At 55.5% G+C, this 57,671-nt stretch carries 43 protein-coding genes and 1 pseudogene (1 of these 44 running past the window's edge); 22 read left to right on the plus strand and 22 right to left on the minus strand.

Annotation, left to right across the window (positions count from 1 at the left end; translation table 11 throughout):
* Positions 1–137, plus strand: a pseudogene (locus tag CGZ80_RS28800) (histidinol-phosphate transaminase); the annotation flags it as partial.
* A gap of 723 nt (positions 138–860) precedes the next feature.
* Here the strand turns inward: CGZ80_RS28800 and CGZ80_RS21240 are convergent.
* Together CGZ80_RS21240 and acnA are read right to left on the minus strand one after the other, a co-directional pair.
* The gene (locus CGZ80_RS21240) at positions 861–1,199 is read right to left on the minus strand and encodes a scaffolding protein (protein WP_094417696.1); all 339 of its coding nucleotides are present in this window, start codon (positions 1,197–1,199) and stop codon (positions 861–863) included.
* Positions 1,200–1,253: 54 nt separating this feature from the next.
* Complete coding sequence (gene acnA, locus CGZ80_RS21245) at positions 1,254–3,962, minus strand: aconitate hydratase AcnA (RefSeq protein WP_094417697.1); 2,709 nt, start codon at positions 3,960–3,962, stop codon at positions 1,254–1,256.
* Between the two features lie 408 nt (positions 3,963–4,370).
* Between acnA and CGZ80_RS29060 the strand changes: the two genes are divergently transcribed.
* Complete coding sequence (locus CGZ80_RS29060) at positions 4,371–5,642, plus strand: hypothetical protein (protein ID WP_094417698.1); 1,272 nt, start codon at positions 4,371–4,373, stop codon at positions 5,640–5,642.
* Between the two features lie 24 nt (positions 5,643–5,666).
* On the opposite strand, the gene CGZ80_RS21255 is transcribed toward CGZ80_RS29060, so the two are convergent.
* Positions 5,667–6,923, minus strand: a complete 1,257-nt coding sequence (locus CGZ80_RS21255; protein ID WP_094417699.1) for a hypothetical protein — start codon at positions 6,921–6,923, stop codon at positions 5,667–5,669.
* A gap of 235 nt (positions 6,924–7,158) precedes the next feature.
* Positions 7,159–8,529: a purple acid phosphatase family protein gene (locus CGZ80_RS21260; protein ID WP_233148570.1), complete on the minus strand. Its 1,371-nt coding sequence runs from the start codon at positions 8,527–8,529 to the stop codon at positions 7,159–7,161.
* A gap of 478 nt (positions 8,530–9,007) precedes the next feature.
* Between CGZ80_RS21260 and CGZ80_RS21265 the strand changes: the two genes are divergently transcribed.
* Both CGZ80_RS21265 and CGZ80_RS21270 read left to right on the plus strand, forming a co-directional pair.
* On the plus strand, positions 9,008–9,532 hold the full coding sequence (locus tag CGZ80_RS21265; protein WP_198953755.1) for a PAS domain-containing protein: 525 nt from the start codon (positions 9,008–9,010) through the stop codon (positions 9,530–9,532).
* A 14-nt stretch (positions 9,533–9,546) separates the two neighbouring features.
* The gene (locus tag CGZ80_RS21270) at positions 9,547–10,815 is read left to right on the plus strand and encodes a methyl-accepting chemotaxis protein (protein ID WP_094417700.1); all 1,269 of its coding nucleotides are present in this window, start codon (positions 9,547–9,549) and stop codon (positions 10,813–10,815) included.
* Positions 10,816–10,948: 133 nt separating this feature from the next.
* On the opposite strand, the gene CGZ80_RS21280 is transcribed toward CGZ80_RS21270, so the two are convergent.
* From CGZ80_RS21280 to CGZ80_RS21295, 4 genes are all read right to left on the minus strand, one after another.
* Positions 10,949–11,833, minus strand: coding sequence for an endonuclease/exonuclease/phosphatase family protein (locus CGZ80_RS21280; protein WP_094417702.1), 885 nt, complete (start codon positions 11,831–11,833; stop codon positions 10,949–10,951).
* A 192-nt stretch (positions 11,834–12,025) separates the two neighbouring features.
* Entirely contained in the window at positions 12,026–13,072 is a 1,047-nt protein-coding gene (locus tag CGZ80_RS21285) for a DUF1573 domain-containing protein (protein WP_233148571.1), read from the minus strand.
* A 66-nt stretch (positions 13,073–13,138) separates the two neighbouring features.
* Complete coding sequence (locus CGZ80_RS21290) at positions 13,139–13,795, minus strand: Maf family protein (protein ID WP_094417749.1); 657 nt, start codon at positions 13,793–13,795, stop codon at positions 13,139–13,141.
* Between the two features lie 150 nt (positions 13,796–13,945).
* On the minus strand, positions 13,946–14,614 hold the full coding sequence (locus tag CGZ80_RS21295) for a DUF3467 domain-containing protein (RefSeq protein ID WP_094417703.1): 669 nt from the start codon (positions 14,612–14,614) through the stop codon (positions 13,946–13,948).
* 196 nt (positions 14,615–14,810) lie between these two features.
* Between CGZ80_RS21295 and hemP the strand changes: the two genes are divergently transcribed.
* Positions 14,811–14,981: a hemin uptake protein HemP gene (hemP, locus tag CGZ80_RS21300; protein WP_094417704.1), complete on the plus strand. Its 171-nt coding sequence runs from the start codon at positions 14,811–14,813 to the stop codon at positions 14,979–14,981.
* A 38-nt stretch (positions 14,982–15,019) separates the two neighbouring features.
* On the opposite strand, the gene CGZ80_RS21305 is transcribed toward hemP, so the two are convergent.
* From CGZ80_RS21305 to CGZ80_RS21320, 4 genes are all read right to left on the minus strand, one after another.
* Entirely contained in the window at positions 15,020–16,354 is a 1,335-nt protein-coding gene (locus tag CGZ80_RS21305) for a methyltransferase RsmF C-terminal domain-like protein (RefSeq protein ID WP_094417705.1), read from the minus strand.
* Positions 16,355–16,402: 48 nt separating this feature from the next.
* Complete coding sequence (locus tag CGZ80_RS21310; protein ID WP_094417706.1) at positions 16,403–16,735, minus strand: hypothetical protein; 333 nt, start codon at positions 16,733–16,735, stop codon at positions 16,403–16,405.
* Complete coding sequence (locus CGZ80_RS21315; protein WP_143544075.1) at positions 16,732–17,883, minus strand: hypothetical protein; 1,152 nt, start codon at positions 17,881–17,883, stop codon at positions 16,732–16,734. Before CGZ80_RS21315 ends, CGZ80_RS21310 begins: the two co-directional genes overlap by 4 nt.
* Positions 17,884–17,944: 61 nt before the next feature.
* Positions 17,945–19,108: a fatty acid desaturase family protein gene (locus CGZ80_RS21320; protein WP_094417708.1), complete on the minus strand. Its 1,164-nt coding sequence runs from the start codon at positions 19,106–19,108 to the stop codon at positions 17,945–17,947.
* A 122-nt stretch (positions 19,109–19,230) separates the two neighbouring features.
* Here CGZ80_RS21320 and CGZ80_RS21325 point away from each other — a divergent pair, with 122 nt between their 5' ends.
* The 3 genes from CGZ80_RS21325 to CGZ80_RS21335 all read left to right on the plus strand — a co-directional run bounded on the left by CGZ80_RS21325 (position 19,231) and on the right by CGZ80_RS21335 (position 28,541).
* Positions 19,231–20,523, plus strand: a complete 1,293-nt coding sequence (locus CGZ80_RS21325) for an NAD(P)/FAD-dependent oxidoreductase (protein ID WP_094417709.1) — start codon at positions 19,231–19,233, stop codon at positions 20,521–20,523.
* Between the two features lie 282 nt (positions 20,524–20,805).
* A complete protein-coding gene (locus CGZ80_RS21330; protein WP_094417710.1) occupies positions 20,806–26,754 on the plus strand; it encodes a dockerin type I domain-containing protein in 5,949 nt (1,982 codons plus the stop codon).
* A gap of 299 nt (positions 26,755–27,053) precedes the next feature.
* Positions 27,054–28,541: a hypothetical protein gene (locus tag CGZ80_RS21335; RefSeq protein ID WP_143544076.1), complete on the plus strand. Its 1,488-nt coding sequence runs from the start codon at positions 27,054–27,056 to the stop codon at positions 28,539–28,541.
* A 4-nt stretch (positions 28,542–28,545) separates the two neighbouring features.
* Here CGZ80_RS21335 and CGZ80_RS21340 read toward each other — a convergent pair whose 3' ends face one another.
* Positions 28,546–29,934: a sigma-54-dependent transcriptional regulator gene (locus CGZ80_RS21340; protein WP_094417750.1), complete on the minus strand. Its 1,389-nt coding sequence runs from the start codon at positions 29,932–29,934 to the stop codon at positions 28,546–28,548.
* A gap of 65 nt (positions 29,935–29,999) precedes the next feature.
* Complete coding sequence (locus CGZ80_RS28110) at positions 30,000–31,718, minus strand: two-component system sensor histidine kinase NtrB (RefSeq protein WP_103296492.1); 1,719 nt, start codon at positions 31,716–31,718, stop codon at positions 30,000–30,002.
* 197 nt (positions 31,719–31,915) lie between these two features.
* On the opposite strand from CGZ80_RS28110, the gene CGZ80_RS21350 reads away from it, so the two are divergent.
* The 3 genes from CGZ80_RS21350 to CGZ80_RS21360 all read left to right on the plus strand — a co-directional run bounded on the left by CGZ80_RS21350 (position 31,916) and on the right by CGZ80_RS21360 (position 34,944).
* Positions 31,916–32,335, plus strand: coding sequence for a hypothetical protein (locus tag CGZ80_RS21350; protein ID WP_094417712.1), 420 nt, complete (start codon positions 31,916–31,918; stop codon positions 32,333–32,335).
* Between the two features lie 159 nt (positions 32,336–32,494).
* Complete coding sequence (gene mgtE / locus CGZ80_RS21355; protein WP_094417713.1) at positions 32,495–33,877, plus strand: magnesium transporter; 1,383 nt, start codon at positions 32,495–32,497, stop codon at positions 33,875–33,877.
* A gap of 35 nt (positions 33,878–33,912) precedes the next feature.
* Positions 33,913–34,944, plus strand: coding sequence for a peptidase M42 (locus CGZ80_RS21360; RefSeq protein WP_094417714.1), 1,032 nt, complete (start codon positions 33,913–33,915; stop codon positions 34,942–34,944).
* 72 nt (positions 34,945–35,016) lie between these two features.
* Here CGZ80_RS21360 and CGZ80_RS21365 read toward each other — a convergent pair whose 3' ends face one another.
* Positions 35,017–35,238 (minus strand): hypothetical protein, encoded by a 222-nt coding sequence (locus tag CGZ80_RS21365; protein ID WP_094417715.1) that lies wholly within the window; start codon positions 35,236–35,238, stop codon positions 35,017–35,019.
* A 292-nt stretch (positions 35,239–35,530) separates the two neighbouring features.
* Between CGZ80_RS21365 and CGZ80_RS21375 the strand changes: the two genes are divergently transcribed.
* From CGZ80_RS21375 to CGZ80_RS21405, 7 genes are all read left to right on the plus strand, one after another.
* A complete protein-coding gene (locus CGZ80_RS21375) occupies positions 35,531–36,292 on the plus strand; it encodes a hypothetical protein (protein WP_094417717.1) in 762 nt (253 codons plus the stop codon).
* Positions 36,289–37,767, plus strand: a complete 1,479-nt coding sequence (locus CGZ80_RS21380; RefSeq protein WP_094417718.1) for a RimK family protein — start codon at positions 36,289–36,291, stop codon at positions 37,765–37,767. The genes CGZ80_RS21375 and CGZ80_RS21380 overlap by 4 nt, the downstream gene beginning before the upstream one ends.
* A gap of 25 nt (positions 37,768–37,792) precedes the next feature.
* On the plus strand, positions 37,793–39,025 hold the full coding sequence (locus CGZ80_RS21385; protein WP_094417719.1) for a glutamate-cysteine ligase family protein: 1,233 nt from the start codon (positions 37,793–37,795) through the stop codon (positions 39,023–39,025).
* A 238-nt stretch (positions 39,026–39,263) separates the two neighbouring features.
* A complete protein-coding gene (locus CGZ80_RS21390; protein ID WP_094417720.1) occupies positions 39,264–40,808 on the plus strand; it encodes a carbon-nitrogen hydrolase family protein in 1,545 nt (514 codons plus the stop codon).
* A gap of 423 nt (positions 40,809–41,231) precedes the next feature.
* The gene (locus CGZ80_RS21395) at positions 41,232–41,558 is read left to right on the plus strand and encodes an ArsR/SmtB family transcription factor (protein WP_094417752.1); all 327 of its coding nucleotides are present in this window, start codon (positions 41,232–41,234) and stop codon (positions 41,556–41,558) included.
* Positions 41,559–41,567: 9 nt separating this feature from the next.
* Complete coding sequence (locus CGZ80_RS29285; RefSeq protein ID WP_094417721.1) at positions 41,568–42,662, plus strand: GNAT family N-acetyltransferase; 1,095 nt, start codon at positions 41,568–41,570, stop codon at positions 42,660–42,662.
* 41 nt (positions 42,663–42,703) lie between these two features.
* A complete protein-coding gene (locus CGZ80_RS21405) occupies positions 42,704–43,825 on the plus strand; it encodes a hypothetical protein (RefSeq protein WP_143544077.1) in 1,122 nt (373 codons plus the stop codon).
* 73 nt (positions 43,826–43,898) lie between these two features.
* Here the strand turns inward: CGZ80_RS21405 and CGZ80_RS21410 are convergent, their stop codons facing one another.
* Complete coding sequence (locus CGZ80_RS21410; protein WP_094417723.1) at positions 43,899–44,879, minus strand: aldo/keto reductase; 981 nt, start codon at positions 44,877–44,879, stop codon at positions 43,899–43,901.
* A 186-nt stretch (positions 44,880–45,065) separates the two neighbouring features.
* On the opposite strand from CGZ80_RS21410, the gene CGZ80_RS21415 reads away from it, so the two are divergent.
* Together CGZ80_RS21415 and CGZ80_RS21420 are read left to right on the plus strand one after the other, a co-directional pair.
* Positions 45,066–46,823 (plus strand): patatin-like phospholipase family protein, encoded by a 1,758-nt coding sequence (locus CGZ80_RS21415; protein ID WP_094417724.1) that lies wholly within the window; start codon positions 45,066–45,068, stop codon positions 46,821–46,823.
* A gap of 33 nt (positions 46,824–46,856) precedes the next feature.
* Positions 46,857–47,519 carry an RNA polymerase sigma factor gene (locus CGZ80_RS21420; protein WP_094417725.1) on the plus strand — a complete coding sequence of 221 codons (663 nt, stop codon included), beginning with the start codon at positions 46,857–46,859 and terminating at the stop codon, positions 47,517–47,519.
* Between the two features lie 16 nt (positions 47,520–47,535).
* Here CGZ80_RS21420 and CGZ80_RS21425 read toward each other — a convergent pair whose 3' ends face one another.
* Positions 47,536–49,827, minus strand: coding sequence for a tetratricopeptide repeat protein (locus CGZ80_RS21425; protein ID WP_158222802.1), 2,292 nt, complete (start codon positions 49,825–49,827; stop codon positions 47,536–47,538).
* 363 nt (positions 49,828–50,190) lie between these two features.
* Between CGZ80_RS21425 and CGZ80_RS21430 the strand changes: the two genes are divergently transcribed.
* A complete protein-coding gene (locus tag CGZ80_RS21430) occupies positions 50,191–50,913 on the plus strand; it encodes a prolyl oligopeptidase family serine peptidase (RefSeq protein ID WP_094417727.1) in 723 nt (240 codons plus the stop codon).
* Positions 50,914–50,937: 24 nt separating this feature from the next.
* Here the strand turns inward: CGZ80_RS21430 and ribH are convergent, their stop codons facing one another.
* The 5 genes from ribH to CGZ80_RS21455 form a co-directional block, all read right to left on the minus strand.
* Complete coding sequence (gene ribH, locus CGZ80_RS21435) at positions 50,938–51,411, minus strand: 6,7-dimethyl-8-ribityllumazine synthase (protein WP_094417728.1); 474 nt, start codon at positions 51,409–51,411, stop codon at positions 50,938–50,940.
* A complete protein-coding gene (gene rho / locus CGZ80_RS21440; RefSeq protein ID WP_094417753.1) occupies positions 51,401–52,867 on the minus strand; it encodes a transcription termination factor Rho in 1,467 nt (488 codons plus the stop codon). Before rho ends, ribH begins: the two co-directional genes overlap by 11 nt.
* 281 nt (positions 52,868–53,148) lie before the next feature.
* Positions 53,149–53,856, minus strand: coding sequence for a dephospho-CoA kinase (gene coaE / locus CGZ80_RS21445; RefSeq protein WP_094417729.1), 708 nt, complete (start codon positions 53,854–53,856; stop codon positions 53,149–53,151).
* Positions 53,857–53,940: 84 nt separating this feature from the next.
* Positions 53,941–54,657 (minus strand): zinc ribbon domain-containing protein, encoded by a 717-nt coding sequence (locus CGZ80_RS21450; protein ID WP_094417730.1) that lies wholly within the window; start codon positions 54,655–54,657, stop codon positions 53,941–53,943.
* A 111-nt stretch (positions 54,658–54,768) separates the two neighbouring features.
* Complete coding sequence (locus tag CGZ80_RS21455; RefSeq protein ID WP_094417731.1) at positions 54,769–56,238, minus strand: class I adenylate-forming enzyme family protein; 1,470 nt, start codon at positions 56,236–56,238, stop codon at positions 54,769–54,771.
* Positions 56,239–56,502: 264 nt separating this feature from the next.
* Between CGZ80_RS21455 and CGZ80_RS21460 the strand changes: the two genes are divergently transcribed.
* On the plus strand, positions 56,503–57,671 hold the 5' portion of the coding sequence (locus tag CGZ80_RS21460) for an NPCBM/NEW2 domain-containing protein (RefSeq protein ID WP_233148574.1). It continues 700 nt past the right edge of the window; only the first 1,169 of its 1,869 coding nucleotides appear in the window; its start codon is at positions 56,503–56,505; its stop codon lies off the right edge, out of view.

A 57,671-nucleotide genomic window follows, 5' to 3' on the forward strand; every position in this document is an offset into this window, starting at 1 on the left:
ACGAGAATCCTTATCCGCCGCCAGAAGCAGTGATCAAGGCGATTCAAGACGCGGCGACTGGTCCTTTGAATCGCTATCCGGATCCGACCGCCAAGTCGTTCCGCAATGAAGCCAGTCGTGTGTTGGGTGTGTTTGGGTGGGGGGGGATCAGGCAGGAGCCTGTGGTGCAGTGCGTGACAAGGCGGGAGCCTTGTCACAAGGTTTTGATGGGGATTGGATCGGGCAAAGAGTGAAATTGACCTTCGGCCAATGGTGATTGTTGGCGTCCGTGGTCCTACGGCGTTGCCGTAGGCTACGGTGAGTGAGGCCTTCGGCCAAACGTTTGTGGAAAACGCAGGGGGCTTGTTTGGGCAGGCGGGAGGCTGCAGTGCAGTGCGTGGCAAGGCGGGAGCCTTGTCACGAGTGCTTGGTGGGAACTGTGCCAGGCAGAACGCTGCTTTCGGCGGAGCGAAAGGCGACAATGGCTTGGTTTGGAGGGGCTGGCGGGAGCCTGCGGTGCAGTGCGTGACAAGGCGGGAGCGTTGTCACGAGTGCGCTAGAGGGCGCTGGTTTCGGCGGTGGGGTAGGCGACGATGGTGTGCTTGGTGACTGTGAGCTTTGCCTAAGCATGGTGCTTTGCATTCGCTATTCGAACCTTGCACGGATGCTGAACTTGTGACGTCGATTTGAACGGTCGGCGTCTGAGTCACATCGTTCAAAAAGAAACGCCCTCCTCCCAGAATCACTGAGAGGAAGGCGTTGTCGTTTCGGAGGCTGAGAGCATTTCAGGGCCACACTTTAAGCCCTGTGCATCGCAAATTCAGCGGATACAAACGTCTCTTTCGTGGAGCGAAAGGCGACATTCAATAACCAACAGGTTGCTAAGCCTGTGCACGCAGGTCGTGCGCTTTGGCTTTGGCGTCTTCGGCTTTAACGATGTATTGCTGGTCTTGCGTACCAGCCCATGCGCGTTGGTAAGTCACGCTCATCGCGGTGTAGTTGAACGGATCGTTCGGCTCTAGTTCACAAGCCTTTTCACCGTGCTCGATCGCCAAATCGTGTTGGCCGGTTTTGGTGTAGACGCGTGAAAGCGCGAGGTGTCCGAGGACGAACGTGTCGTCTTCCTCGACGATCTCTTTGAGACCTTCGATCGCTGGTTCGTACTGCTCGTCGTCGATCAGTTTTTCGACTTCGTTGTACCGGGTGTAAATGTCACTCATAAATTCTCTATCTCAATTCCAATTTGATTCGGATCGCTTGGCTAGCGACAGTTCTTACAGGTCGGCCAAGTTACGAAGCACGGTGGGCAGGATGCCGCCGTTGCGGTAGTACTGCAGTTCGACGGGGGTGTCGATACGTACGACGCAATCGAATTCGGTCACTTCGCCGTCAGCGGCAGTTGCTGTGACCTTGATCGTGCTGCGTGGTTCGAGGTCTTCGGACAACCCTGGGATGTCGAAGGTCTCTTCGCCGTTTAAGCCAAGTTTTTGCCAAGTCTGGCCATCGGCGAATTCCAACGGAAGCACACCCATGCCGACCAAGTTGCTGCGGTGAATCCGCTCGTAACTGGCCGCGATGACGGCTTTGACGCCTAGCAACATGGTGCCTTTGGCTGCCCAGTCACGACTGCTGCCCGTACCGTACTCGGTACCGGCCAAAACGACCAGCGGCGTGCCTTCGGATTGGTACCGCATCGACGCTTCGTAAATGCTGGTCACTTCGTCGGTTGGCAGGTAACGCGAGTACCCGCCTTCGGTGCCTTGGGCCAGTTGGTTGCGAATACGGATATTGGCGAACGTGCCGCGAACCATCACGCGGTCGTTTCCGCGGCGTGATCCGAAGCTATTGAATTCCTTCACCGGGACGCCGGATTCTTGCAGGTATTTACCGGCAGGGCCGTCGCTGGCGATCGCACCGGCGGGCGAGATGTGGTCGGTCGTGACCGAATCGCCAAGCAACACCAAGCAACGGGCGCCTTCGATCGGAGCGATCTTTGGGTTGGCGTCTTTGGTGACGTGATCCAAGAACGGTGGGTGGTGGATGTAGGTACTGTCCTCGCTCCATGGGTAAATCGCGCCTTCGGCGGCATCGATTTGGTTCCACAGTTCGTTGCCTTTGACAGCCGCACCGTACTCCTTGGTGAACATTTCCGGGTCGATGCTGGTTTTAATCGTTTCACGGATTTCGTCAGCGGTCGGCCAAACGTCTTTGAGGAATACGTCGTTGCCGTCGCTGCCCTGTCCGAGTGGCTCGCTGTCGAGGTCGATGTCGGTCGTTCCGGCCAACGCATACGCGACGACCAACGGTGGACTGGCCAGGTAGTTCGCTTTGGTCAGCGGGTTGACGCGGCCTTCGAAGTTACGGTTACCGCTAAGCACGGCTGACGCGACCAAGTCACCTTGTTTGATCGCTTTGGCGACCGGTTCAGGCAACGGTCCGCTGTTTCCGATGCAAGTCGTGCAGCCATAGCCGACGGTGTTGAAGCCCAGTTGGTCGAGCGCGTCGGTCAGGCCGGCTTTGTTCAAGTAATCGGTGACGACACGCGAGCCCGGTGCCAAGCTGGTTTTCACGTGCGGTGCGACTTTCAAGCCTTTCTCGGCAGCTTTCTTTGCCAACAGACCGGCACCGATCATGACCGATGGGTTGCTGGTGTTGGTGCAAGACGTGATGGCGGCGATGACGACGGCACCGTGGGTGATCTCGGTCGATTGGCCGTTGTCTTCGACCGTACCTTTGCGATCGAGCGCCGAAGGTTCCAAACCGAAACCGGTTTTGCCAACCGGCGCGGTCAGGGATTCGTTGAACGCAGATTTCATGTCCGACAATGCGATACGGTCTTGTGGACGCTTCGGTCCCGCCATACTTGGCACGACGGTCGACAGGTCCAGCGACAGTGTCTTGGTGTAGTTCAATGGCGAATCGCCATCGTTGCGGAACAAGCCTTGTTCTTTGCAGTAACGCTCGACCAGTTCGATCGACGACTTGCTGCGTCCGGTTTGACGCAAGTACTCAAGGGTCAAGTTATCGACGGGGAAGAAGCCCATCGTCGCACCGTATTCCGGTGCCATGTTGGCGATCGTCGCTCGGTCGGCAACGCTCATCGCGTTCATGCCATCACCAAAGAACTCGACGAACTTTCCGACCACGCCTTCTTGACGCAAGATCTCGACGACTCGCAAGACCATGTCGGTCGCGGTGGCACCGGACGGCAGTTGACCGGTCAGTTCGAATCCGATGACTTCGGGCATCAACATGTAAAGCGGTTGGCCGAGCATGTTGGCTTCGGCTTCGATACCGCCAACGCCCCAGCCCAAAACGCCCAGGCCGTTGATCATTGTGGTGTGGCTGTCGGTACCGACCAACGTATCTGGCACAGCGACCGGGCCATCGGGAGTGTCAACCAATGCGACAACGCGAGCGAGGTATTCCAAGTTGACTTGGTGGACGATGCCGACGTTTGGCGGAACGACACCGAAGTTATCAAACGCTTGCTGGCCCCACTTCAGGAACTCGTAACGTTCGCGGTTGCGTTCGAATTCGATTTCAACGTTTTTGGACAGTGCATTGCCGCTGCCAAAGAAGTCGACTTGGACGCTGTGGTCGATGACCAGATCGACTGGAATCAGCGGATTGATTTTGTTCGGATCGCCACCGATACGTTCCATCGCCGAGCGCATCGCGGCCAAGTCGACGACGGCAGGAACGCCCGTGAAGTCTTGCAGGACAACGCGGTAGGGTTTGAAGGGCAGTTCTTGTTTGGCCGGGTCCGCCGCATTCCAGCTGGCCAAGTTCTTGACGTCTTGTTCGCTGACGGAGAAGCCGTCGCAATTTCTCAGCACCGACTCCAGCAAAACGCGAATCGAAAACGGCATCCGATCAATCTCGCCTAAGCCCGCATCCTGCAACTTGCTCAGGCGGTAGATCGTTGCTTTTCCATCACCGGTTTCAAATTGGTCGCGTACGTTAAACGGGTCAGAACTCACTGCGTTTATCTCTCTGGCTTGATCTGGCGGGTTAATGCTTGCAGTTCGATCGGGACCGAACCGCCCCGGAAAGTACGCAGTTTATCGCCTGGCGCCGGTTTAGTCGCCCCCAGCAGTGATTCCAAACACAAGGTTCGTCGAGATACCGATAGCCGTCCGATAAGGGGGGCTGACAGTGACTTTTCGAGGCGTCGAATTTTTGCGAACTCCTGAATTTCGGCAGCAGAATTCGCAAAACACTGGGCATCGCGAAAAAACAGCGTGTTGGCGGACGGCAGCGTTACGGGGTGCCCTGTTAAACCAGGAAAGATACAGGCTGTGTACCGGAAGTACGGTTTCTCTTGCTGAGCCCGACTCTCACAAGTCGATAAGCCTTCGCGGAAGCATCATCTCTTTCGAGGTTATCGAATGTACCAGTCATCCCGCTTGTCGCAGCGCCGCGTTCAGCTGCAGGAAGCAGTCGCGAATCGCGCGATCACGTTACCAGTCGCCGATCTTTCTTGGGGCCATACGCGACGTTGGTTGCGAACGTTGGGCCTGACCGTCGGGTTCCTCGGCGGGCTTGCAATGCCAACCGCAATGGGCGATACGCCTTGCGACAGCTACCAGCCATCCTGTGACGCAGGACTTTGCGACTGTGGCATGTTTGCAACCACCGGAGCCTGCGACGAGGCGGGTTGCGATGGGCTGCCACACCGAAAGCCACACAATCCGCTGTTTGCGACTCTTGATGCGGTCGCAGGTGGCATTGAAAAAACACTTGGTTTGGACAAATGCAAGACCAAGTGCAACTGCCAACACAGTGTCTCGGGCTGCGGTTGCTCGCACCATACCGTGGAAATGCTCCCCAGTGTTCCTGTCAGTCCCGCTCCGCTGTCGGGCCGCACGCTTCCGTTGTCCAACGGCGGAACGCTAAAGCCACTGCACCAAGCAAAGCCGGTGCCGTCGACGCCATCGCACGAAGTCGCGCCGTCCCTTCCGGCCGTGCCCAAGATGCAATCGACTCCGCCGCGGATTATTGAAACGCCAGCGGAAACGGCGCCAATGCCGACCGCACCGCCGTCGCTGCCCAAGCCCCAAGCGGTCGAACCAACGACACCTGCGATACCCGAACCGACTCCGGTTCCGGAACCCGCGCCGAAACCCGATCCAATTCCAGCACCAATGGATCAGGCTCCTGTCGAACAGACCCCCACAACGCCGGACCTGTTCCCTTCGGACGCCGACGCGATGCCACCGGAAAACGAGGCGTTCTCGCCGCTCGACGAAGCTCCAAAGTCACCCTTTGGCGACGACCCCCAGCCTTTGCCGCCAGAAGACGATGGCTTGAACGACATCTTCGGGATGCCGGAAGAGGCTCCGAAGCCGACGCCTCAACCAAAGACGCCGACTCAACCGGAGAAGTCGCCGTTTGATATCCTCGACGAGGAACTCAACGGGCTGGACGATCCGTTCAAAGAGGACTCGGTCAATCTTCGCAGAAACTACCCTGCGATTCTGCCAGCTGGTGCTCGCGCATCGTCCTATCGACGCTCGATGCAAGTCCAACCGATTGGCAGTGGATTGCGTCCGGTGTCCGCTCCGGCGGCGCTACAACCGGTGAGTCATGAAGAGCCAATGCAACGATTGGCACCACTTGGTGGCGGCGGAAAGCTCGCGCCCTATCGAGCGCGCCGCTAGACGCGCCCCACCGGACTTGGTCGGTTAAGACTGACCATCCGTTTGATTCGAAAGACCGTCAGTCGCTTCAGCGGACTGGCGGTTTTTTCGTAGCATCTCGCTGACTCGTTCCAGCAATGCCAAGTCTTCGGAGCTGAGTGCCGCTTTGCCTTTTTCGCTGACGATTTGCAGCACTTCGTCGAGCCGCGAAATGTCAAAGGCCTCGCTTCGCTCACGCTGCAACGCAAGCCGTGCTCGCTTACGTTTCTGATACAAAAGAAACGAGTCTGTCGCACGTTTGACAAGCCCAGGGGATTTGGCCCGCTGCGATCCTGCGAGTCCCGGAGAACCGGTCAGGTTCGATCCGTGGGACCGAGTTGCGGCAAAGCTTCCCGAACCGCTGGCTGGATAATCCAGCAGCAAGGCTGCGGATTCGGACTGATCGATTTTGGCAAACTCGACTGAACGAATCCAAGCGACAACATCGCTTCGTCCCGCGGATTGCCATAGCAGCAGGGAGAGCAAGACGATCGCGGGCCAGCGGGGAACTTGTTGTGTGGGTTCGACCAGCAAGATCGACAAGGCGATCAACATCAAGACCAGCGACAGGAGCTGGATCATACGACGGGCGAGCTTGCGTTTGAATTCCTCGTCAGCTTCGGCAGCGAACAATGCCATCAGCGAGATCAGCCCGCCTCGCCCAAGATTTCGCGGCATTGGGAACGCTTGGCAAAACGCTTGGAACCAGAACATCCAAGTGGCTGCCAAGTAGATGTTCTCGACCGTGCCAAATCCAAAACCGGGAGTTGACAGGGTTTGCGTCCAATTCGCGAGAGTGCCCAGATCGAGAGACTTCGCTGACAGGTGCATCGCCAAGCAGCCGACGCCCAACACGGTGAGGGCGGCTAAGCAGGTCCCAGCGACCAGAACATTGGTTGCCGCGGTCCAGCAGCGTCGTCGGGACAAGGGAAATCCGACTTCGGCACCGAGCAATCCGATTGTTAACGAATCAGAGTGGGCGAAGGTCGTTGATTGGAAGCCCAAGAAAACGATCAACTGCACCAACCATCCGGTCGCCCAAACCGCAACGGTCGTCGACGCGACGACAGGAAGATCGGCTTGGCCTTGCCTGTTTTGGATCGTCGCGACCAAAACGGCTACGATCGCCAATGCGATGAAAACCGAATAGCTCACATAGATCGCGATACCGGCGATTCGCCCGACTGGAATCGACCAATTCTCCGGCGGCGGGTAGCGGAGTGGGCCTTCCGGATTCTGCGAATCGAGATCGTAAGCTTGCATCGTGTTGCGAGAGGCAATTCGTCTGAGGTTTCAGGGACCGAGCGAAAGCAGACGTGTCGTGAGCAGAAGATCAACTGACGGAAACTTGTCGCTTCGCGCCGGATGAAATGCCCGCGAAATTATACGGTCCTCCCCCTGAAAAACTCTCAAGGAAATCGGGGGAGCACCGCAATTTCGCAAACTCCGGTGTCTCTGTCCGCTGAACGTCGTCCTTTCGAACGCAAGGTGGACGTTGCTATTGCCCGTCACCAACCGGCAAGGTTTCGAGAAGCTGGTTGATTTTCCCAGGCTGTTTTTTCAGCGTGAACGAATCGAACACGTCTCCAACCGCCGTCCGAGCTTCATAGGTTAGCTGGTCGCCATCAATCTTAATGATCTGATAAAGCTGTGTATCGGATGTCTGACGCACCATGAATTCCTGGCGCTGTAGGTCGTACATTTTGGGGCCGCTGACGGAGACGACGTAGACGGTTCCTGTTTGATTGTCGCGTTGGTTCACGCCGACCGGGACGTTTGCCTCGGTTGGGGTTTCCAGACCAGTACGCCCGTAGGTGTGGTCGTGACCCTGCAAAACGATGTCGACGCGGTAGCGATCAAGGATCGGTTTCCAACGCACACGCAGTTCTTCGTTGTCGCGGCCTTCGCCGGTTGAAAACACCGGGTGGTGGAACGTGCAGATTGTCCAGTGACATTGATTGGCAGCGAGGACTTCTTCAAGCCACTTTGCCTGTTCGTCCAACATCGTGTTGCTGTTCATACCGATGATGCGGACACCTTGGTAAACGAACGTGAAGCAAGATTCTTCCAGGCCTTCGGGACCATTCGTCGGCAACGCAAAAGTCGGGCGCCAATGGTGTGATAGACGTCGAGTGCCGTCTTCGTTTTTGGCCTGCTCGTGATTTCCCGGGACAGGAACACTGGCGATCATTCCGTTCAGAAAGCCGCCTGCGTAAAACCACTCGCCCCATTCGGCATCCGATTCGGCTTGGTTCACGAGGTCTCCGGCATGCAAAAAGAACGCTGCCTTGGGCGCGTCGGAATGAGCTTCGCGGATCACACGCGACCACATTGAACGCAAGTCGTTTTGGGCATCACCGAAGTAGATAAACGAAAACGGCTTGGCTTCCGAACTCGCGGTGGTGAAGTGAAACCACTCGCTCCATGTTTCGCCATCGCCAACTCGGTATGCGTATTTGGTCTCAGGCGACAAATCTGTGAAGTTGACCGTGTGAAAAGACGCTTCCCCAAGGTCGCTGACCAAGTTTTCGGACGTCGCCGAAACCGACGAGGCCGCCTTGGTGAATTTCGGATTGGCCGACGCAACCGCGATCTCTGCGACCGCGCCTTTTACATCGGTTGACGTCCGCCACGTCACCGCTTGTGTCGTGGCCGGATCGCCGGTCCACGTCAAGACGACACGATCGGGAATGGCCGTCGGGCGATAGACTTCTGCCGGGCGTGGAGGCTTGGCATGATGATGGTCGCCACCTTCATGCGCTTGGCAGTCGCCCGATGCGAAGGCTGTAACAAACAAAAAGGACAGAACCAGGCGACCGGTGAGGTGAAAACCGGTGTGGGTAGTTTGGGGCGTGCAGAGATGGTTCACGATTAAAGTTTGTTGGAATCAGTGCGGTGGAGTAATTCGTCGCAGAAACAACGCAGCGGACAGAACGACACGCGAAGTACGACGAATGGCCGTCAAGGATGGCCACTATCGCACACTTTGCAAGAGGATTGGTGCCACATTTCGAACGATCGATTTGTCCGTCTCAGGATCTCGATTGGCCAGGAATCTAGCGTTTATCGCTCGACGAGGCCATCTGGCAAACACCGTGTTGTGTCGTCATCCGTTCGAGTCGCTTAATCGTCACGGGCGTCAGCCAGATGACGGGGTCTACCCGTCATCTGATCCGTAGATCGTTTCCCGCTGATAACTCTGTGGAATGCTCCCAACGAGTCGTCAGCGACTCGCACGAATGCTTGGAGGCGACGTTTCTAAACAGACTGTGCGAAGATGCACGCTGGTATTTTTTTCGAGGTCCGTTGCCAGATAGGGCTACATTCTCAAGGTCGAGCGCCACGCCATGATGCAAACCAAAATCCGCCCGACTGGGTACGAGCGAACCTTTGCCGAATCTGAAATCATCGTCAGCAAGACGGACCTGAAAGGAATCATTACCTACGCCAACCACGTCTTCACACGGGTGTCAGGTTTTAAGGAGGCAGAGCTTCTTGGGCGTCCGCACAACATAATCCGCCATCCGGAGATGCCGCGATGTGTGTTCAAACTGCTTTGGGATGTCATCAGCCAAGGCAACGAGATCTTTGCGTACGTGATCAACCTTTGCAAAAACGGCGACCATTATTGGGTACTCGCTCACGTCACGCCTAGCTTTGACAACAGCGGAAAGATCATCAGCTACCACTCCAGCCGACGTAAGCCTGACCCTAAAAAAGTCGCCAAAGTGGTGCCGATCTACAAGGCATTGTTGGAGTGTGAAGGAAAACACGCAGATTGGCGACAGGGAATGGTCGCTTCAACGGAGATGCTTTTGCAGCACCTTGATGAAGCTGGCATGCAATATGACGAATTCGTTTTCTCTCTCTAGCTCCCGATTTGAACGTGACGCACGCAACGTTAGCAACACCGAACGCCAAGCCAGAATTGCCAGCGGTATCAACCACCAGTGTCTCTGATTCGGGCGCCGATCGCGACGCGGACAAACACCGTTTTTTTAGCGAGGTTGCCAAGGTCTGTACGCGGGCGTCCAAAGGTGATCTCGAAGTGCGAATCCTGGGGTTCGATCAATTGACCGATGATGATCCAGAACTTGCTGCGGTTCATCACGGCATCAATTCGTTGCTCGATTACACCGAGTCGTTTATTCGCGAGGCGAAAGCGGCGCTGAGCTATGCTGCCGAAGGAAAGTACTTCCGCCGAGTACTTCTGGGCGGGATGAACGGGACGTTTCGTCAAGCATCTGAATTGATCAACGTCGCTTCAGAACAGATGAAGGCGAAGTCAGACGAGATCGAACTGGCGAAGTCTCAGCGACTGGCGATGGCCGATTCTTTCGAAGTCACCGTCAAGGGTGTTACTGATTCGCTATTGGAAGCGACGCATGAATTGCATCGCGTTTCGAGTGAGCTTTCCGATACGGCGAAGCAAACATCGCAGCGGTCCAAGAATGCTTTGGAGACATCGCAGCAAACCGTGGAAAACGTTCGTGAAGTCACCAACGCGGCCGAGCAGATGCGGGCCTCGATGATCGAGACCGACAAGAAAATGCAAGAGACTTCGGATCGCGTTAAACGTGTGGTAGAAGAAGTCGCCAACGCGATGTCAGTGATGCAAGAACTCGGTCGTTCGTCAGCGAGCATCGATAACGTTGTCGAAACCATCGAGGAGGTCGCGCGATTGACGCACTTGTTGTCATTCAACGCGGCAATCGAAGCGGCGCGGTCTGGCACAGCCGGCGCCGGTTTTGCCGTCGTTGCAAGTGAAGTCCGTAACCTTGCCGAACGGACCAAAACGGCAACACAACACGTCAAAGAAGAAATCCAGCTTGTCCAATCGAGCGCCGAAAACGCGGTGAAGTCGATCGGGCGTTTCGGCGACGAGATCAAAGAGCTAAGTCGCACTAGTGATTCAGTCAGTGAGCTGATTTACGGGCAAAAACTTGCGACCGAGGAAATCCAGAGTCATGTCGCGCAGGCAATGAAACAGACCGAATCGGTAAACATCAATATCGTTGGGGTCTCGGGAGCTGCCACGCAGACCGACGTTTCAACGGAAAAACTACAAGGCGCGTCGATTGAATTGGAACGCCAGAGCGAGGCGCTTTCCGACGGTGTGGAAGCTTTGCTCGCTCAGATTCGAATGGATGCCTAACGGCGCGTTGCAATTCAGATTCGTTCTTTCGCAACGTCGGCTGTCGCTCGGCAAAAGCAGCGGTAAAGTTCGCTACGATCGCGAAGCGAAAAGCGACGCGCAAAAATCAACAGGGGGCGACCGACTCGTGCCGTCAGTCTCGACGTACTTCGCCAATCTCGCTCTGCACCTTCGGTGATGATTGAGAAGCTGTGTTTATCTCAAGTGTTGCAACCACCAGCGAGTGGTCCGAGCCATCACGTTTTTCGATCGATGAATGCGTCGTTCGGAAATGTGGCGTGTGAAAGATGTAGTCAATTCGTAGGGCGAGTGGCACTGGCCGGGTCGGCCAAGACCAGGTTGGGTGCGTATCAGCATCCTCGTTGATTGACGCGAACGCATCGGTCAGCCCGAGTTCTCGCAAACGCTTCGGCGCACAGAACGTCGACAAGCTATTGAAGTCCCCCGCAATGACTGTGGGCAAATCCTTCGGAATGGCTTTGGCAATTGCTGTTACTTCTATCGCATGGTTGCGTTCTGTCGCTGAAACGCTGGCCATCGCGTCAACAAGGCTAACGTCGCGATGGATAACGAATGGCGACAAATGCACATTGATGAGTCGAATGCGATCTTCAGGAAGTTCTACAGTCGCTGAATAGAAACCGAAAAAGTCGGCTGTGGGAGGAGTGAAAGCGAGGTCTGACAGTTCGAATCGTGAAGCGAATGAGAACCGTTCCGCCGGATACTGACCGTTGTGCCCTACGGAATGAAAGTGTGGATACCTGTCTCCAAGCTGCTTCTGCAAAAAGGTTTCTGACTGGGGTGTGGTCTCTTGAAAACAGATTACGTCCGGGGATGTCACACGGATCGCATCAAGCACTTGATCCCCGCGCCGATTGGCCCAATTGAGGTTGTACGTTGCGATCCGGATCGAGTCCGCCGAAGTGTTTGGGGCAAATGTGAACGCAAATGCCAACCAAAAGTAGGCACCGAGTTTTACGTTGAGGTGACTTGCGATTGTCCGCTGCCAGTGCACCATGAAGAATCTGGAACCTGTTGGTGAACGTTGAATCGTTTAGACAATATGACGTAGATCAATCAGCAGATGTGCGGGTAAATGGTGCGATCGGGAAATGGTGCCCATAAAACGCGGCTACGATTCGGTTGAACGCGCACAAAAAAACGCCACTGCGACCGCGTGGCGTTTCTGTAAGTTTGCAAAGGACGGGGGTTAGCCTTCCACGCTACCCGTGGCGACGCATTTGACGCTCCGGCCACCTTTGAGATTGGTCTCGATCCGAATTTCTTGTCCAACTTGGTCCGCGCTATCACCGGCCGTGAATCGCATCGTGACGAAGTGAAGTTTCTTTTCGCCTTCTGGGGCGTCGAACTCGAACCGGCTGTCTGCACAGACCACTTCGGTGATCGAAAACGGCTCTTCACCTCGAACGACGAGTCGCTTCTCAACGACTTCGCCTGGTTTCGCGGTTCCCAGGTTGACCGCTGCCGGCGACACACTCAAGCTCGGACGAATACGCCCGTTGACTGACATTTCGGTTGTCGGGAAACGCGTGTCATTGCTGATTAAGGTCAGCCGCTCGCGGACGTCGCCTTCTGGCATCGTCGGCAGAACCTTGACCCGCATGCGATAGCGGACCATGCCGGGCGATTGCTGCGGAGGGCTGAGTTTGACTTGCAGGTGTTCGCAGTGGCTGCGGACATCGGTGATTTGCCAATTGCTGTTGCCGGTGTGCGTCACGGTGATGTCTTGTTCCGATTCTTCGCCGGACCCAAGTTCGCCGAATGCGACTTCAGCGGGTTCAAAAGAGATGTCCGTGCGAATGTAGCCTTCGACCTTCAAGCGGACTTCGGCGTAATACGGCTTGTCAAAGACGATGGTCACGGTTGCTGACTTTTGACCGATGAACGAGTCGGTGTTGAACTTGGCGATAATCGCCGCAGTCTCGTGCGTTTTCAGCGTGTCTTTCGATACGGTCGGTGTGGTGCATCCGCAGCTCGACCGTACCGCGGCAACGTGTACGTCTTCTTGGTACAGGTTGGTGAAGTCAAAGTGATACTCACATTTGGCTCCACGACCGACCGCTCGGAAATCGTGTTCGGTGGTTTTGAACATCTTCTCGGCCCAGTTGGCTTGCTGTGCCGAAGCAACTGCGGAGAAGCTTAGTGAAGCAAGCAGCGCGGCAATGGCCAACAGAGCGCCGCTACTGAGTCGCAAGACGTTACGCCGAAGGTGGGATGGAGACAGGCGTTGAGGCATCGATTCGCACCAATCGTTTCGAGTCGTGTGCAATTCAAACGAATTGCCCGCAAACTTTATCAGAGTTCACTGATTTGAAGTAGGCGCATCCGGGCCTACTGTATCGATTGTTTCGGCTATTTCGTCGAACGTTTCCAACAATTCTTTTAGTCGTTCCATTGGTAAACCGACGACGTTGCTTTCGCTGCCGTTATCAACGATGCGAATCCAATCATTTCCGTCTTGGTATCCGAACGCGCCCGCTTTACCTTCCCAGAGCATGGTCTTGAGGTAGTCCGCGATCATTGCGTCAGACAGTTGTTCCATCACCAATTCGGTTCGCACGACGTCGACGACGCATTTGCTGTCACTGGAACGCCACAAGCAAACGCCCGTGTAAACATCGTGTTTTCGGCCACTTAGCGTTCGCAGCATTTCCGCCGCATGGCGGTCGTCATGTGGCTTTCCCAGGATTTGTCCACCAACTGATGCGACGGTGTCGGCGGCCAGGATCAGCGCGGACTGGTGGCGGGACAGGACGTCTTGAGCTTTGCGGAACGCGTAGCGGGCGACCAATTCGGGGGCCGTTTCCCGACTGCACATCCCACATTCCGCATCGGCACCGGCTGGATCGACGGTGAATGAATACCCCGCAGCTTTGAGCAACTGAGAACGTCTTGGTGAACCGCTTGCCAGGACCAATGGCAAATCGCCAGGGATGGCGGCTTGGGGAAGTGCATTCATCAATGGAAGGTGTTCGGAGATCGCCATAGGAATTGTGAGGGTGACGTTCGTTGGACGTGTTTATCGTTGGTTGCTGTCAATCCCGCCGACCAATTCCCTCGATTGAGACTCAAGCGTCCAACGCAAAATCGCCTGATCAGTGAAGCGGGATCAGGATTCCGGACTTGGCGGGTCGATTGACGAGTCCCCCGCCGGCGGTGGTGGCGGGTCATTGGGGCCGTGATTTGAACCGGGAGGCAATCCGCCATCTTCAGGTGGTGCGGCGCGGCGTTGTTCCAGTTGTCGAACCGCGCCCCTGAGTGATTCCAACAATCGTGGAACCTGGCCCGATGCGACGAAGATCCGTGCGCAGACGGCGGACTGCGGGAAGAAACTGGTCAGGAAATCCAAACCGAATTCAGTCGCCCCATGTCCAATCATCACCCCGTTGGCATAGGTTCCGCTAAGCACCTCATCGGGGAGTTTCAGGTCGTCATAGATTTCCTGAGGTGTCGGACGACGCGCGTCTGGATTCTGAGGCTGGGGGTGCGGGACAACGGGATCGCCGAAGCGATTGCTGTACAGCTCGAGATTGGTTTGCAAAGCATCAATGAACTGCGGCATCACCGGGTGGGGGATGACCACACGCGCGGCGACTTTGTGTGGCCGACCGATCGTTTGCAAAAAGTCGACAATGAACTCCGTCGGCCCAGTCATCACGATCGCGCCGGTGCTGAACGTTCCGCCGGCGACATGATCGGGAACGCGGGCCCGCAAGGGCGGGTTCTGCGTGTTTCCGGGCTCTTGAGGTCCTAGATCGGGTGCTTGGTCGTCGGACATGTCGTTTGGCAAACCGCGGGTCGGAGGCTGGTCGATTGTCGGTGCATCGCTCCGTACAGTCTATGGATGTGCACAATTGCCCGAAAGGTGACCTTCTCTAAACGTTGTTGCTATTGAGAACTGTTTTCATTAAGGCTAAGTTGGTAGGTATCCGTTATCATTTGCCGTTCCAAACCATTCCGCAGCCGCCGGACCGATGCCAGAAGAACCCGAACAGTCGCATGCCGCGACACCACCGATCGAGCTTCCAAAGATCGTTCGGTTCGAGGAGCTTGCCCGCTGCGGTGAAGAGATCTGGATCGAGTTTTCGGGGCAGATCTACCGGCTGCGTAAAACTCGCCAAGGCAAGCTGATTCTGACCAAGTAGCAGCAACCTGGATTTTGGAGCGGGGGCTGGCGAGCCGACTAGCTGCGTGCGGAAACCGGCAAGTGATTTTTCCCCGTCCCACCTGACGCCTTGATCCAACCAAGCCCGCGGTTGCCGTGGCGAACGACAAGCCAGCCTTTTTGATCGCAGGCAATTGCTTCCCCGGCCAAATACTTTGCCGCGATGTCGGCATCTACGTCAAAGACGGCTTGGTGGTCTAGGTCACGTCGCCGAGCGAGATGGTGCGACGGTTTCCATGTCTGTCCGGTTCGGTAGGCCAGTTCGGGCCCACTCTCGGCAACCGATTCGACCCACGCGGGTGCGTCGACCGGCCAGCCCCATAGAATGACCTCGGATTCCTTTAGCCTGACACTCGCGGGGTCAACGATTTCCGCGACTGCATCGGGGATCGTCGCCGACGGTTTGCCTTTCCGTTTCTTTTTGCGTTCTCGAAAGACGCCTTCACTGGCGACGTCAAAGCCGGCGATCAGAGATGCCGCGAAGCTGCCGGCGCATTGGTGGCGATGCGGCCAAAGACGATAAGCGCACTTCGAATCATGGTGGCTTTCATACGGTAGCAACCGATCAATGGGAGCGGCCAGCATTCCACAGTGGTCGATCATCCAGTCGACTTGGTTTTCGTTTTCTTGCTCGGCAAAGGTGCAGGTACTGAAGACAAGTTTTCCGCCCGGGCGCAGCAACTTGACGGCAGCAGCAAGAATTCGTTGTGCTCTGGCGGCGCTATGTTCGATCTGCGTTTGCGTTAAAGCGGCAAGTGATTGCTTGCCGCGGCCGAGCAGTGCTTGCCCGCTGCATGGTGCATCAACAACGACACGGTCAAAGACGCCTCCCAATTGGTCTGCCAGATCGCTGGGGTCCATCGCGCTGATTGCATAGCGTGGGATCCCTGTGCGGGCCAAGTTGAACGCGAGTGGCGCTAACCGCGATCGAATCGGCTCGTTCGCAAGCAAGAACCCGCCACCTAGATTTTCCAACAATGCTGTCGCCTTGCCACCGGGTGAGGCACACAGGTCACAGATCAGCGGCGCTTCGCCCTCTGGCAACGCTTGGTCCGTCTCGCAAGCTGCCATCGCCAGCATCGAGCCGGCGTCTTGCAGATAGTAGTCGCCAGCGGCATAGCTCAATTGCCGACTTGGGCGAATCGAGGGATCGGTGGACTCGTAACCTTGTCGGTACCACGCGATCGGTCGCAGCGGAAAATCGACATCATCTTGGGACAGGCCCCAGCGCATCCGCAGGGCGCTGGGATGTTTGGTCAGCATGCTTTGGGCAAACTCATCCACCGACTCAACCGAGGCAGCCTGTCGTCCGAGGCCATGTAGCAATGATTCAGCGAAATCTTGAGACGGCACGTTGAAGGAGACTCGAGTAGGCGGGTGTGGAGTCGATTGAGAGTCGTTCTAGCGACGACCCATTTTTTGAAGCACGCCCATGATCAATGAAAGCGTACCGGCGAGCAACAACGGCGACGTGAAGGTAAACATGATGAAAGCGCGGTGTGCCAGACGGCCAGCGTCCTCACCACCATCGGACGTTTTCCCATACAGCAGCACACTGATCTCTTCGCGAATCATGGGGACCCGTGAAGCATAAAACAGCGCGGCGGACATAAACGCGAACACCACCATCAGCAACAGCATCAGTGACAGACTGATCTGGAATCGCTGCCGATTGATTGGCCGCTTGCCGGATGGAACGTTCGGCGTTGAATGCGTTGGGTCATGCTCGTTCATGATTCGTACGCTTGGGGTGGCAATTCAGGGAGCGGTTGTCGATCTGGTTCCGCGGGTTTCCAAAAGTCCTCGACGTCTTGTCCTCCGGTGTCACGACGCAACAGAAGGTAGACGCCCCCGAGCAACCCGCAGGCGAGTAGCAAAAACCAAGCGGTCAACAGCAAGCTGGTTGATTGTGAAGCGGCCGCGGCAAAGTCGATTGGTGAAGGCATGCGAACTGCAATCCAGCTCCAAGCGGCATGCGAGAACACCGTGATGTAATCGCTCGCCTGTCGTGCGATATGCAGCAGCAGACTGACGATCAGGGTGTACCACAGCAGATGAAGTGGTCGACGAAAAAGTGATTCGTAACCCCGGCTGATCGAATCAATAGGATCCGGATCGGGTTCACACACCATGGCGCACCAGCCCAGTGGAGTGGCGACGACCGCACCCGCTGCTGCAACCCCGATCGGTACGCCGACGACGCCCACCAGCCAGCCGGTCGCGGTGGTCAGCCAGTGATGATCCATGAATGATGCCGGCAAGCTGATCAGGTACAGGCCTAGCAACATCACCGCGATTGCGAAGCACAGGATGATGGGAATCAAATAGGACGAAAGCAACCGGCGCAGAACGAGCTTGATTGTCGGCACCAGCGGCGGCAGTCCACGATCGGCTGACAGCGACGCTCCCGCTCGCGCGAGGCACTGAATGGTGGGGGCCCAGATGGCTACCAAACAGGTTGCTAATCCGGCAATCGAAAGCAAGTGAGTTTGGCCGGGCGATATCGCAAGCGGCGATGAAGGCGATGTTGCGATTTCCAGGCTAAAGCTTGGGCCAAACAGATCAGCTTTCAGCAACGGAAAGATCTGGAATGCATTCAAGACGAGGCTGCTCGCGATGACCGCTACGATGGAGCAGGCGAGGTAACTCGGTGAAGCAAGTAACCGGAGCACGCGAAACAGTCGCAACCAAGGGGCGAGGTCGACCCAGCCTCGCACACGATTGAACATACCGCCTTCGAATTCATATCCGGCGTGGACGGTACCCTCGTCTAAACCCTCGTCTTTCAAACCGCATCCCTTTCCGCTTGCCTTGGACAACAACTGGCGACTTCCGCTGAAATCGCTGGCGCCAGTATCGCCCACCGCGACTTGGAAACGCAACCTGGGCAACGATGTTGGACGCCACCGCCGCTATTTTGCTCCGCTCCCAAGACGATCTCAATCAGGCCGCGATTCGGGTGGCTTCTGTTTGGGCGGGCTTTTGATTGCGGTTTCCGGCTCGGCGCCAGAGCGCGGCGATTTCACTGAACAGGTTCGGCGCGACCGTTTTTCGGTAGGGCGAATCGGCGGGCAAACCTTCCATCAGTCGGCGGTGAGCTTTACCGAGATTGTGGTACGGCAATCTTGGAAACAAATGGTGCAGCGCGTGATACCGAGTTCCTACCGGTCCCCACAGTTCGCTGATCCAGGGGTGGTGCGGATAGTTGACCGAGTCGAGCAGTTGCTCTTCGAAGGTCATCTCGCCGCCATCACCGGTCCAGCGGTGCGCGCCGAGGGTACGGACTTCATTCAAGGTCAGCAAGCCGATCGCGACCGCATAGGCAACGATCCACAGGGGGTTGGTCCATGTGCCGAAGATGATCTTGTGACCGCAGATGATCCACACGCCAACAAGGAAGCAAAAGAATTCTTGCAGCAACACAATCCGCATGACTTTTTTGGATGCGTCGGTACGCTCGTAAAATGGGTCAACGACCATCGTCGAAGCGTGGCGGTGGACTTTCGATCGCAGTGACGGGAACACCCAGCAGATCGGGCTGAGCACCACGAAACGCATCAACCCGAGCACCGGGATGATCGCCGCTTGCAAGATAAACCCGACGATCCACCAACGGCTATGGTGACTGAGGGCAAGGTATTCGCCATCATGATCGGTACCGTAGTGTTTGCGGCGGTGGTGATCGACGTGGGGATAGTACAAGAACGATGGCACGAAAAGCGGGATGCCACAAAGTGCGTTCCAAACGATGCGGAATGCCTGAAAGCCTTGTTTGGGCAAGTGCACCAACTCGTGGATGAACATCACCGATCGCATGAAGAGCAGAATCGTGACGACGTACGAGACGGCAGTCGCGGCGATCACCCAGGGTTCAAACCCGTAGATCTGCGGCGCGTAGAGCATGATATGGAACGCAGTGAATCCAACGATGATTGAAGCGAGGAAGTCGGTCCAGTAAATCCTCGGATTCGGTTGCGTCAGGTCACCGATCAACGCCCTGGCTTCGGCGAAGGAAAACTGGCTCGATTGTTGGCCAACATCACACCGGTCAAGTTCTTGTGCCGGCCCGATTGCTCGCCCAAGTTTGGCAGCTGGATCAACAGACATCGTTCTTTTATGCGCTGGAGTGTATCTTGGTTGTCTTCATCGTCGCATCGGTTCGGTGATGATGATTAGACCACCGAATAAACCGTACAGTTTAAAAGACCTTGCTCGGAAAATCCCGCCTAATGGGAAAATCTTCACATCAGTCCGATTGTGACAATCGGGCACGGCACGTCGTGGTGGTAGGCGCTGGCGCCGCCGGTATGGTCGCCGCATGCGAGGCGGCACTTCGCGGCGCGCGTGTCGAGTTGCTTGAGAAGAATCGAAAGACCGGGGTGAAGATCCTGATGAGCGGCGGGACACGCTGCAATATCACGCAAGACACGGACGCGAAGGGCATCTGCGCGGCCTTTGGAAAGTCAGGCCGTTTCCTCCAGAAGGCCGTGGGGGCGTTTCCGCCTTCGGAGGTGGTGGAGATGTTCAACGGATTGGGAGTCGCGACGAAAGTCGAATCGACTGGCAAGGTTTTTCCGAAATCCGACCGGGCGATTCATGTTCGTGACGCGCTGCAGCGTCGTGCTCTGGATGCGGGCGTGCGTTTGCGACTGGGGGTCGCGGTGACTGGTGTCACGCGCGATGGCGAGCATGGCTGGTTGGTCCAGACATCCGACGGGCCTTTGCATTGCGATCGTGTGATCGTCACCTCAGGCGGAAAGAGTTGGCCGAAGTGTGGGACGACGGGAGACGGCTATCCCTGGATGCATCAACTCGGTCACACGATTGTGCGAACCCGTCCGGCGTTGGTCCCGCTCGTCGGCGGAGAGCGTTGGATGAACGACTTGTCCGGCATCACCTTGCCCGACGTGACCGCCAGCGTCTATGACCGCGACGACTGGAAGACCAAGTCGGGGAAAAAGCTCAAACCGCTTTCGGTGCGACGCAGCAGTTGGCTGTTCACGCACTTCGGGTTTTCAGGTCCGGCCGCGATGGATGTCAGTGGTGTCATTACCCAAGCGGATTCTTTCGAAAGTCGTGTACTGGTCGCCGACTTGCTTCCCGAGGTTGATGAAAAAACGCTGACGGAGGTGTTGCAACAGCGCGGTGGGGCTGCCGGAAAACGCACGGTCGTTAACGTGCTCGGCGATTGGCTGCCTAGTCGGGTCGCAGAAAGCTTGGCGATGATCAGCCGCGCAGAGGTCACTTTGTCGCAGCTTCCCAAGGACTCGCTGCGTCAACTTGTCGATGCGATCAAGCGGTCTCCCATGCCCGTCGTTGGCACGCGGGGATTTGAGAAAGCGGAGGTGACCGCGGGAGGCGTTTCGTTGAAAGACATCGACTCGCGGACGATGGAAAGTCGGCTTCACCCGGGGCTTTATCTCGCCGGAGAGCTGTTGGATCTGGATGGCTGGATTGGTGGTTACAACTTTCAGGCGGCGTTCAGTACGGGCCGAGCAGCGGGGATTGCCGCAGCAGAATAAGGCCGCCCGGCGATTTCTTTCCGCATCCGACAAACTGACTCTTGATTCGCCGTTCTGCCTGATTTAACTAGCCCCCCTAGGGGTGCAGTGTGCAGTTAATGTCAATTGGCGCGGTTCTGACGTCTCGGGAGGGTTGTCAGTAACCCACCTGTGGACCTGACAGCTTGTGTCGGTTCGCATTCATTGTCCGATGGATCGTGTGCCGACCCGGAAGGATGACACGGCAGGTTCTGCTGCGACTTCAGCCCCTGCCGCAACGAGAGTCGTTCCAAGAATCACACCATGCCTCAATTATCTCGCCACCAGTCCCGCGCGCCTCGCACATCGAACACTCGTTCGTCGAAAACTCGCAAACGAAACACCGCGCCGGGACGAAAACGTCGACGGCTGTTTGCGGAGGTTTTGGAGCAGCGCCGTTTGCTGGCCGGCGATGCGTATGTGTTTGACATTCCAGACGATCCGTTGCTTGGCGATGGAGATGTGAATCAAACGCGGATCTCTGTCGTTGACGGCGGGGTCGAAGTGTTTGACGTCAACCGTTCGGTTGTTTTGGACTACGTTTCGCTCAGCGAGGTCGCCAGTTTGCAATTCAATGGCGGCGATGACGACAACGAGTTGCTGGTCGATTTCTTGGGCGGCGACTTTCGTGTTCCACTCGCGTTCGAGGGCGGCGGTCAATCCTCGGCGTCTGGCGATCGGATGACACTTCTCAACGGCGCTGCCGATTCGATCGCCATGGACTTTGTCGATCCAAACAGTGGCACCGTGGAATTGGCTAGCGTCGAAGTTGGGTTGAACCAGACGATCAGCTATAGCGGGCTCGAACCCATCTGGATGAATCTCGCGGCAACGTCGATTACGTTCAACTTCTTGGGCGGCGACGAAACGATTGCACTGTCCGACGACGGTGCGGCAGGCGACGGAATCAACCGGATCGATTCCACACTCGGTGAAGTCGTCATGTTTGCGAGTCCGCTGAGTTCTGTGACCATTAATGGTGGCACCGGCGCGGATGAAATTCAAATTGGCGAATTGGATAGTGCGACAGCGTTTACGGAACTTGTCGTAAATGGCGACGCCGACGACGATACGATCGAGTTATCGCATCTTCTGCCCACGATCAACGCGACTTTGAATGGCGGCGAAGGCGTCGACCAATTCACAGTCGGGGCATTAGACTTAGTCACCGGATCGGTAGCGATTGATGGCGGCAATCAACCCAACGTTGGGACATACCTCGAATCGATTACCGCGCAGTCGATGGACGTGACACAGTCGGTTGAGATCGGCGATTCTTTGCTCATCGATGATGCGTCGGAAGCAGACCCGCAAAGCTATCTTGTGAATGCGTCTGCGGTGGAGCGTCTGGGAACACCGGCGATCAATTTTCAGGGTGTGGAGCAATTCGAATTGCGGACGGGGACGGGAAACGATGACGTAACCGTTGATTCGACAACCGACGCCGCGTCATTGATTCGAACCGGGACCGGTGACGACCGCCTGACTGTCAACACAACCGCTGACAATAGCGTGCTGCGTGCGGAGTTGGGTGCGGGGGCTGACCAAGCGGCGGTTGCGACGACAGGCGCGGCCAGCTTGGTGTTTATCGATACCGCTGCGGATGACGACGATGTCGTACTGCAATCTTCGGGGGTAGGCAGCGGCATTTCCGTTCAGACTGGAACGGGGGCAGACTTGTTGACTATCTCAACAACCGGAGAGACTAGTAAAACGGCGGTGGACCTAGGCGATGACGCCGATATCGCCAACCTGATCGGCTTGGGACTCAACAGTTTCAGTGAAGTGTTTACCGGCGACGGATCCGACTCGGTCAATGTTTCTTCAGACGCCAGTGGAAATCGAATCAACCCGGTCGCTGATCCATCGGGGACGCTCGACGGATTGCTCGGTAGCGTCGCATTGCATGCCGAGACCAATACGGGGGCGACGACTTTCACACACAGCGTTTCCGCCGGCGGCGTAACACGAGAATTAGAACTTGATGAAGGTGACCGCCTAACAATCAGTGACCAGTCGGTCGTTGGCGACCAAGTTTACACGCTCGATGTGACAGAATTCTCGCGTCTTGGCGGTCCTTCCATCGGGTACACCGGGTTTGAACACTTGGCGATCGAAACCGGTTCCGGGAACGATCAGTTCAACGTCTTAGGAACTGCAACGTTAACGGAGTCGATTGTTGAGTTGGGACAGGGCAACGACACCGCGACAATTGCAACAACGGGTGATGCGAGCTATTTGTCGGTCGATGCTGGCGCCGGTATGAGCACCGTGGATCTGATCGGAAGCGGAGATAGCAGCATCACGCGTCTGGAAACCGGCGACGACGATGACGAAGTAGACGTGTTGTCGACCGGAAGCGACAGCGGATTGGACGTCGCATCACATGGTGGTTCGGATGTGATTACGATTCGCTCGTTGGGCGAGGACACGGTCAATTTGATCGACACCGACTCGGATCTGGATGTCGTGAACATCCGAGGGACAGGAAGCGGAAGTGTCAGCGACATCGTGACCGGTGACGGTTCTGATACAATCAATCTTTCTTCGAATGCAGACGGGGCGTTGGGCTCACCGACGGGGACGCAAATCGGTGATTTGGACGGAATCCTTGGACAAATTAACGTTGATGCCGGAACCGAATCGGCCGGGCCATCGATCACACAGGGGCTGACGATCAAGGGCGTTAGCGCCAGCGCCGATGTCGCAAGTGGCGACGTGCTGAATGTCAGTGACCAATCAAACGTTGCATCGCACAGCTATCTCATCAGCGCCGACGAAGTCCAACGTCTTGCCACGTTCGTGTTGCACTACGAAGAAGTGGAATCGTTGAATGTTTTCTCGGGCAGCAACGATGACCAAGTCACGATTGATACAACGCTCGATCAATCGTTCACAAGCCTGTCGACGGGCAATGGCAATGACGTTGTCCAGTTCAACGGCACCGGTGCGGGCTCGATCGTGACGGTCGACGTTGGTGCTCAAGACGACGAGGTCATTCTTTCGTCCACGGGAGAACAGAGCGTTGTGTTGATTGATGGGAACACTGGCGATGATGTGGTAAACGTCACCAGTTCCGGATCGGGATCGGCGGTGGATATTCAAGGCGGATCGGACAGCGATGTCGTCACGATCGCATCGACCGGCGACAACAGCGTCACTCGGCTGCGTCTCGACGATGGCGATGACATTGCCAACGTCCAGCGTCTTGCGGCCGGCAGCGCGACTGCGATCTATGGCGGATCCGGCAACGATACTTTCAATGTGTATTCAACCGCCGACGGTTCAATCGGGAACCCGAGTGGTAACTTCGATGGGGACTTGAATCAACTCGAAGGTCTGTTGTGCCTGTTTGGCGAAACAGACGGACCGTCGCCACAACTTGCAGCAGAATTGACCGTCGGACCGGTAACGGTCAACGCGGGTGGCCCGCGCGGCGACCAAATCAACCTAAGTGATCGGTCCACAGCTACGGACCAGCAATACAGCTTTGAACCGAATGTTTTTGAACGCGTGGGTGGGCCGGCGATCGAATTCGAAACGATGGAAAGCGTTCAAGTTGAGACAAGTCAAGCGAACGATTCTTTGACCATCATCACCGTCGCTGACAATTCATACGCCCGCTTCGTGACTGGCGAAGGCGACGATACGGTTGCGGTGCAGTCAACTGGGACGGGAAGTCTGGTTGAGATCGATACTGCCCGCGGACAAGACCAAGTCGCGATCAATGACACCGGCGAAGGCAGTCTCCTTCATTTGGCGACAGGCGACGGCAGCGACAGCGTTGATGTCACCACAATTGGTGCCAACGCCGGACTCGATTTGAACGCTGGTATGGTTGATGGCAGCGTTGATGTATTAACGGTTCAAAATACAGGTGCGGCGTCTGTGTTTCGTGCGGCCATGGGCGACGGAAACGATGTCGTCAACGTGCGCGCCACTGCGTCCGGTAGCCAATCCCAGTTCGATGGCAATGCGGGCGATGACACGTTCAACCTGTACAGCAACGCCAACGGAACGGATCTGAATCCGAATGGCAGTTTGACGGGCAATCTCGATGCCCTCCTCGGAGGAATCGATGTCGTTGGCGCTGATGACAACGGTAGCATCACGGTTTCTGAGGACGTTCAGGCAAGACAAACCGACGGGGATGTGGCTTCAGTGACTCAGACGGTAGAAGTCGGCGACCGATTGAATTTGATCGACGAATCGAGTGTCAACGACAGCACGTATGAGCTTGAGGGTGATGCCTTTCGACGCACCGACACACCGCTAGGAACGGTCAATTTCATCGGGCTTGAATGGATCGAGCTGCAAACGGGAATCGGCGCCGATCACATTGAAATTTCCGCGACCGCAGACGCATCGTACACCCATGTGTTGACGGGCGTTGGCGATGACCAGATCGCGGTGTTGGATTCTGGTACGGCATCAATTCTTGAAATCGAAACTGATGGTGGCGCCGATAGCGTTATCATTTCCAGCACCGGTGACGCCAGCATTCTCTCTGTTGAAACGGGCACTGACGAAGATAGCGTTGCGATTCAATCCGTTGGTGATGCGGCCGGTATCAACGTGAGTACTGGTGACCAATCTGACACCGTGACATTGGAACCTGAAACTGTCGTTTCTGCACGAGTTAGCGACGCTTTGATTTCGGTACTAACCGGAGCCGACGACGATACCATCAACGTCCATGAAGTCTACTTGCGGTCGATCGTCGACTTGCAAAGCGGAGACGGCAACGACCTGTTCGACTTGTCTGCTGACGGGTCGGACAGCACCGGATACCTAGAAAGGTTAAATGACGATCCCGTCAATTCGCCGACCGTTGATGCGATTGCGGCAACCCGGCAGCTCTTTCTTGATGGCGGAAGTCATTCGAGCGATTCACGACTGTTTCATGAGGGTGCCCAATTCAATGGCGGCAGTTTGACCGTCACGCAATTGACCGAACCAGCGATTGAAATTGGCGACATCGTCCGCGTAGACGCCAGTTCCGCGACGACCGGCTTGGATTTGCGTTACCACATCACTGGCCCCGCTTCTGGTGTTCTGGTCTCGACGGTGCCAAGCAATCCACGAGCAACCATTGGTAACGAGGTATTCGAGACATTAGGGATCGAGAATATCGAAGTCACAACCGGCACCGCAGATGACCTGATGACTGTCAGTAGCGATATCCCTTTTGATATCGCAATGAGCTTGCAACGCGTTGCCATGAATGGCAGCGGCGGGATCGACAAGTTCGAGGTCTTGGGAACGACAGGGGACGATCAAATCACGATCGGTGACCTTGGAATGATCATCGATACTGAAGCTTCGCCGCTTGAGGTTTCTCAGGTTGAATTTTTGCGGTATTCGGGCGGCGACGGTGATGATCAACTTGTCAATCGCACTTCCGTTACCTCAGTGATTGACGGGCTTGATGGCAGCGACATCATGATCGGGGGTGCCGGACAGGACTTGCTGACCGGCGGCGCCGGAGTGGATTATCTGTTTGCCGCTGATGGCGATGACGTCTTGTTCTCCGACCAGGAACTGGGGCAAAACGTTCCTGTCATTACAGATGACGAAGTCTTGAATGGGGGAAGCGCGTCGAGCGGCGGGGATGTCTGTGTCCAGCATGGTGCCGACGATATCGCCGATTGCGAAGTCGTCGGTGATGGGGGTGGGCGCAAAGACGTGTTGACCTGGTTGCGAGCGATCTTTGTCGATCCAGATGACATCCAGTTCAGTGACAATTTCAACTTTCTTAACGAGCGGTTGAAACCGTTCTTCCCGGCCTTTCCAGAGCCGGTCGCAGCGATTGCGGTTACCGAACCAAGCCGACTGCCGTTTGCTTCGTTGGGATCCGGTGATGAGGATACGACGGTCGAAGTTCCCGCGGACTTCATGGACACCAACAACGACGGCACCGTTTCGCCGTCCGATGCGCTATTTGTGATCAATCAACTGGCAATGATGCAGGTTGCAAATGGAGAAAGCACTCAAGGGAACTTAGCTGCCGACGTCAATCAAGACGGAGTCGTCGATGTGCGAGATGCGTTGAAAGTGATCAACTATCTTGCTTTGACGCGTGCCAACAAAGGTTCAGCCGAAGGTGAAGCTGTCGCCGACACGCAGTCCGCGAGTCATTCTTGGTTGCAGTCACTTGATAGTGTTTTCACCAAAGATGACGAGTGGCTGCCGACGCCAGGTGAACTGTTTTAAATGCGGTGTAGCGCCACAAAGCGTGAAACTGCATGTTTCGCAACGGGCCGGTGGAGACGGACAAATCGGGCAATGCGACACGGCTACTTGACCCGATTTGGTGGAGCAACCGGCATTTTTTGACAAGTCAGGCGAAAAAGCGGGGGGGAAGTTGATGTCTTGGGGGTTTGCCCATGAACTTCGCCTTTCCAATTGCCGATGTTACCGAACGGGTACAACACACCCAACGATTCGGCGGTGGCAAACATTGGATGGCCCTTTTGCCTCGCACTAACGCAAATCACGCAACGGAATGCGCCGTGAATAAAAAACAGATCCAACGGCTATCGCTGGTTGCCCTGCTCGCATCCTCGGCAACGATCTCGAACGCACAGGCCCCCGCTGCGGCACCGCCAACGCCAACCATTTGGCGATTTATGGGCATCCCCCAAGGGATCCAAAAGATCCGTGATGTCACCGTGAACCGTCACGGAAATTTTCCCGGGTTGGAACGCAAGCCGCCGGTAAAACGAATCGGCGACCCGGCGAACTTGGAATCGGATAATCCTGCAATCAAAGCGGCTGCTGAAATTAAGCAAGCCGAAGATTTGAAGATGCAGAAGATCAAAGCGATCAAGTTCTTGGCCAGCATGGGCTGTGGTTGCTATGACAAGGAAGGCAAAATCACCAAAGCCTTGCTCGCCGCGATGGACGATTGCACTCCAGATGTTCGCTTGGCGGCAATCGAAGCGATCGGGGACACTGCCAACGGAGAGTGCTGCAAGTCTTGCGGATCGACTTCTTGCTGCAGCGAGGCGGTTACGAAACGCTTGAGCGAAATCGCTTACGAGCGTGACGACAGCGGCTGTATGCTGGAACCGAGCGCCGAAGTTCGTGATGCAGCGAAAAAGGCACTTTGCGCGTGTTGCCCGAACCGAGCGACCGGGCCGATCGAAGAAGACGTGCCCGAGCAATTGCCAGAGGTTCCTGTACCGATTCAGGGTGAAACAGAAGACGACGACGAAGAGGAAGCGATTGAAGGTGAAGGGTCGGGTGTCGAGATGCAACTCGAATCCGAAACCACTGTTCTTGGCGGTAACGGAAAAACCTACGTCCTGAATCCGAGTTCGGATCAAGACGAGCTGATTTCGCCAAGTCACTATCCCGCGTCGACCGACGAATCGCGAGAAAGCTCGTCACAGTCGCTTCGTCCGATGCCCATGATTCTGGATTCCGCTCAGCAAAAGACTTCAAATCCGAGTGTCTCATCGGCCGTCGCTGTCAACCAGACGCCAACAACAAACGCAGACTCCGCAGCGAAAGGTGTGGAAGTCGGCACCGTTCGGATGATTGGCGGGATGGCCATTCGCCCGGTAACGATTTCACCCGTCTCCGCTATCGAGAACGAAGTCGAGTTCTCGCTCGATGACGCACCTGCCGCAGCGTCGAGTGCAGTCGAACCGCAGGCACCCAAGTTGGCACCGCGTCCGCGGCCCGTTGCTCTGCCGATCAAGCCGCAAGCGGTATCTGTGCCCGAATCACCAACTCAGCAGCAATCGGTGAGCCCAAAACAGTCACAAGCATTGGTCGTTGGCGTTGACCATCGAACTGGTAAAGTGGCTTTGCGAAGTGGGCAGCCGCTTCGTGTTGGTGCCTCCGTGACCGTTTATCATTCGTACCTTACCGGCGAACGCCTCGTCGGTCACTTGCTGATTCAATCGGTGCGTGGGTCGCAAGCGGTGGCGGTTGCGACCGATCGATCAGGACTGGAGCACATGGAGTCGGGTGACCGAGCGGTTTGTTTCTAGAACGCTAGCTCGTCATTCCCAGCTGACGCATTCGTGTTCTTAGCGTCGGTCGGCTGATTCCAAGACGCAGGCTCGTTTCGCTCAGGTTACCGCCACATGCCTTGAGCACGCAGGTCACAAGCAGACGGTCAATCTCATCGTGGATTTCGTTGCTGATCGAGTGTGAGCCCGCTTGTATCTTGCTTTCGATTTCGGCCACCACGCCTTCTCGCCAGGACTCCGTGAATGGTGCAAGCGGTTTGTCGGTTCGCCGATCGCCTGGCTGTAACGTCGCTGGCAAGAAAGAAGGCACGATGACTGGGCCGCTCGCTTTCAGCAAGGTTTGCTTAATCGCGCCTTGCAGTTCACGGACATTGCCGGGCCAGTCGTAGTCGACAAGCAATTGCATCGTTTCCGGTGCGATCGACAGGTAATCTTTTTCCAACTGGCGGGCAAAGCTACGGAAAAAGTGCTCGACCATCAGGGGTAAGTCATCGCCGCGGTCACGTAGCGCAGGCAGGTTAATCGTGAACTCATTCAACCGATAGTAAAGGTCGCTGCGGAAACTGCCTTCGGCGATAGCGGCATGCAGGTTCCTGTTCGTTGCTGCGATAATACGCACGTCGGTTTTGATCGGATGGGACCCGCCAACTCGCTCGAACTCCTTCTCTTGCAGGACACGAAGGAGTTTGGTTTGCATGACCGGTGACATGTCACCGATTTCGTCCAAGAACAGCGTGCCCTTGTCGCAGACCTCGAACTTGCCGATGCGCCGTTGATCGGCGCCAGTGAATGCACCTTTTTCGTGTCCGAACAATTCGCTTTCCAGCAAGTTCTCTGGAATCGCCGCGCAGTTGATCGCATGAAAGATCTGGTGGTGCCGTGCGCTGTGTTGGTAAATCGCCCGTGCGACAACCTCTTTTCCTGTACCGGTTTCACCCAGAATCAAAACCGTTACGTCACGAGACGCCACCCGTCCGATCGAGCGAAACACTTCGACCATCGATCCACACTTTCCGAGGATCGAATCTCCGGCGCCATCTTGAGTGCGTGTTTTGCCGACCAAATCACCTGGCAGAATCGCGGGACGCTTCGCCATACGCCCGGTTTCGAGCGCCGAATCGATCAAGGGCAAAATGTCATCGGGTTGAAAAGGTTTGGTGACGTAGTCGAACGCGCCATTGCTCATCGCGGTGATTGCCGTCTCGGCAGTTCCGTGTCCGGTGACCAAAATGACCGGGGTGCGTCGATCGATTTCATGCAGCTCGCTTGCAACTGCCAAACCGGAGCGGTCCGGCAATTGAATGTCGCATAGCACCGCGTCTGGGTGCGAGGTTCTAAACAGATCGATACCTTCGCGAGCGTTGTTGGCGGTGATGACGCGGTACTCCGGTTCGGGCAAGCACAATTGCATGCACTGCAAGATCAGCGGATCGTCGTCAATAACAAGCAGAGTCGGAACGTTCACGGAGTTGACGGTCAGTTGTTTGGGGTGTTGGTAGGCAGGAAAACCGCAAGGGTTGTTCCTTCGCCGATTTCGGATTGGACTTCGACGGCACCGCGATGGCTTTTGATGATACCAAGCGAGGTTGATAGGCCGAGTCCGGTGCCTTGGCCGCGCGGTTTGGTTGAGAAAAATGGTTCGAAGATTCGATCGCGAAGGTCAACCGGGATGCCACAGCCCGAATCGGCAATTTCGAGTTTGACGTAATCGCCGGGGGAAAGTTGGGTAAAGGAAAACAGTCGTTCCTCGTCAAGGTGAATGGGTGCGGCACGCAACGTCAGTGTTCCGCCTTCTGGCATCGCGTCACGCGCGTTGATTGCCAAGTTCATCACCAGTTGGCCGATTTCGGTTTCGTCGGCACGGATCAGCGGCAGCGCGTCTGGAACTGACATTTCCAACCGAATGTTGCTCTTCAGTGTTCGCTGCAAAATCGTTGCCATATCTTTTAGGACAGGAGCGATATCCAGGTCGACGGGTGTACCTTCACCGCCGCGGGCAAACGTTAGCAATTGCGCGATCAGACCGGCACCACGCGTCGCGGCTTGCTGAATGGTTTCCAGCAACGCGCCGCGGTTGATTTTTGGGTCTTCGCGTTGCAGCATCTGGCTGCTCATCAAAATCGGCGTCAACAGATTGTTCAAGTCGTGCGCGATGCCGCTTGATAGGGTTCCCAGCGATTCTAGGCGTTGACGTCGGCGGTCGACCAACTGAGTCTGGTTTTGTTGCTCACGGTCGAGGTCCAATACGACGACTCCTTCGCAGCGATTGCCCGCCATGATTCGCGTCAGGTGTCGTTCAATCAGCAACTGATTTCCGTCAGCGTCTTGGACTCGGAGTTCTCCGTTCCAGCTGGCATCGTTGCCGGGCGTGTTGGCATGCTGCGAGACGTGGCAGGTTTCACCGGATGTCACGCCGAGCACTTCGTCGGCGTTCTGACCGAGTATTTCATTAGCGGTATAACCGAATAAACGCTCAGCACCGGCGTTCCAAAACAGCACTCGACCAGACTCGTCTTGGACGTGAATCGCGTCCGGCAACTCTGACAGGAGCGTGGCATAGCGACGTTCATGACGATCCGCCTCACTACGCAACGACTTTTCCGCACGCCGTGAGAGATAAATCAGGGCTAGCAGCCCGAGTGTCACAAGTTGCCCATAGACCAAAAGCGATCGGATCATCTGTCGATCTTGGTTGAGCGACACAAGCGATTGCGCGTTAAAGCGATCGACTTCGCCGATCAATGATTGGAGCTGGGCTTGCAGTTGTTGCAGTGACGAGATCGGCGGTTCGTCCGATGATTCTGGGAGTATCATTCGTGGATCAGTCACGATCGATTGCACTTCGTCAATCGCCTCGGCGACATCGTCGTTGTCAAACGGTAGCGATTTTTGAATCGCGGCGGCATTTCCCGCGACGGTCATTTCCAACGCGAGTTGCCGTGTCCTCTCGATACGATCCAAAGCGACCAGACGGTGTGAGTCAACATTCGAAACGTAGTACCGCCACGCCTGTGCTGACGCTTCAAGCAACGAAAGTTGAAACCGGTTGATTGACCGACGAAACTCGCGACTGTGTTCGAGTTGACTTTCTAAGTCCTTGACTCGCTCGATTCGATCCAGTCCTATCCAAAGCGAACTGAATGAATAGAGGATGGTCAGCAGGAGCGACCCTGGGAAAACGAATTTTTGAATCATTCGAATGCTGTGCCGCGACGTCGTCCAACGGACAGGCGATTACTTGACCGTTTAGCTGCAGCCCCGGTTGAGACCCGAACGGGTTTTGTCAGCCTTTCGAGAGCCGATTGTGATCTTGGGTATGGAGTTTGCATTACACAACTTTCAGTCGACCTTTCCTGTCGCGTTCAAGTTTAACTTTTATGTCACCGTTTCCCATGCGGTTTCTCCTGTTTATGAACCCCAAATTTGCGCTCGCACCTGTCTCCACTTGTAGCCAGCCTTCAGTGGCGCAGACGGATGTGAACGGCAATTGGACGGGTTGCGATTGGGAGACCGAATTTGGTCCTCTCAAGCTAAATTTGAAAGGGATTCGAAGCCGCCAAGCGATGCTGGCCGCGAGTGCGACGCGGGGGCAAGAGGCGGAGCAATGGCGAGATGCGGCCAAATGGCTGCAGGCTTTAGAAGACGACGCCCGTAAAGCGAGTGAGTTCTGGCAGCTTGCCTGTCTTGCCGAGTCCAACGGCGAAATGGACCAAGCAGTGCGACTGCGCAGTGCGGGGGATGCGATTGAGGAGAAATACCCTCGCCATCCGGCTTCAAGGGGGGCGATTACCCACACCGGAAAAATGCCCTAGGAATGTGCCTGGGAACGCGGTAACGTTTTTTCCAGACGACCAAAACTCTTTCCATCGCTTCCAAGCCACCGAATAGCCGGCTTTGATTTCTCGAAGTCGGCTGATTTTGTTTTTGGGCCTCACTGGCTTGGGGATTCACTGCTGACCGAGATTTGCACCATGAATGACACCACCATCGAATCCAGCGCGGACGTCAAACGGCCTTGGGAAGAGGTGGTGCGCGTCGCCGAAGACGGAACCGTGGAAGAACTCTCGGCACTGCTCAATACGATGACAGTTGCCGAGCAAGCGTTCGTCTTTTCCCACATGGAAGACGAAGCCGAGGCCAACGTACTGCAGCGACTCCCCGCGGAGGACGCCGCCGAGCTGATCGGGCACCTCAACGAAAGCGAAGCGGCGCGGATGATCTCGCTTCTGGAGACGCCTGCCGCTGCGTCGATTCTGCAAGAGTTACCGATCGATGAACAGGCAGACTTGATCGGTGACTTGCCCGAGAAAGATGCCGAGGCGATTCTGCAGGAATTGCCACAGCAGGACGCGGATAGTGTCCGCGAGCTGACTGCCTATTCGGATAACGTTGCCGGCGGGATGATGGTCGTCGAAATGCTTCGGTTTCGAAGCGAAATGACGGTTGCCGAGGCCATTGAAGAAATCAATCGTGGCGCCGAGCACTACAGCGATTTGGATGTGCGCTATGCCTATGTCTGCGATGACGAAGGCAAGTTGGTCGGGGTGTTGCCGATGCAAAACCTTTTGTTTGTCAAGCGAAACCGAAAGCTTGGCGAGATCATGATCGCCAATCCACTGTCCGTTTTGACGACGGCGACGCTAGAGGAACTGGCTGAATTCTTCGAGAGCCACGTCTACTTGGGCGTTCCCGTGGTTGATGAGCAAGGCGTTCTCAAAGGCGTCTTGCATCGTGAAGCGGTCCAGTACGAAGAGGTCCGCGCGGCAGAAAACGACTACTTGAAGAGCCAGGGGATCGTCGGCGGTGAGGAACTGCGAACCATGCCGGTCTGGCTGCGTTCACGCCGCCGATTAAGTTGGCTGAGCATCAACATCGTGTTAAACCTTGGTGCCGCGGCGGTCATCGCCTACTTCCAAGAGACACTCGAAAGCGTGATCGCACTCGCTGTGTTTTTGCCCATCATCAGCGACATGAGCGGCTGCAGCGGAAACCAAGCTGTCGCGGTCAGCATGCGGGAACTGTCGCTTGGGATTATTCGCCCGAACGAGTTTTTCCGGGTGTGGTGGAAGGAGGTCGTTGTGGGGCTGATCAATGGCAGCGTCTTGGGGGCCCTGGTCGGTATTGTTGCGATCGTCTTTGACGGGAATCCTTACCTTGGTGCCGTCGTGGGGATCGCTTTATGCATCAACACCTTGGTCGCGGTGTCGATTGGTGGCGTGGTTCCGTTGCTGCTCAAGCGGTTCGGTTTTGACCCGGCCGTCGCAAGTGGGCCGCTGCTGACAACCGTCACGGACATGTGTGGGTTTTTCCTGGTGCTCGGACTGGCTACGATGTTCCTTGCTCGCTTGGTTTAGCATGAACGCGACGGACTGGAAAAGGGTGCCGAGTTTTGCAAGATTTTTATTCGCTACTGCGTCAATTGGTTCGTGAACCGGCTGTGGTCGGTTTAGAGGATCTGTTCTTTCAGATCATCCGACGCGAACTTGAAGATTTGTCGATCGAAGTCACCCAGTACCTCGGGCTGTTGGTTGCGACCGGTAAAAATCCAACGCGCGGGTATGTTTCCGCCCACGTCGATCGCAACGGGTTGTTGTGTACGGGACCCAATGAATTCCAGTATGCGGCTTTCATTGCGGGAAACCGAGGGGAGCTCAATGGCGATTCGATTTCCGAACAGTTCATGGACACGATCGCAGGTCGTTTCCGTGGATCGCGAGTCGAAGCGCACTCACCGCGTTCAGGCGTCTATCTGGGACAAGCCGAAATTCTCGATGCTTCGATCTGTACCCGCCGTCGGAACCTAATTTTTAAGCTCGACGGTTTGGAGTTTTTGCAGCCGGGAACTCCGATCTCGTTTGTTGACCGTTTGCAAGTTACCGAGCAAACCATTTCGGCTCAGCTGGATAACGTCGTTAGCGTTGCGATGGCGATCGATCTGTTTCGTCAGGGCTATCAAGGCACCGCGTTCTTTACCGCTGGCGAAGAAGGTGGCCGTAGTTGGCGATACCTTGCAGAGTGGTTTCAACGACATGATCAATCCACCGACCGACTGATTGTGCTCGACACCAGCCCCTTTCCTGACATGAAGGAAGTCGGGAAACAGGATGTGGTCTTGCGTTGGAAAGATGCCAACGGCGAGTTCAATCGAAAACTGACGAAGCAAATCGCTGTCGTTTGCGATGAGATGTCGATTCGTTATTGCTTCAAGGATGAATACATCGAAGCGATCAACAAGACTCGTGAGAAGCCGCAAAGTCTAGGCCGGACAGAGCTTGGGCGATTGATCAGCGCGTTGCGTGAGACGGTGCAAGGCACCACCATCCAGTTGCCCACGACGGCGTATCACACCCAATCGGAAACCGCCAACCGAACAGCAGTCGAAGCGATGATGTCGCTGTTGAATCGACTGCTGATCGACTAGTGATCGGCGGCTAGCTCGACCACGATGGTCACGTCATCTCAACGTGGCCATCGCAGTCGCATATTCTAAAGGTCACGCGGCCTGTTCTTCGTTCTCGTCTCCTGACTCCTTGAAGTCCCAAGAGGAGCTGCCTTGGTCGTCGTCGTCTTGCTGGCAAAACGATGACCAGTTTTTCTGCCGAGGGTAATCGCGATCACGGTAGCGATCGTGCTCGCCCCAGCTCCCTGGCTCTTGGAACTCACCTTTACGTTGGTTGAACTTTCGCATTTGGTTGCGTTTGTTCTCGCGTGACATTTTATCCCTAGTTTGGAATGTAGCCCGATGGTATGAAACAGATTCTACTGGAGTCGGTCTCGGATCATTTCTGTCAGGTATTCGGTGACGCCAGACTTGGAAAAAAGCTTTCCAAGCATTGGAAAGAAATTTTCCACCTTCAGGTCTGCCGCGCCTCGAAATGACAGGTTGGATGCTCGTGGCCGCTCGCGACGATTCTTTGGCACACGGCGTGCCGTATTTGGCAAAAATATAGGCTTCATTTTGATGCCTTCAATTTCTCAAGGGAAAACCGAGCCGGAAGGCTTGTTCAGTGTCGCTTTCTATTCCTATTGAAATTCGTCCCCAGCCGAACGAAACGACGTGCGGCCCGAGTTGTTTGGATGCGGTTTACCGGTACTGGGACGTCTCGGTCGAAGGCTCGCATCCGTTGGACACGATCGAACAATTGCCAGGCGGCGGAACGCTCGCTGTTCAATTAGCGATCGACGCTTTGCGTCGTGGCATGGAAGCAACCATCACGACGTTCAATTTGCACCTCTTTGATCCCACCTGGTTTCGTCACCAGTCCGAAGCTTCGTTTGGTGAGCATTTGGCCGATAAGCTTCGGCGGCAGTTGGTGATCAAGCGTGACGACCCGACCGTCGATGCGGTGCGTTTAGGGCGGTCAACCAAGGCGTACATCGAGTTTTTACAACTTGGTGGCCAGGTCCGGATGCAGCCGTTCGAAGAGACTGTGATTTCCCGTCCGCTCGCTCACGGACTGCCGATTTTGTGTGGGCTCAGTTCGACTTACCTCTACCAAGAGGCGCGTGAACGCGAATCAGAGTCTGAACCGGGAAAGTTTAAGCCGGATGACACCGGCGGTTTTCCGTCTGGACACTTCGTCGTGCTTCACGGTTATGATGCCTCGTCGGGTGAAGTGGAGATCGCGGATCCACTTCACGACAACCCCTTTTCAAGTTCACATCAGTATCGAGCTTCGTTTCATAAACTGGCTACTGCCATCTTGCTCGGTATCGTCACCTACGACGCCAATTTGCTGGTCATCGCGCCAGCGGGATCGCCATTGTGAAAACGCTGCTTGTGCTGGACCCGGAAGATCAATGGATCGTCGATCCCTGGTCACAAGATCATGCCGACGTTCAAGTTGTCACGCCATCGGAATACCTGACAGATACCACCGAAGGAATCGCGCGTTCAATCCGGGTGTGTAACCTTTGTCGGTCCTACCAGTATCAATCGACGGGGTACTATGTCTCATTGCTTGCGGAGGCACGTGGGCACCGTCCATACCCGGACGTGTTGACCATCGGCGACATCTCGCTCTCGCGAAGTGTTCGTTTGGTTCCCCCGTCTCTCGAAACGATCATCGAGACCGCACTCTCGCCGCTGACCTCTGACGAGTTTGTGCTCAGCGTTTACTTTGGCGAAAACTTGGCCAAACGTTACCAGCGGTTAGCGAAGGCGATTCAGTCGCAGTTCAATGCGCCGCTGATCCGGTGTCGGTTCAAGAAGCGAAAGAAATGGCGGATTCAAAGCGTCTCGGCGATCTCGATCGTTGACGTGCCTGAAAGTCACCGCGAATTTGTCGCAGAAGCCGCACACCAGCACTTCGCGCGTAGTACGGTGAACCGCTCAAGTTATCGACCGCCACGTTACGATCTTGCGATCTTACAAAACCCGGCCGAAGGTGATTTGGCGCCGTCGTGTCCAAAGGCACTCAAACGCTTCGTCAAGGCGGCCGCGGAAGAAGACGTCCGAGCGGAACTGATCACGGCAAGCGATGCGGGCCGGTTGTTCGAGTTCGATGCACTTTTGATTCGTGAAACGACTTCGGTCAATCACCATACCTATCGACTCGCTCGCCGCGCGGAAGCATCGGGGATGGTTGTCATTGACGATCCAATGTCGATCCTACGCTGCACCAATAAGGTGTACTTGGCAGAGTTGTTAGCCCGTGCAAAAGTCGCCGCCCCGCCGACAACGATTTTACATCGTGACGATTGGAATGCCGGTCGCTGTACGTTGGAACTGCCTTGCGTCATCAAGCGTCCCGACAGTGCGTTTTCACAAGGTGTCGCAAAAGCTGAATCGCGTGATGAGCTTGAACGGTTGTTGCAGGAGTACTTTGCCGATTCGGATCTGGTGATCGCACAGCCTTTCATGCGAACTGATTTCGATTGGCGAATCGGACTGATCGATGGACAGCCGCTGTTTGCATGCAAGTACCACATGGCACGCGGGCACTGGCAGATTGCCAAACATGACCCCGCAGGCGAAAAGCCAAGCTTCGGGAAATGCGAAACGATGCCGGTTGAGACGGCGCCGAAGAAGTGCGTGGCGCTTGCCAAGAAGGCGGCGTCGCTAATCGGCGAAGGCTTTTATGGCGTCGATATCAAACAGAGCGGCAACGAATTTTATGTGATCGAAATCAACGACAACCCCAATCTCGATGCCGGTGTCGAGGACAAGGTGCTTGGGCAAGAAGTCTATCGGCGAATCGTGCGTTCCTTGGTTCGTCGAATCGAGAAACCACGCCACAACTAAAGCAAGTGAGCAAAAAACAATCACAATGGCACTGAAGCTTTTTGAAGCGTTCGGGATTGAATTGGAATACATGTTGGTTGGTCCCCAAACGTTGGCAGTGCGTCCAATGGCGGACAGCTTTTTAGCTCGGCTGAGCGACGGTCGTGTCGAAGGTGAAGTCGAGCGTGGTGACGTGTCCTGGTCAAATGAGCTGGCACTGCATGTACTGGAATTGAAAGCGACACAGCCGACGGCCGATTTGCCTGGGCTGGTGCGATCGTTCCAGGGTGCGATCGCCAGCGTTCAGTCCGAGCTCGACCGTTGTCAGCTGCGATTGTTGCCCACCGCGATGCATCCGACGATGGAACCGAGGACGGACGTCGTGTTGTGGCCGCACGAGTATCACGAGGTCTATGACGCCTTCGACAAAAAATTCGATTGCCACTCTCATGGATGGGGAAATGTTCAAAGCGTGCATTTGAATTTGCCATTCGACGGTGATGCAGAGTTTGAACGGCTGCATACGGCAATCCGATTGGTGCTTCCGTTGCTTCCAGCACTCGCGGCGAGTTCGCCTGTCGTTGACGGCCGCGAAACCGGGCTCGCTGATACCCGTTTGCATCACTACGTGCGTCATTGCAACGAGATGCCATGTTTGATGGGAGAGGTGATTCCTGAACCGCTACGCAATCAGGACGAGTATGATTCGGTGGTTTACCAACCGATCCGCGATGCGTTGCAACTCGCCGGTTGGTCGGAGTCGATGCGACCGGAGTTTCTGAATGCTCGCGGTGCGATCGCGAGATTTGATCGCGGCTCGATTGAGATTCGGGTGATGGATGTGCAGGAATTTCCTGAGGCTGACGTCGCGATTTGTGCAGCCGTGGTTGCTTTGTTGAAGCTGATGACGAGCGAACATTGGCAGTCAATGGAGCAGCAGTTTGCTGTCCCGACTAAGACGCTCAGGCATATTTTTGACGACGTGATCGTCGATGGAGAAAAGACGGTACTCGACGACGCGCAGTTCCTGGCATGCTTTGGATGTCAGAAATCAACAGTGACAGCGGTCGACTTGTGGCGGGACCTGCTCGAGCAGATTAGGGAATCCGACGAGACCGTAGCAGAGCTTTTTGCGCCGCTTCAGACCATTCTGGATCACGGGACATTGTCGACGCGAATTCGCCGGGTGTTCCGTCGGACATTTGACCAAGCGGATATCGCGGGGATTTATCAGGGATTGGCTCGCTGTCTGTTGCAGGGCAAGTCGTACGTTGCCTGATGGCGTTTGTACGAGACGGATTCGTGATCTGATCTGACTTTAAACGGTTGGCGGTCGCTTAGGATCCTTTAGAGCGTTGCGGTTGGCCCGCGAACCTGTTCTCGAACGCCATTCACCTCGCACGGCATTCGTGGTATCAAGTTCGCTTGAAAAGCGTTCATAAAAGCGATTCGGTAATGTCGCGACGTTTCCAAACACACAAGACTTTCCCTCGTCACGTTACGAGCCATCTCGATCAATGAATCAAGCGATTGACCTAAACGAATATGAAACGCAGCTGATCGTCCGTCGGATGAAGTTGGACGATTATGATCGGCTCGTCGAGATGCAGCAAAAGTGTTTCCCGACGATGCAGCCTTGGGGAAAGGATCAGATTGAGAGTCAATTGGAGCGTTTTCCTGAGGGGCAAATCGTTGTTGAGATCGATGGCGTAGTCGTAGCTTCCTCGTCAAGTTTGCGTCTCAACTACGATGATCACCAAGAATGGCATGACTGGAAAAAGTCGGCGGATGCGGGGTACATTCGCAACCATCAACCGCATGGTGACGTGTTGTACGGGATCGAGATTATGGTCGATCCCGATTATCGCGGGATGCGACTGTCACGTCGTTTGTACGACGCACGCAAGGAGTACTGCGTTGTACAAAACATCCGTCGGATGATCGTTGGCGGGCGTTTACCGGGATACCACAAGCACGCCGAAACGTTGAAGGCGAGCGAATATGTTGACCGGGTGATGAAGAAGGCGATTTATGATTCGGTGCTGACCGCACAGATTGCGAATGGGTTTTCGTTGCAGGGCCTGATACCGAACTATTTGCCTTCTGATGTTGAGAGCTGTGGTTACGCGACGTATTTGGAGTGGCGTAACCTGGATTACATGCCGAAGTCGAAACGCACGCTGCGGCGGATTGTTGATTCAGTCCGTATCGGTGCAGTGCAATACGAGATGCGAGCGATCAAAGGGTTCGATGACTTGGCGAAGCAGGTCCGCTACTTTGTCGACGTAGCCGGCGATTACAAGTGCGACTTCGTCTTGTTTCCCGAATTGTTCTCGGTGCAGCTTCTGTCGACGTTGCCGAACATGCGTCCGGGTGAAGGGGCACGTCGGCTAGCCGAGTTCACCCCGCAACTGTTGGAATTGTTTGCGGAGTTAGCGGTTGCCTACGACGTGAACCTAATCGGTGGTTCGCACCTTGTTGTGGAGAACGAGCGATTGTTCAACGTCGCTTACTTGTGCCATCGGGATGGCAGGATTGATAAGCAGTACAAGTTGCACATCACTCCGGCGGAACAGCGATGGTGGGGCGTCGAGCCTGGCAATCGGCTCGAGGTCTTTGATACCGATTGCGGGAAAGTCTCTATCCAGATTTGCTACGACAGTGAGTTCCCCGAGCTAAGTCGTTTGGCGGTGGAACAGGGGGCGAATTTGATCTTCGTTCCATTCAACACCGACACACGCAACGGCTATCTACGTGTTCGGCATTGTGCGGCGGCGCGGTGTATCGAGAACGAGGTGTATGTGGCGATTGCGGGATGCACGGGGAACTTGCCGTTTGTCCAGAACGCAGACATCCACTACGCCCAGTCGGCAATTTTGACGCCGTGTGACGTCACGTTCGCACGCGACGGGATTGGGGCGCAGGCGAACGAGAACATCGAGACGGTTGTGATCCACGATGTCGATTTAGAGCTATTGCGACGCCACCGTATCAGCGGTTCCGTCCGCAACTGGAACGATCGCCGCACGGATCTCTACGAAGTCATCCAAAAGAAGGTCTAGAGGCCGGGATCGAAAGTCGACGGAACGGCAGGAGCGACGCCGGCACCGCCGGGGCGTTTGCATTGCACGTTTGACTCCGGAGGAGTCCGCGTCGGTAGCTCGGGGTGCCAACCCCGAGATTGCGACGCGAACCACATACTCGCCCCGGAGGGGCCGGCGGTGCAAATTCTGTATCTGCACAATGCCCCGAACACTTCGCACCAATCACTACTTCGCACGCCTTTGCTCGCACCGCTTCTTTGATGTTCCCTGGTATTTCTATGCCTGGCGTGTCGCGAGAGGGGGTGTCGTCATTGTTGTTCTCGTGAATTGCGGGTGGCACCTTTCGGCAGCGAGGTGGTGAATGGGTTTTCACAGTTCGGTGTGCTTTCCTATAATCGATGGCTTAGTCACGTCCGTCACGATGCCCGTGTTGTCTGCTTTGTGAACGAATCTACTAACGAATCCGAGAAAGAAGACGTTCAGTGCGCCGCTTATCTGAAAGCGGTTGCCGATCCCTTGCGTCTGAAAGTCATTCGCGCTTTGCAGGTTGGGCCGCTCGCCGTGTCCGATATTGCCGAACTTCTCGGGCAAGAAGTTGGGACTGTTTCTCATCATCTGCGGGTGCTTTTTCATGCCAACATCGTGCAGACACGCCGTGAGGGGAAGTACATTTACTATTCCCTCAGTGACGAAATCCTTGACGCAAAGAAACGCAAAAGTGATGCGGTTCTGGACTTCGGTTGCTGCCGTTTGGACGTCCGAGACTGATACTGATCCATGGAACCCCGTTCGCTCCATGCCAGTCTGACCCCGTTTGACAAGGTCACAGCTACGGAATTGGACCATTGGCGAGCACTGCGGGAAACAGATTCAAACTATCAGTCGCCATTTTTCGCGGTTGAATTCGCGCAAGCTGTTCACCATTCACGCCTCGATGTAGACGTAGCAATCGTGCGTCGCAGACACGACCCGATCGCGTTTCTGCCACTTCATCGAAAAGGGAAACACGCGTATCCCGTCGGTCGCTTCTTAAACGACGCGCATCAACTGATCAAAGCTCCCGACGAAAATCTCGGCCTAACTTGGTTGGTCACGAAGCTGGGATTGACCGCGTTTCATTTTCATGCCCTCATCGGAGAACCGTTGGATCGTTTGCCGGCTTGGACGTGCCAGCAACAAGTCCGATCCTTTCGCTGTGATATCGGCGATCAACCGGACGAGTATCTCGCCAGCCTGTGCTCGCGACACAATACCGTCCGGCGACAGAGTCAAAAGACTCGAAAGCTCGCTCGCGAAGTCGGCCCCGTCACCTTCGAATTCGATTGCCGATGTCACGATAATCTGCGTCAAGCAATCAACTTGAAACGCGAACAATATCAACGGACGCATACTCTGGATTTGTTTGCGACACCGTGGACAGTGAAACTAATCGAATCCCTTTTCCATCGCCCGACGGATAGCAGAGGGCCACGCGGAATCCTCTCTACGCTTTTCGCAGGTGACCAAATGGTTGCAGCGCACTTCGGCTTGTGGGAAGCCGATCGGCTACACTATTGGTTCCCTGCTTACGACCCCGCATTTTCCAAGTATTCGCCGGGCACGGCCCTGTTCGTTTCGATTCTTCAGCAAGCTGGGCAGCACCGCGTACGGTGTATCGATATGGGATATGGCGAGCAGCCGTACAAACGGAAGCAAACGGACTCGACCGGCGTTGTCAGTCAAGGGTGTGTCTCTCCATCACTCGCCTATCGCGTGCTAAATTGCGGCCGTAACCGTGCAATCCAGGCGTCGAAGTCGTTGCCAATGCGGCAGCCTTTGAAGAGAATTGGGCGAACGATTTGGCCAAGCGCCGGTCACTCGAAATTGCAATAGCGCCCGATCGATCCGGGCTAAGAACTCCATTCATGCAAGCGATGAAGTCCCACACAGTACCGACCCATTCAATCAGTCGTCGTCATTTACTGCGTGCCATCGGTGCGGGGGCGATCTTAACCACTGGCTGCCCGATGTCGATGCCCGAGACTTTGCCGGGCCAGCAGGACGCTTCAACCGCAACCGACTCGGATTCCCCGAGCGTCGAACAAGTGATCGAACGCGTCGAGAAGACGCTGGTCCGCGAAAAGCAATCTCGCGGGTTGTCGACGATGGTCAATGGAGCTTGGCAGATCTTCCACGGCATTCTGGCCTTCGCGAACGAATTCACGATCGATACCCCCGAAGGCCGACAAAACGCCGTCGAGTACTTCGCGGCAGGCGGCGTCTGCGACGGTTTTCGTCCGCGTATTGGTAATCGGTTCGGCGACGGTACCTACGGTTACCTCGTCGACCTTCAAGCGAGCACCAAAGTCGGCCAAGGCCACCGCGACCAATGGCTCGCCGTGCTCGCACAAGCCGGACAACGGCTCGACGCAGAATGGAAAATCGAAGACACGTCGATGCGAATCGAGAACTGGATGCGGCAAGCCGAGTTTGACGTACCGATCAATTACGAGGCCGAATTCAGTTGGACGCTGATCCCGCTCTCGTTTTACCGTCCAACGGATTACCGCTGGACCGCACGCGACGGTGACACGTATAGCACCGAGTTATTGGTCGAGTCCGAAGTGCTTCGAGATCTGTCTGCAAGCGTTTGCGGGGGGACACATCGGCTGATCGGAATCGCCTACGCTCTACGAAATCGTCGGGCCGAAGGAAACTCGCTTAACGGTGTCTGGGCCCAAGCCGAAGATCACTTAGCATCGGCTCTGGAAATGGCGCGCCAGAATCAAAACCCGGATGGTACCTACAGCACCGCGTACCTGCATCGTCCGGGCTGGTGTAGCGATTTGGGCGAGTCGCTGGGAACGACCGGCCATGTTTTGGAGGTCATCGCGGTTGCCGGCGACGACTCCGTTCTAAAGGAGCCGTGGGTGCGTCGCAGTGTCAACAAACTTTGTGACATGCTGGAGCTTTGCCGCGAAGTCGACTTAGAATGTGGAGTTCTTTATCACGCATTGCACGGTCTGGTCGAATACCAACGCCGATTGACCGCATAGGGTCGATCGGCGATTGAATATCGCGACGCGGAGCTTTTGCCGACATCGCGATCAACTTTGGTGGTAGCGTGAACTATTCGTAGATCGGATAGAACGTGTTGAAGGCTTTTTCGCCGAAGTCGCCGGGATCATTGAAGCGCCGATCTTGGTTCATCGACGTCAAGTTCTCCATCTGTTTCTCGTTCAACTCGAAATCGAACAGAGCAAGGTTCTCGCGAAGACGATCTTTCTTTGATGTCTTGGGGACAATGGACGTCCCACGTTGAATGGCCCATCGCATCACGACTTGAGCCGGCGTGCGACCGACCTCGGCGGCAACCGACTTTGTCTCTTCGCGATCGATGACGCCTTCACCTTGTTCAGCCATACCGATCGAATAGTACGATTGTGCACCAAGGGGTGAGAACCCGGTGACATGGATGTCTTGTTCGGCGCAGTAGCGAAGCAATTTTTGCTGCGTGAGATACGGATGCAGCTCGATTTGTAACACCGATGGCTTTTGCGAGGAGGATGCGATCAAGTCGCGGATCAACGAGACACCGAAATTGCAGACACCGATATTTCGGACCAGCCCGGAGGTCTTTTGTTCGATCATCGCATTCCAAGTATCAATGATCGGTACCAAGTCTTCTTTCATCGCCGGATTTTCGGCATCCGGTTCGAAGAACCACCCCGGTGGGTATCGTTTTTCAGGAGCGACGTAGGCGAGCGAAATTGGAAAGTGAATGTGGTACAGGTCGAGATAATCCAAGCCGAGATCGGCAAGCGATTTTTCCAGCGCCGGACGGACGTGTTCAGGCCGGTGATAGGTATTCCAAAGCTTGCTCGTTACCCATAGATCCTCGCGTTTGACCAACCCTTCTTCGATAGCCGCTTGAATCCCTTTTCCTGCTTCGACTTCGTTGCCGTAGTCACAGGCGGCGTCGATATGGCGATAACCGATTTCGATCGCGTCACGAACGACTTGGGCGGTGTCAGACGGATCGATTTTCCAAATTCCCAATCCCACCGCAGGAATTTTGTCGCCGCCACTAATCGGAAACACGTCGCTCATTCAAATTACCTCGAGTCTGTTAATTGATTCTCTATGGCATCTTCCCAGACGCAGCGTGGTCTGAGAAGCCGCCGAGGTCGCGGCTTTGGGGAGTCAGAAAATGGTGCTGCAAAAGGTTGTCAATTTTCGCTACCCTGATATGCCTCTTTACCCGGCTACTTAGACGAAATTGCCAGAGCTTTTCCGATGGATCGAGACGAATCGATTGCGCGCTCGTTGCTGATGGGCTTGAGCAATGATGGCTTGGAAAACGTGTTGTCGGCGTTTCAGCCGAAATCGTTCGAAGCGGGATCGACGATCGTCCAGGCTGGTGAATCCGGTGACGAGCTGTTCCTGATCACTGCCGGACGTGTGCGGGTTTGGTCGGGAGAGGGACCAGCGGTTGCCGAGCGAACGCTCAGTATGATGGGACCAGGTGAGCACTTTGGCGAAGCATCCGTGATCTCGGGCTGTCCGCGGAGTGCGACAGTCAGCGCGATCACTTATGTTGAAACAATGGTGCTCTCTGGCGATGACTACCGTCGCTTGGTGAAAACCTATCCCGAGCTCCTTGAAAACGTCACGCGGTCGTTGACTCGTCGACTGTCGCAAATGAACGCGGCCCGGCAAAGTGACCGCAAAGCGAAGCGTGGGTTGCATTCGGTCGCGGTGATCGTTCAAAACCCCGAAGGCTGGCGACTTGCGGAAGCATTGGTGGCAACGCTACGCGCGTCGGACCGCATCATCCAACCCATAGTGGTATCAGATACCGAAAACCAATGTCCGGCAGATTTTGACCGGGACGCGATCATCGTACAGCCGCGTGATCTCGGAATCACGATCGCCGAGCGGATTGACCAATCCCTGTGTGTGACGGTCGCGCACGGGCCAGACGCGACCCATGCCGCGGTCCAGGAGTGCAACCGCGTCGTCTTTGCGGTTTCAGCAAGCCAAGGAATTTCCGAATCCAATCAAACGTATCTCGAGTCGATTCCGGTTCATCGTCGTCCAGTTCAGGCGTTGATGTTCGATGGCGATCAACCGGTACGCCCGATAATGAATCAGAGTGATACTGCGATTCGATGTCGGTTCCACGGAAAAGGCATTGCCGCGAGGTTTGATCCGGCAAGTGTGACAAGGTTGTATCGGGCGCTTGCGGGTCGCCGGATCGGACTTGCGCTCGGCGGAGGCGGTGCACGCGGCATCGCCCACATTGGTGTCTTAGAAGTCCTCCGCCGCGAAGGAATCGTGTTCGATTCGATTGCCGGAACCAGCGCCGGTGCGATCGTCACTGCCGCGATTGGAATCGGGTTCCCCGCCGAAGAAGTAGGCAATTTTTTCCGCAAAGAAATGGTGCCGCCAGCGATCATGGCCTCCCGTTCGGCACTGCGCCGCATCTTTTTATTGCACAGTTTCCGTGGCGGACGATTTGAAGCGAAGCTTCGACGTTACATGAGTCAATTGACGTTTGAGCAGGCTGATTTGCCACTCGCGATCACAACGTTGGATTTGATCAGCGGCGAGCAACAGATTCGACGCTCTGGCGATTTGGTCCAAGCGGTTTTGCAAAGTATCAATCACCCGGTCTTCGGCCGGCCGATCATTCAAGACGGTCAAATGCTGGTCGACGGAGGTGTTTTGATGAACGTCCCCGCGTCAGTGCTGCGGAGCGAGGGCTGTGACCAAGTGATTTCGATCGATGTTGGGTCCACCATCACCACCCACTATGGGAAAGATCGACGTGGCAATTTGAAGAAGCCAAGTTACTTTTCTACACTTTTGAGGGCAATGGATATCAGTCGGCGTCATTGTAGCGCCCTGCATCGCGAAGAAAGTGACCTGATAATTATCCCCCAAACCAGCGATTTTCGGATCGAAGACTTCCACGCGGTCGACGCACTCATTGATGCCGGGAGAGAGGCGGGCGAAAAGGCGGTCGAAACTGTCAAGAACTTGATCAACTGACCGCACAATGACGACCACCACGGCGAACGATACATGAACCTTGCAAACGATTTCGGACAACCATCGGCCGACGAACTGTTGGTCCAACAGATTCGCGATGGAGACGCACAAGCGTGGCAGTCGCTGATCGAACGCTACGAAGGCAGACTGCTTGCGTACACGCGTAGCCGGATCCGCGACGCCGCTGCCGCCGAAGATATCGTTCAAGAAGCGTTCGTCGGCTTCCTGGTCAGCCTGCCAAACTACGACGGAAATCGACCACTTGAAAGCTACCTGTTTTCGATCTGCGCATACAAGCTGACCGATCACTTGCGCCGCGAAGGTCGTCGCCCAACGATTCAGCTGCAAGGTCACAAGAGCAGCAGCAGCGAAATCGATCTGCCCGGCGGAGCTCGGATGGCAAGCAGTATTGCTCGAAGTGTCGAACGCAAGAATCTTGAAGCTAACGCAATCGCCCAAGCAATCGAGGAACAGATCGGGCGTTGGAAAGACTCCGGCAATTTCGTCAAACTGCAAGCGATGGAGTTAATCGTTGTGCTTGGCTGGGGCAACAAGCAAGTTGCCGAGTCCCTCGGTCTGACCGAGCAACAAGTGGCGAACTACAAAAGCGATTTCCAAATTCGCATGCGGTCGATCATTAAACGGGCTGAACTCGACGAGAGCGTTTTTCCAGAACTGGGATCGGCAGAAGCATAACCCGTTCTGTGAATCGCTAGCCGTTCGTCGGAATCATTCCGGGCATACCTGTGGTCATCAGCTCGGTTGCCGGAATCGGCGCGACACCTGCTTTCTGGCACCAGTGTCCCCAGATTGTGCGATAAGCATTCTCGACTTCCGTAACAAAACGTTGTTCATTGGCGATCGTGCGAATCACTTGGTCGCGCAGGTTCTGCCGGAGCGAGACCAATCGGTCGATGTCGCTCGCCAAGCTTGCGACTTTGACGCCATAGTCTTCTTCGTCGGCCGCAATCCAATCGGGATAACCGAGGTGGTGCACAATTCCTGCCGTTCCGCGCGACGGTCGACTGTTGCCATAGACCGCAACCAATGGAATTCCCATCCATAAGGCTTCCATCGTCGTCGTGCCCCCCGCCCAAGGCGTGGCGTCGAGGGCGATGTCGATTTCACGGTAAATTTCTAGGTAGGAATCTCCGGTGATTTGATTCCGGATTTCAATTCGAGCGTCAGCAACGCCGCGTTCGATCAGCGACGACCTTACTTCATGCATCGAAAGCTCGTTGAATTGCGTGTTGAAGAGCAGAAGTGCCGCATCGGGGCAGGCTCGTAGTGCAGCGGTCCAGTAGTCCAATGTCTTCGAAGAAATCTTGAACGGACGATGCAAAGATCCCAGTGTGATTCGGCCACGCTCGATCGAAGGGAGCTTTGAAATCTCCGGTGCATCCGGTGGCGGTTGAAATGAAAATGAACCACCCGGAATCCGAATCAGTTGCTCGGTATGGTACGTCGGTTCATCGTGTGGGTTTTGGACTTCACATGTAAAGGTGTAGTCGATCGCATCAAGCCCGGTTGTGTTTGGGTACCCAAGCCAGGAAATCTGAATCGGTGCGGGTTTGATCGACCATGCCGTCAAGCGGTTGCCGAGCGTGTGTCCGGAAAGGTCAACCAAAATGTCAATTCGATCGTCGAGGACTTGCTGTGCGACTTGTTGATCCGAATAGCCGTAGGTCACACGCCAGTGATCGGCGAGAGATTTCAATCGTTGCGTCATCTGGTCGTTAACGCCAGACTCGTAATAGCAGAATGTCTCGAACTGCTGTTTATCACGAAGACGCAATAGCGGTTCAAAGAATCGCGCGACGGCGTGCATGCGAAAGTCGCCTGACGCGTACCCAATCCGTAGAGGGCGATTGGGGGTGCGATCGTTGGTGTGAACACAAATGGGCGTTTTGCAGCCATGCAGTTCGCCCCAGCGGACATGCTCTTCGAAGATCGACTCAGGGGAGAGCGACGGATCTCCAGTCATTAGGTAACACAGACTTCCGTGCGCGTCACTCATCGCTGGATCAATGTGCAATGCCTTTTTAAAGCAATCGTATGCTTCCTGACGCCGTTCCGAATCCAAGTGCAGGTAGCCGATCGAACATAACGCGTCGGCATCGTTTGGTGACAATTGCAATCCATGTGTAAGTGCCTTTTCGGCGGCTTGCAAATCACCGAGTTCTTGCAGGGTTGTGCCAAGAAAGTGAAACGCTTTCGCCGAGTACGGGAACGCAACAGTCATCTGTTTGAACAGTTCTGCCGCATCTTCAACTTCACCGATTTGCAGGGTCGCGCGTGCATGCGTCAAGCGGGAGGCCAAGTCTTCAGGACGTGCCGGAATCACTTGATTCAGCACATCAATTGACTCTTGAAAGCGACTTTGTCTGCGAAGGCATTCCCCGAGGTTTCCGAGCACGTCAAGATTGTCTGGGTCCCGTTTCAATAAGTCCCGATAGATCACTTCGGCATCGTGGACTTGGTTTTGGCGAACCAGGCAATTCGCTAGGTTCATGGACGCTTGTGGGAAGTCGGGTTGGATCGCAAGGGCAGTCGTCAAATGTTCGCGAGCCAGTTCAGGCTGGTTCGATTCCAAATACAAGACTCCGAGGTTGCTTTGGAACTCGGCATTGTTTGGCGTGATTGAAAGGAGGTGTTTCAGCAGGCTGATTGCGTCGGCAGTATTGCCGTTCGCATGCAGGACCAAAGCCATGTGGCCGAGCATTTCGGGATCATCCCCGCCAAACGTTCTGGATTGTTGAAGACACTGAAGTGCGTCGGCGTGGGCGCCGGCGCTATAGAGGGCCATCCCCAGCAGGTGCCATGCCTGAGAATGTGTGGGCGATTCGCTGATGATCTGAATATAGATCTGCTTGGCGGAATCAAGTTGGCCGGCGCGATGCAGCATGATGGCGTTCGATAGCTGCTCGCTGTGCGAGTCGAGTGCAGGCGGTGCAGATTTCGGGCGACGTCGTTTGGGAAGTGATTTTGATTTGTTGCGTGCCATGGTCTGTACCGATGCGCCCATTCGAAGCGTCAATGAATTCGCTTAAACGCCACCGAAAACTCCGATTTGAGTGGGTGACTTGAGTGTTTTTCGGCAACGTGTCTCGGCAGTATTCACGAGTTCGACCAATTGATCGCCAGACTTAGGCCGCGTCCGAGGCGAGAACAGCTATACCGCGGCGAATGGGTTCGCTAATCGTCGGACAAAAATCTGTGGGTGCCCGCAGGATGCCGTTCCTGAGGGTTTCCGGACGAGTGTCTGGCAAGTACAGAGATGGCGGCGTTTGCACTAGAATGAGCTCACCGTTGGCGACGCTTCACCGTCGAGTCGAGCTACCTCCCTCTTAATCCCAAGGTCCCCACAATGAAACGAGCGATCACGTTTGGCCTGGTCGTTTCCCTGCTAAGTGGTCTGATGTTCGCGTCACCAAGTCACGCGGACGAGCCATCACAACAGGCGATGGAATTGGATGTCACCATTCAAGTCCGGATGCGTTACCTGATTTCATTGCCAGAGGACTATTCAGCCGACGGAAAGCCGGTGCCTTTGCTTCTGTTCCTGCATGGAGCTGGCGAACGCGGAAGCGATTTGAACAAAGTGAAAAAGCATGGTCCGCCAAAGCTGATTGAGGGCGGTAAATCAATGCCGTTTCTCGTGGTATCGCCGCAATGTGAATCGGGGCAACGGTGGGAGCCTTATCAGTTGACGGCGTTGTTGGACGAGGTCATTCGCACTCACAATGTCGACGAAAGCCGCGTCTATCTGAGCGGATTGAGCATGGGAGGCTTCGGAACATGGGCGTTGGCTGCGTACACGCCCGATCGTTTTGCAGCGATCGCACCTATCTGTGGAGGAGGCGAAAGTTTCCTCACTCGGCAAATCAAAGATGTACCGATTTGGGTATTCCACGGCGCAAAAGATAGCGTGGTTCCGCTAGAACGCTCCGAAGTGATGGTCGAAGCACTAAAGAAAGCAGGCGGCGAGCCTCGATTTACGGTCTATCCGGATGCGGAGCATGACTCGTGGACCGAGACCTACAACAATCCGGAGCTTTACACTTGGCTGCTATCACATCAGAAAAACTGATGTGAACGGTCAACAGCCCGACGCTTATGCGCTCAGCTTGACGCCCAACCGCAAAAGTTCGAGCGCCGCGTCGGCTGCCTCTTCGCCTTTGTTTCCCACGGTTCCGCCACTGCGTTGCAACGCTTGGTCGAGCGTATTGCAAGTCAGTAGTCCGAAGCCGATCGGTTTGCGAGTGGTTAGGCCGAGTTCCATGATCGCGTCGCTGACTGAGCGATTGATGTGCTCGTCGTGCGTGGTTTCGCCTTTGATCACACAGCCCAACACGACTGTCGCGATGACCTCGACGCTATCGAGTGCATTGGCGCAGACCATTGGCAATTCCCATGCGCCGGGCACACGGATCACCGATAAGCTGTCGTCACCGTAGCCGGCTTCACGCAGTGTTTTCAGACTGCCTTGGACGAGAGAATCGCAGATCGATTCGTTGTATCGGCTCGCGATGATAACAATTTTTCCGCTGGGAAGTTGTCCCTCGGTTCCGGTGATCTCAGTCGACATCCTTTACGCTCATCAAAAATTCGGCATTGTTCTGGGTCTTGGACAAACGCTTGACCAGATCACCCATCGCCTCGCTTGGTGAAACTTCAACCATCGCGCGACGTAAGGCGGAAATACGCTGGTATTCGTCTTTGTCCAACAGCATCTCTTCACGCCGGGTACCGCTGCGACTGATGTCGATTGCCGGCCAAATTCGCCGTTCGACCAATCCGCGATCCAGCACGATTTCCAAGTTGCCCGTCCCTTTGAACTCTTCAAAAATCACATCATCCATCTTGCTCCCGGTATCAACAAGAGCGGTTGCAAGGATGGTCAGTGAACCACCTTCTTCGGTTTTGCGAGCGGAACCAAAGATCGCTTTGGGTTTCTGCATCGCTCCGGCATCCAGGCCGCCGGTCAGTAGCTTGCCGGTCGATTCGCCATCGCTGTTGTGAGCTCTGGCAAGTCGTGTGATCGAGTCGAGGAATACGACAACGTCGATCCCGGACTCGACCATGCGTTTGGCTTTTTCGATCACCATTTGCGCGACTTGAATATGTCGCTGCGCCGGTTCATCGAAGGTACTGCTGATCACTTCGCACTGAGGCCCGCGAACTTCGCGTTCCATGTCGGTGACTTCTTCGGGCCGTTCGTCAATCAATAGAATAAAGACGTACGCTTCGGGATAATTGTGCAGCACGGCGCGGGCCATGTTCTGCATCAAGATCGTCTTTCCTGCGCGGGGCGGGCTTACGATCAATCCGCGCTGTCCGAAACCGATCGGCGTTAACATGTCGACGATTCTTGTCGACAGTTCTTCGACGCTATGTTCCATCATGATGCGTCGATCGGGATGGAGCGGTGTCAATTCTTCGAACGGAATGGCGGCGTTGCGCTGTGACGGGTCGCGACGGTTGATCGCTTCGATTCGCAGCAGTGCGAAGTAACGCTCGTTCTCTTTCGGTGGTCTGATTTGGCCAGCAACATGGCTCCCTGTCTGCAGTCCGAAACGGCGGATCTGGCTTGGCGAGACGTAGATGTCGTCGGGGCAGGAAACATAGTGGTGTTTGCTGCTTCGCAAAAATCCGAAACCGTCTGGCAAGATTTCCAAGGTGCCTTCGCCGTACATCAAACCGCCTGCCTTCATGCGGTTTTTCAGAATGGCGAAAATCAATTCTTGTTTGGTGATATCGTCAGGGTTTTCGATCCCCTCGCTCGTCGCCAACTCATGCAGCTCCGATTCCGGCATCGCTTGCAGTTCTGCGAGGCTGAGTTGTGGCCCGTCGTCACCGGACGGAATGCCGACGCGTTTGCCGACCTTCGTCGCCTCGCTGACAATTTCTTCAGGAAGCGAGAGTGGGTCGCGTTCGGCATCGAGTTCACGGATGCGCTGATCGACGACTTTATCGGGGTGACGCTGAACGGGACGGCCGCGTCGGTTGGTGAAGCCACGCGAATTGCTATGACGTTTATGCATGCGGTCGTCACCGCGATGGTTTTCGCCCGAAGGCCCTTTGGATTGCATGTTACTGGGGCGTCACTGGGGACGCAGGTGAAGAGAAGGAGCGGGGTTGTCAGCAAGCGCTGGGTGGGATTGAGGAGGGAATAGGTCTCCTGGTAGTGGAGACACCTCGAGACGGTCCAACTTAGTCAAAAAGCCCGACGGCGTGGTGCCGAATTGGTGGGCGCGACGAAGCAAGTCCGAATTCGGGACTTCCGTCTCCTCTCGATCGTCACATCCTTGCAACCTTGACGCGATTAGTCAGATAGGCAGTGCTTATTGAGCCCCGAAAAGAGTTCTTCGGGGCGCCGTTTCTCCAACGACAGATTCATTTTAGCGAGCTTCAGCCATTGTCGATGGAGATTTTCATGTAAAGCGTCTAAGGTCGAATCATTCCACATAACATGATTGCTGAGCCGACATTTCGTCTCTATTGCCATCTGGCAACGTTCGCGACGTTCCAATTCCTGGCGGTCCCAACCCCGGATTCTGATCCGTTGCAGCCGGATTTCGGTGCTTGTGTGAACGCACCAGATTTCGTCACACGCGAAATCCCATTGTGATTCGAACAGCAGCGGGACATCTAAAAGGGCAACTAGCGCCCCTTGCTCTGCCGCGTTCTCGATTCGCCCCAAAATACGCTGCCGCGTCGGTGGATGGACGATCGATTCGAGGTATCGCAGGTTGTCACGCTTGTCCGACGAGTCGCCAAAAACCAAGTTGGCGATTTTCGAGCGGTCCAATTGAGTCTTAGCGTCAAACTCGGATTGAACGTTTGCGTTCTCGGGTTGAGAAATAATCTCATTCCCGAAGCGACTGACTAGGGCATCGATCACCTGAGGATCTGACAAGCAATCACGTGCAATCAGATCGGCATTGATCCAGTCGGCACCAAGGCCAGCCAAGTATTCCGCAGCCGTCGATTTGCCGCCTGCCGGTGATCCAACGATTCCTAAGATGATCATCGGTCTGATCCTAAAATGATCACGGGGCTGCAATGAGTGACAAAGTTGGATTCGATCGTGGCGTGCACCGGTCGTGTCGGGCGTTTATTTCCGATACAGCCATGCCGCGCAGGCGGGGCATTCGATCAGGAATCCCAAACGAATTCGGTCGATCATGTGAGTGGTCAACATTTGGTTGCATCCGCCACACGAATCGTCTTCGATCGCCGCCAGCGCTTCGTCACCACGAGACGAGGTCAGACGAACGTATTCTGATTTTACAGAGGCAGGCACCTGCTTCTCTGCCTTGGCAAGTTCTTCGCGAATGTATTCGAGATCGGATTTGACTTTTTCCAATCGCGTTTGCACCTGCTTGGTGTGTTGCTCTTGTTCGGCGATCTTCGACTTCAACACCTTCTCGGCTTCGACGACGACTTCGTTAAGCGAATCGATTCGCTCAAGGCCTTCTAAGATTTCGTCGCTTTGCACACTGTTCGCTTGCTCGTCAGCAGCAATTTGCTCTTTCAACAAGTTGAATTCTTTGTTGCTAGCCGCCGTGTTCAATTTGGCTTTGAGCTGCTCGATATGATCTTCGCGCGACTTCAGTTGCAACTGTTTTTCATCACAAATCATTGTCGCTGATCTGACATCCGCGCGGGCGTTGTCCAGGTCTTCTTCACACTGTTGTACGATCGCTTCACTTGCTTTGATCTGACGTGGCCCACGAGCCAACTGCGATTCCAAATCACTGACTTGAAGGTGCAAGGAGTGCAGTCGTCGCAGAAGGTCACCGTCGAAGGTGATGTTTTTATCAACAGCCATGAAGAGATTGCGGTTCTGGGAAGTTAGGCAAATTGCCCGCTGGCATTCGCGAGGTAGCAATCCCCATGATACCGCCATGCGTTAAAGTTCAGAATCCGGGGACCCCAGTTTTCATTGTTGGGAGCCTAGATGGGCCAGTAGCCTTCGCCGCCGGGGAGTGCCCTTGTGATTGAAAAAAATTGCCCGCTCAGCTTCGTTAATCGTAAAAGTCCGGATTAGCGACGGCCTTTCCCAAGTCGGAAATCCTGCCAAGGCTGCGTCAATTTGTGCTTTCATCGTCGCGGCGTCGGGCTCGTCGGATTCAATCCACAGGATCAGTTTGCGACCGCCCGCCGCCGCGGTGACCACCGCTGATTTGACCCCCGAAAGTTCAGTCACTCGCTTTTCCAAATTCAACGGGTCGACCGTGTGTCCCGTCGTGAGGACCAATCGATCGTCGGCGCGTCCAAGGATCCGTAGTTGTCCAGTGACCTCGCACCGTTTGACGACATCGCCAGTGTCCAGCCAGCCGTCGGCGTTGATGCGGCTCGCTGTGGCGATTGGGTCGTCCAGGTATCGTTTCATCTGGCAAGGCCCACGGACGAAGAGCCTGTCGCTGGCGTCGATGCGATACTCCCAGCTTTCAACCAACGCTCCCGCGTGGCCGACGATCGAATCGTTGCGGGTCTGGCTGCTGATCACAGGAGCAGTTTCGGTCAAACCATAGCCTTGAATCACACACACACCACGGTCGGTCCAGGCATCAAAGAGAGCGCCGTTGAGTGCCGCACCACCGCAGCCGAGCATCTGCAGTGCATCGCATCCGATCGGGTTGTGTAGCAATCGTTCCGCCAAGCTAGGCACGACATTCGCTACCGTCGGTTGAAAACTTGGCGCGACGTCCAGCCAGCCATCGTAGCCGCGGGTGATCGCAAGCGTGCAAGCGGAAAGTAGCCATGTACCGAGGTCACAGGTTCTCGCGTAGGCATGACTGATCGAGAGAACGGTGAGTCGTCGATCGGAATGATCCTGCTCTGCGGCGCCCAACTTCGCATGGGCATTCAGATAGAGCGACTTGTGGGACAAGACGACGCCTTTGGGATCGCCACTTGATCCGCTTGTCCAAAGGATCAATGCGTCTGCATTCGGATCTGGTCGGACAATGGCAGGCCGTTCCACTGAAGAATCCACCTGCATTGACGTTGCATGTGCAATCAAGGTGCAGCAAAGATCGTGATCGATCCAGAACCCGTTGGCCTTTTCGCGGCAGCGCCGCACGTACGCCTCGCCACCCGCCGCATCAATCGGAACTTCTACCAGTCCGGCTCGAGCACATGCTAGGGCGACCAGAACATCTTCGATCGAGTTGGTGACGGCGTGGACCATCCGTCGATTACCTTTGTCACCCTGCGCGGATCCAATGGTTTGTGAAAGCTGATGCGCAAGGTTGGTAACGAATCGGTCCAGTTGTGACCACGAGATACCGTTCGCCAAGTCCGCGAATTCCGTTCGCGCGGTCCAGAGAGCCAGTTGATTGGGGTATTTCGTGGCATTGTCCCGCAGCGCATCGTCAAGTCGATCGAGATTCTTGGTAGATGGCATTTTGACTTGGCGAGGGATCCGGCGGTGCTCACGCCGTTTGCAGTTGATCGACGAAATGGGAGGTCTCGTTTTTTGCTCCCGGTTGGAACGGCTGGCTCACCATACGCGTTGCCACACCAAGGCACTAGGTACGAATCAGAAAAGGTTGCGTTTCTCGATTGACCGCAACGGTCGGGATACCGCAACTAACTCCGGGGCGGTGGATACTTCGACCGGCTTAGACAGAGGGGGCCGCCGGTCGCTAACTAAAACGACGCGTCGCACATGATTAAGATACGTTACTTCACCCACCAAGACGTCCCACCTTCAAAGCCCACCATGAAAATGTTTTTCCGACTTGCGCTGTGCTGTGTTGCACTCAGTAGTGTGTTGTGCCAGTCAAAGCTGTCTGCGGCGTCCCCTGAAACAGCACCTTCGGATGTCACCATCGCGGAACGCCGAATCCGACAAACCGTTGACAAGGCGGCAATCGATTCGGCCGGTCAAATCGTGGTTGTCTATTTCACTCCCAAAGGGACCGAGCCGGCAAAGGATTATGTCCAGCGTTTGCGCCGGATTGTGGACGAGACGTCAACGTTTTACGAAACCGAACTGGAGCACCACGGATTTGCAAATCGAAAGATGCGCGTGTTGCGTGATTCAGAAGGGCTGGTTCGAATCATCGACGTCGTTGGCGTGAATGAATTCTACGACAAGCCGGATGGCACGAAAATTCGCAACGAGATTGTCCCCGTTCTGCGCGAGCAAGGCATCAATCCCGATCAGTCAGTGCTGCTGATGTTTTGCAACTTGATGGACTACGATCCCGTTAAAAGCAGTATCACACACCACAGTCCGTACTACGGTGGCGGGACGCATTTGTCCGGTAACGCATGGCAGTGTGATTCGCAAATTCTGGACCCGCTACGCTTGGTTGATTCGACCCCGTTGCTCGACGGTCAATACGGTCGCATCACGATCGGGCGACACAACTCGATCTTTATCGGAGGCGTGATCCATGAACTCGGACATGCATTGTCGTTACCACACTGTCGCGAGCGTGTCGACCAATCGGGGCGCGGCACCGCGCTGATGGGATCTGGCAATCGGACCTTTGGTGAAGAGCGACGGGGTGAAGGCAAAGGGAGTTTCTTGACGCAAGCCCATGCGTTTCGGCTGGCTGCCCATCCGGTATTTAATTCTAAAGTTACTGATTCGTTGTTTGATCGGGTGAAGGCCGAGTTCCAAAACATCGTCGTCAGCACGGGCGACTCACCAAGCATGACGATTCGTGCGAGAGTGCATTCGGCGGTTCCGGTACATGCCGTCGTGGCGTACTTCGACGCAACTGGTGGAAGCGACTATGACGCAACAACAGCGACGGCCGTTCCTGACGCGGATGGCAATTTCGTAATGGAAAGTGGCCCGTTGCGTGTCAACAGCGGAGCGGCGCT

It is taken from the genome of Rhodopirellula sp. MGV (assembly GCF_002251265.1).
Taxonomy (GTDB): Bacteria; Planctomycetota; Planctomycetia; order Pirellulales; family Pirellulaceae; genus Stieleria; species Stieleria baltica_A.

Bases quoted from the DNA above. Each gene is read 5' to 3' on its own strand.
- CGZ80_RS21240 (WP_094417696.1), bottom strand. From the start codon at position 1,199: ATGAGTGACATTTACACCCGGTACAACGAAGTCGAAAAACTGATCGAC.
- CGZ80_RS29060 (WP_094417698.1), top strand. From the start codon at position 4,371: ATGTACCAGTCATCCCGCTTGTCGCAGCGCCGCGTTCAGCTGCAGGAA.
- CGZ80_RS21255 (WP_094417699.1), bottom strand. From the start codon at position 6,923: ATGCAAGCTTACGATCTCGATTCGCAGAATCCGGAAGGCCCACTCCGC.
- CGZ80_RS21265 (WP_198953755.1), top strand. From the start codon at position 9,008: ATGATGCAAACCAAAATCCGCCCGACTGGGTACGAGCGAACCTTTGCC.
- CGZ80_RS21280 (WP_094417702.1), bottom strand. From the start codon at position 11,833: ATGGTGCACTGGCAGCGGACAATCGCAAGTCACCTCAACGTAAAACTC.
- CGZ80_RS21285 (WP_233148571.1), bottom strand. From the start codon at position 13,072: ATGCCTCAACGCCTGTCTCCATCCCACCTTCGGCGTAACGTCTTGCGA.
- CGZ80_RS21290 (WP_094417749.1), bottom strand. From the start codon at position 13,795: ATGAATGCACTTCCCCAAGCCGCCATCCCTGGCGATTTGCCATTGGTC.
- CGZ80_RS21295 (WP_094417703.1), bottom strand. From the start codon at position 14,614: ATGTCCGACGACCAAGCACCCGATCTAGGACCTCAAGAGCCCGGAAAC.
- hemP (WP_094417704.1), top strand. From the start codon at position 14,811: ATGCCAGAAGAACCCGAACAGTCGCATGCCGCGACACCACCGATCGAG.
- CGZ80_RS21310 (WP_094417706.1), bottom strand. From the start codon at position 16,735: ATGAACGAGCATGACCCAACGCATTCAACGCCGAACGTTCCATCCGGC.
- CGZ80_RS21320 (WP_094417708.1), bottom strand. From the start codon at position 19,108: ATGTCTGTTGATCCAGCTGCCAAACTTGGGCGAGCAATCGGGCCGGCA.
- CGZ80_RS21325 (WP_094417709.1), top strand. From the start codon at position 19,231: ATGGGAAAATCTTCACATCAGTCCGATTGTGACAATCGGGCACGGCAC.
- CGZ80_RS21330 (WP_094417710.1), top strand. From the start codon at position 20,806: ATGCCTCAATTATCTCGCCACCAGTCCCGCGCGCCTCGCACATCGAAC.
- CGZ80_RS21340 (WP_094417750.1), bottom strand. From the start codon at position 29,934: ATGCAATTGTGCTTGCCCGAACCGGAGTACCGCGTCATCACCGCCAAC.
- CGZ80_RS28110 (WP_103296492.1), bottom strand. From the start codon at position 31,718: ATGATTCAAAAATTCGTTTTCCCAGGGTCGCTCCTGCTGACCATCCTC.
- CGZ80_RS21350 (WP_094417712.1), top strand. From the start codon at position 31,916: ATGCGGTTTCTCCTGTTTATGAACCCCAAATTTGCGCTCGCACCTGTC.
- mgtE (WP_094417713.1), top strand. From the start codon at position 32,495: ATGAATGACACCACCATCGAATCCAGCGCGGACGTCAAACGGCCTTGG.
- CGZ80_RS21365 (WP_094417715.1), bottom strand. From the start codon at position 35,238: ATGTCACGCGAGAACAAACGCAACCAAATGCGAAAGTTCAACCAACGT.
- CGZ80_RS21385 (WP_094417719.1), top strand. From the start codon at position 37,793: ATGGCACTGAAGCTTTTTGAAGCGTTCGGGATTGAATTGGAATACATG.
- CGZ80_RS21390 (WP_094417720.1), top strand. From the start codon at position 39,264: ATGAATCAAGCGATTGACCTAAACGAATATGAAACGCAGCTGATCGTC.
- CGZ80_RS29285 (WP_094417721.1), top strand. From the start codon at position 41,568: ATGGAACCCCGTTCGCTCCATGCCAGTCTGACCCCGTTTGACAAGGTC.
- CGZ80_RS21405 (WP_143544077.1), top strand. From the start codon at position 42,704: ATGAAGTCCCACACAGTACCGACCCATTCAATCAGTCGTCGTCATTTA.
- CGZ80_RS21410 (WP_094417723.1), bottom strand. From the start codon at position 44,879: ATGAGCGACGTGTTTCCGATTAGTGGCGGCGACAAAATTCCTGCGGTG.
- CGZ80_RS21415 (WP_094417724.1), top strand. From the start codon at position 45,066: ATGGATCGAGACGAATCGATTGCGCGCTCGTTGCTGATGGGCTTGAGC.
- CGZ80_RS21420 (WP_094417725.1), top strand. From the start codon at position 46,857: ATGAACCTTGCAAACGATTTCGGACAACCATCGGCCGACGAACTGTTG.
- CGZ80_RS21425 (WP_158222802.1), bottom strand. From the start codon at position 49,827: ATGGCACGCAACAAATCAAAATCACTTCCCAAACGACGTCGCCCGAAA.
- CGZ80_RS21430 (WP_094417727.1), top strand. From the start codon at position 50,191: ATGAAACGAGCGATCACGTTTGGCCTGGTCGTTTCCCTGCTAAGTGGT.
- ribH (WP_094417728.1), bottom strand. From the start codon at position 51,411: ATGTCGACTGAGATCACCGGAACCGAGGGACAACTTCCCAGCGGAAAA.
- rho (WP_094417753.1), bottom strand. From the start codon at position 52,867: ATGCATAAACGTCATAGCAATTCGCGTGGCTTCACCAACCGACGCGGC.
- coaE (WP_094417729.1), bottom strand. From the start codon at position 53,856: ATGATCATCTTAGGAATCGTTGGATCACCGGCAGGCGGCAAATCGACG.
- CGZ80_RS21450 (WP_094417730.1), bottom strand. From the start codon at position 54,657: ATGGCTGTTGATAAAAACATCACCTTCGACGGTGACCTTCTGCGACGA.
- CGZ80_RS21455 (WP_094417731.1), bottom strand. From the start codon at position 56,238: ATGCCATCTACCAAGAATCTCGATCGACTTGACGATGCGCTGCGGGAC.